57 protein-coding genes (2 of these 57 only partly in view) are annotated in these 56,593 nt (G+C 55.1%); 35 read left to right on the top strand and 22 right to left on the bottom strand.

Annotated features, from left to right (window positions below; all coding sequences use genetic code 11):
* On the top strand, positions 1–217 hold the end of the coding sequence (locus ACVLVH_RS14965; protein WP_192413594.1) for an FAD:protein FMN transferase. The gene continues 743 nt to the left of window position 1, outside the view; the window shows 217 of its 960 coding nt (coding positions 744–960); the start codon falls outside the window, past its left edge; it ends in the stop codon at positions 215–217.
* On the opposite strand, the gene dcuR is transcribed toward ACVLVH_RS14965, so the two are convergent.
* From dcuR to ACVLVH_RS14945, 4 genes are all read right to left on the bottom strand, one after another.
* A complete protein-coding gene (gene dcuR / locus ACVLVH_RS14960) occupies positions 211–930 on the bottom strand; it encodes a two-component system response regulator DcuR (protein WP_008102769.1) in 720 nt (239 codons plus the stop codon). The two genes, ACVLVH_RS14965 and dcuR, sit on opposite strands and share 7 nt — an antisense overlap.
* On the bottom strand, positions 927–2,552 hold the full coding sequence (locus ACVLVH_RS14955; protein WP_192413590.1) for a sensor histidine kinase: 1,626 nt from the start codon (positions 2,550–2,552) through the stop codon (positions 927–929). Before ACVLVH_RS14955 ends, dcuR begins: the two co-directional genes overlap by 4 nt.
* A 109-nt stretch (positions 2,553–2,661) precedes the next feature.
* Positions 2,662–3,198: a peptide-methionine (S)-S-oxide reductase MsrA gene (gene msrA / locus ACVLVH_RS14950; protein ID WP_101760767.1), complete on the bottom strand. Its 537-nt coding sequence runs from the start codon at positions 3,196–3,198 to the stop codon at positions 2,662–2,664.
* A gap of 63 nt (positions 3,199–3,261) precedes the next feature.
* Positions 3,262–3,816: a flavin reductase family protein gene (locus ACVLVH_RS14945; RefSeq protein ID WP_210080481.1), complete on the bottom strand. Its 555-nt coding sequence runs from the start codon at positions 3,814–3,816 to the stop codon at positions 3,262–3,264.
* A 109-nt stretch (positions 3,817–3,925) separates the two neighbouring features.
* Between ACVLVH_RS14945 and ACVLVH_RS14940 the strand changes: the two genes are divergently transcribed.
* Together ACVLVH_RS14940 and ACVLVH_RS14935 are read left to right on the top strand one after the other, a co-directional pair.
* Positions 3,926–4,984, top strand: coding sequence for an NAD(P)H-dependent flavin oxidoreductase (locus ACVLVH_RS14940; protein ID WP_498949742.1), 1,059 nt, complete (start codon positions 3,926–3,928; stop codon positions 4,982–4,984).
* Between the two features lie 45 nt (positions 4,985–5,029).
* The gene (locus tag ACVLVH_RS14935; RefSeq protein ID WP_110865972.1) at positions 5,030–5,455 is read left to right on the top strand and encodes a thiol-disulfide oxidoreductase DCC family protein; all 426 of its coding nucleotides are present in this window, start codon (positions 5,030–5,032) and stop codon (positions 5,453–5,455) included.
* 10 nt (positions 5,456–5,465) lie between these two features.
* On the opposite strand, the gene ACVLVH_RS14930 is transcribed toward ACVLVH_RS14935, so the two are convergent.
* Positions 5,466–6,392 (bottom strand): LysR family transcriptional regulator, encoded by a 927-nt coding sequence (locus ACVLVH_RS14930; protein WP_498949629.1) that lies wholly within the window; start codon positions 6,390–6,392, stop codon positions 5,466–5,468.
* A gap of 94 nt (positions 6,393–6,486) precedes the next feature.
* On the opposite strand from ACVLVH_RS14930, the gene ACVLVH_RS14925 reads away from it, so the two are divergent.
* Positions 6,487–6,975 (top strand): GNAT family N-acetyltransferase, encoded by a 489-nt coding sequence (locus tag ACVLVH_RS14925; RefSeq protein ID WP_110865974.1) that lies wholly within the window; start codon positions 6,487–6,489, stop codon positions 6,973–6,975.
* Positions 6,976–7,365: 390 nt separating this feature from the next.
* Here ACVLVH_RS14925 and ACVLVH_RS14920 read toward each other — a convergent pair whose 3' ends face one another.
* The 4 genes from ACVLVH_RS14920 to ACVLVH_RS14905 are packed head-to-tail and all read right to left on the bottom strand — an operon-like array spanning position 7,366 to position 12,136.
* Positions 7,366–8,187: an alpha/beta fold hydrolase gene (locus tag ACVLVH_RS14920; RefSeq protein ID WP_101760762.1), complete on the bottom strand. Its 822-nt coding sequence runs from the start codon at positions 8,185–8,187 to the stop codon at positions 7,366–7,368.
* Between the two features lie 36 nt (positions 8,188–8,223).
* A complete protein-coding gene (locus ACVLVH_RS14915) occupies positions 8,224–9,849 on the bottom strand; it encodes an MFS transporter (RefSeq protein WP_110865975.1) in 1,626 nt (541 codons plus the stop codon).
* The gene (locus ACVLVH_RS14910; RefSeq protein WP_192413581.1) at positions 9,836–10,255 is read right to left on the bottom strand and encodes a DoxX family protein; all 420 of its coding nucleotides are present in this window, start codon (positions 10,253–10,255) and stop codon (positions 9,836–9,838) included. Before ACVLVH_RS14910 ends, ACVLVH_RS14915 begins: the two co-directional genes overlap by 14 nt.
* Positions 10,256–10,258: 3 nt before the next feature.
* Entirely contained in the window at positions 10,259–12,136 is a 1,878-nt protein-coding gene (locus ACVLVH_RS14905; protein WP_498949626.1) for an amidohydrolase, read from the bottom strand.
* A gap of 196 nt (positions 12,137–12,332) precedes the next feature.
* Between ACVLVH_RS14905 and ACVLVH_RS14900 the strand changes: the two genes are divergently transcribed.
* From ACVLVH_RS14900 to ACVLVH_RS14880, 5 genes are read left to right on the top strand one after another with little or no spacing between them, the layout of a single operon-like run.
* Positions 12,333–13,025: a hydrolase gene (locus ACVLVH_RS14900; RefSeq protein ID WP_462062796.1), complete on the top strand. Its 693-nt coding sequence runs from the start codon at positions 12,333–12,335 to the stop codon at positions 13,023–13,025.
* A gap of 54 nt (positions 13,026–13,079) precedes the next feature.
* Entirely contained in the window at positions 13,080–13,322 is a 243-nt protein-coding gene (locus ACVLVH_RS14895) for a DUF1427 family protein (protein ID WP_101760758.1), read from the top strand.
* A gap of 2 nt (positions 13,323–13,324) precedes the next feature.
* Positions 13,325–13,576 (top strand): XapX domain-containing protein, encoded by a 252-nt coding sequence (locus ACVLVH_RS14890; RefSeq protein WP_217546879.1) that lies wholly within the window; start codon positions 13,325–13,327, stop codon positions 13,574–13,576.
* A gap of 41 nt (positions 13,577–13,617) precedes the next feature.
* The gene (locus ACVLVH_RS14885; protein ID WP_101760756.1) at positions 13,618–14,004 is read left to right on the top strand and encodes a response regulator; all 387 of its coding nucleotides are present in this window, start codon (positions 13,618–13,620) and stop codon (positions 14,002–14,004) included.
* On the top strand, positions 14,001–19,562 hold the full coding sequence (locus ACVLVH_RS14880; RefSeq protein ID WP_498949624.1) for a trifunctional serine/threonine-protein kinase/ATP-binding protein/sensor histidine kinase: 5,562 nt from the start codon (positions 14,001–14,003) through the stop codon (positions 19,560–19,562). The genes ACVLVH_RS14885 and ACVLVH_RS14880 overlap by 4 nt, the downstream gene beginning before the upstream one ends.
* 66 nt (positions 19,563–19,628) lie before the next feature.
* Here the strand turns inward: ACVLVH_RS14880 and ACVLVH_RS14875 are convergent, their stop codons facing one another.
* Both ACVLVH_RS14875 and ACVLVH_RS14870 read right to left on the bottom strand, forming a co-directional pair.
* Positions 19,629–20,243, bottom strand: coding sequence for a response regulator transcription factor (locus ACVLVH_RS14875; RefSeq protein ID WP_192413569.1), 615 nt, complete (start codon positions 20,241–20,243; stop codon positions 19,629–19,631).
* A gap of 190 nt (positions 20,244–20,433) precedes the next feature.
* Positions 20,434–20,826 (bottom strand): YgiW/YdeI family stress tolerance OB fold protein, encoded by a 393-nt coding sequence (locus ACVLVH_RS14870; RefSeq protein ID WP_137385635.1) that lies wholly within the window; start codon positions 20,824–20,826, stop codon positions 20,434–20,436.
* Between the two features lie 222 nt (positions 20,827–21,048).
* On the opposite strand from ACVLVH_RS14870, the gene ACVLVH_RS14865 reads away from it, so the two are divergent.
* From ACVLVH_RS14865 to ACVLVH_RS14855, 3 genes are all read left to right on the top strand, one after another.
* Positions 21,049–22,182: a glutathione-independent formaldehyde dehydrogenase gene (locus tag ACVLVH_RS14865; protein ID WP_101760752.1), complete on the top strand. Its 1,134-nt coding sequence runs from the start codon at positions 21,049–21,051 to the stop codon at positions 22,180–22,182.
* Between the two features lie 269 nt (positions 22,183–22,451).
* On the top strand, positions 22,452–24,716 hold the full coding sequence (katE, locus tag ACVLVH_RS14860; RefSeq protein WP_498949622.1) for a catalase HPII: 2,265 nt from the start codon (positions 22,452–22,454) through the stop codon (positions 24,714–24,716).
* Positions 24,717–24,986: 270 nt separating this feature from the next.
* The gene (locus tag ACVLVH_RS14855; RefSeq protein WP_498949621.1) at positions 24,987–26,546 is read left to right on the top strand and encodes a sensor domain-containing diguanylate cyclase; all 1,560 of its coding nucleotides are present in this window, start codon (positions 24,987–24,989) and stop codon (positions 26,544–26,546) included.
* Between the two features lie 5 nt (positions 26,547–26,551).
* On the opposite strand, the gene ACVLVH_RS14850 is transcribed toward ACVLVH_RS14855, so the two are convergent.
* Positions 26,552–26,803 (bottom strand): hypothetical protein, encoded by a 252-nt coding sequence (locus ACVLVH_RS14850; RefSeq protein ID WP_101760749.1) that lies wholly within the window; start codon positions 26,801–26,803, stop codon positions 26,552–26,554.
* Positions 26,804–27,016: 213 nt separating this feature from the next.
* Here ACVLVH_RS14850 and ACVLVH_RS14845 point away from each other — a divergent pair, with 213 nt between their 5' ends.
* Both ACVLVH_RS14845 and ACVLVH_RS14840 read left to right on the top strand, forming a co-directional pair.
* Positions 27,017–27,298 carry a type II toxin-antitoxin system RelE/ParE family toxin gene (locus ACVLVH_RS14845; protein ID WP_192413560.1) on the top strand — a complete coding sequence of 94 codons (282 nt, stop codon included), beginning with the start codon at positions 27,017–27,019 and terminating at the stop codon, positions 27,296–27,298.
* A complete protein-coding gene (locus ACVLVH_RS14840) occupies positions 27,298–27,615 on the top strand; it encodes a HigA family addiction module antitoxin (RefSeq protein ID WP_137385638.1) in 318 nt (105 codons plus the stop codon). The genes ACVLVH_RS14845 and ACVLVH_RS14840 overlap by 1 nt, the downstream gene beginning before the upstream one ends.
* A 160-nt stretch (positions 27,616–27,775) precedes the next feature.
* Here ACVLVH_RS14840 and umuC read toward each other — a convergent pair whose 3' ends face one another.
* The 3 genes from umuC to ACVLVH_RS14825 all read right to left on the bottom strand — a co-directional run bounded on the left by umuC (position 27,776) and on the right by ACVLVH_RS14825 (position 30,113).
* The gene (gene umuC / locus ACVLVH_RS14835; protein WP_110865986.1) at positions 27,776–29,038 is read right to left on the bottom strand and encodes a translesion error-prone DNA polymerase V subunit UmuC; all 1,263 of its coding nucleotides are present in this window, start codon (positions 29,036–29,038) and stop codon (positions 27,776–27,778) included.
* Entirely contained in the window at positions 29,038–29,460 is a 423-nt protein-coding gene (gene umuD / locus ACVLVH_RS14830) for a translesion error-prone DNA polymerase V autoproteolytic subunit (protein WP_137385640.1), read from the bottom strand. The genes umuC and umuD overlap by 1 nt, the downstream gene beginning before the upstream one ends.
* A 140-nt stretch (positions 29,461–29,600) precedes the next feature.
* Entirely contained in the window at positions 29,601–30,113 is a 513-nt protein-coding gene (locus ACVLVH_RS14825; protein WP_101760746.1) for a GNAT family N-acetyltransferase, read from the bottom strand.
* 196 nt (positions 30,114–30,309) lie between these two features.
* Here ACVLVH_RS14825 and ACVLVH_RS14820 point away from each other — a divergent pair, with 196 nt between their 5' ends.
* The 4 genes from ACVLVH_RS14820 (at position 30,310) to ACVLVH_RS14805 (ending at position 31,787) form a co-directional block, all read left to right on the top strand.
* Positions 30,310–30,588, top strand: coding sequence for a hypothetical protein (locus tag ACVLVH_RS14820; RefSeq protein ID WP_101760745.1), 279 nt, complete (start codon positions 30,310–30,312; stop codon positions 30,586–30,588).
* 213 nt (positions 30,589–30,801) lie between these two features.
* Positions 30,802–31,047 carry a regulatory protein YcgZ gene (gene ycgZ, locus ACVLVH_RS14815; RefSeq protein ID WP_007891089.1) on the top strand — a complete coding sequence of 82 codons (246 nt, stop codon included), beginning with the start codon at positions 30,802–30,804 and terminating at the stop codon, positions 31,045–31,047.
* Between the two features lie 120 nt (positions 31,048–31,167).
* Positions 31,168–31,458, top strand: coding sequence for a hypothetical protein (locus ACVLVH_RS14810; protein WP_101760744.1), 291 nt, complete (start codon positions 31,168–31,170; stop codon positions 31,456–31,458).
* Positions 31,459–31,520: 62 nt separating this feature from the next.
* Complete coding sequence (locus tag ACVLVH_RS14805) at positions 31,521–31,787, top strand: biofilm development regulator YmgB/AriR family protein (protein WP_101760743.1); 267 nt, start codon at positions 31,521–31,523, stop codon at positions 31,785–31,787.
* Between the two features lie 34 nt (positions 31,788–31,821).
* On the opposite strand, the gene ACVLVH_RS14800 is transcribed toward ACVLVH_RS14805, so the two are convergent.
* The 6 genes from ACVLVH_RS14800 to ACVLVH_RS14775 all read right to left on the bottom strand — a co-directional run bounded on the left by ACVLVH_RS14800 (position 31,822) and on the right by ACVLVH_RS14775 (position 36,126).
* Positions 31,822–32,082 carry a hypothetical protein gene (locus tag ACVLVH_RS14800; RefSeq protein WP_101761031.1) on the bottom strand — a complete coding sequence of 87 codons (261 nt, stop codon included), beginning with the start codon at positions 32,080–32,082 and terminating at the stop codon, positions 31,822–31,824.
* Between the two features lie 95 nt (positions 32,083–32,177).
* Positions 32,178–32,987 carry a hypothetical protein gene (locus ACVLVH_RS14795; RefSeq protein WP_101760742.1) on the bottom strand — a complete coding sequence of 270 codons (810 nt, stop codon included), beginning with the start codon at positions 32,985–32,987 and terminating at the stop codon, positions 32,178–32,180.
* Positions 32,988–33,185, bottom strand: coding sequence for a hypothetical protein (locus ACVLVH_RS14790; RefSeq protein WP_101761030.1), 198 nt, complete (start codon positions 33,183–33,185; stop codon positions 32,988–32,990).
* A gap of 133 nt (positions 33,186–33,318) precedes the next feature.
* Positions 33,319–34,197 carry a manganese catalase family protein gene (locus ACVLVH_RS14785; RefSeq protein ID WP_462062806.1) on the bottom strand — a complete coding sequence of 293 codons (879 nt, stop codon included), beginning with the start codon at positions 34,195–34,197 and terminating at the stop codon, positions 33,319–33,321.
* 322 nt (positions 34,198–34,519) lie between these two features.
* The gene (gene fucO / locus ACVLVH_RS14780; protein WP_498949618.1) at positions 34,520–35,671 is read right to left on the bottom strand and encodes a lactaldehyde reductase; all 1,152 of its coding nucleotides are present in this window, start codon (positions 35,669–35,671) and stop codon (positions 34,520–34,522) included.
* Between the two features lie 161 nt (positions 35,672–35,832).
* Positions 35,833–36,126, bottom strand: a complete 294-nt coding sequence (locus ACVLVH_RS14775; protein ID WP_218168224.1) for a hypothetical protein — start codon at positions 36,124–36,126, stop codon at positions 35,833–35,835.
* 539 nt (positions 36,127–36,665) lie between these two features.
* On the opposite strand from ACVLVH_RS14775, the gene otsB reads away from it, so the two are divergent.
* The 15 genes from otsB to cheZ all read left to right on the top strand — a co-directional run bounded on the left by otsB (position 36,666) and on the right by cheZ (position 54,262).
* Positions 36,666–37,454: a trehalose-phosphatase gene (otsB, locus tag ACVLVH_RS14770; RefSeq protein WP_101760738.1), complete on the top strand. Its 789-nt coding sequence runs from the start codon at positions 36,666–36,668 to the stop codon at positions 37,452–37,454.
* Positions 37,451–38,890 carry an alpha,alpha-trehalose-phosphate synthase gene (gene otsA, locus ACVLVH_RS14765; protein ID WP_101760737.1) on the top strand — a complete coding sequence of 480 codons (1,440 nt, stop codon included), beginning with the start codon at positions 37,451–37,453 and terminating at the stop codon, positions 38,888–38,890. Before otsB ends, otsA begins: the two co-directional genes overlap by 4 nt.
* A gap of 1,057 nt (positions 38,891–39,947) precedes the next feature.
* Positions 39,948–40,298 (top strand): flagellar transcriptional regulator FlhD, encoded by a 351-nt coding sequence (gene flhD, locus ACVLVH_RS14760; RefSeq protein WP_008102850.1) that lies wholly within the window; start codon positions 39,948–39,950, stop codon positions 40,296–40,298.
* Entirely contained in the window at positions 40,298–40,876 is a 579-nt protein-coding gene (gene flhC / locus ACVLVH_RS14755; RefSeq protein ID WP_101760736.1) for a flagellar transcriptional regulator FlhC, read from the top strand. Before flhD ends, flhC begins: the two co-directional genes overlap by 1 nt.
* Before the next feature lie 132 nt (positions 40,877–41,008).
* Positions 41,009–41,896, top strand: a complete 888-nt coding sequence (motA, locus tag ACVLVH_RS14750) for a flagellar motor stator protein MotA (RefSeq protein WP_007891047.1) — start codon at positions 41,009–41,011, stop codon at positions 41,894–41,896.
* A complete protein-coding gene (gene motB, locus ACVLVH_RS14745; protein ID WP_192413558.1) occupies positions 41,893–42,924 on the top strand; it encodes a flagellar motor protein MotB in 1,032 nt (343 codons plus the stop codon). The genes motA and motB overlap by 4 nt, the downstream gene beginning before the upstream one ends.
* 10 nt (positions 42,925–42,934) lie before the next feature.
* Positions 42,935–44,905: a chemotaxis protein CheA gene (gene cheA, locus ACVLVH_RS14740; RefSeq protein WP_192233597.1), complete on the top strand. Its 1,971-nt coding sequence runs from the start codon at positions 42,935–42,937 to the stop codon at positions 44,903–44,905.
* A 22-nt stretch (positions 44,906–44,927) separates the two neighbouring features.
* A complete protein-coding gene (gene cheW / locus ACVLVH_RS14735; protein WP_008102858.1) occupies positions 44,928–45,425 on the top strand; it encodes a chemotaxis protein CheW in 498 nt (165 codons plus the stop codon).
* Positions 45,426–45,595: 170 nt separating this feature from the next.
* Complete coding sequence (locus ACVLVH_RS14730) at positions 45,596–47,275, top strand: methyl-accepting chemotaxis protein (RefSeq protein WP_498949617.1); 1,680 nt, start codon at positions 45,596–45,598, stop codon at positions 47,273–47,275.
* 317 nt (positions 47,276–47,592) lie between these two features.
* Positions 47,593–49,254 (top strand): methyl-accepting chemotaxis protein, encoded by a 1,662-nt coding sequence (locus ACVLVH_RS14725; RefSeq protein ID WP_217546852.1) that lies wholly within the window; start codon positions 47,593–47,595, stop codon positions 49,252–49,254.
* 226 nt (positions 49,255–49,480) lie between these two features.
* On the top strand, positions 49,481–51,157 hold the full coding sequence (locus ACVLVH_RS14720) for a methyl-accepting chemotaxis protein (protein ID WP_137385648.1): 1,677 nt from the start codon (positions 49,481–49,483) through the stop codon (positions 51,155–51,157).
* A 103-nt stretch (positions 51,158–51,260) separates the two neighbouring features.
* Positions 51,261–52,136: a protein-glutamate O-methyltransferase CheR gene (cheR, locus tag ACVLVH_RS14715; RefSeq protein ID WP_101764604.1), complete on the top strand. Its 876-nt coding sequence runs from the start codon at positions 51,261–51,263 to the stop codon at positions 52,134–52,136.
* Positions 52,133–53,182, top strand: coding sequence for a protein-glutamate methylesterase/protein-glutamine glutaminase (locus ACVLVH_RS14710; RefSeq protein WP_008102868.1), 1,050 nt, complete (start codon positions 52,133–52,135; stop codon positions 53,180–53,182). Before cheR ends, ACVLVH_RS14710 begins: the two co-directional genes overlap by 4 nt.
* Before the next feature lie 39 nt (positions 53,183–53,221).
* Positions 53,222–53,611, top strand: coding sequence for a chemotaxis response regulator CheY (gene cheY / locus ACVLVH_RS14705; protein ID WP_008102871.1), 390 nt, complete (start codon positions 53,222–53,224; stop codon positions 53,609–53,611).
* A 9-nt stretch (positions 53,612–53,620) separates the two neighbouring features.
* Positions 53,621–54,262, top strand: coding sequence for a protein phosphatase CheZ (cheZ, locus tag ACVLVH_RS14700; protein WP_101764603.1), 642 nt, complete (start codon positions 53,621–53,623; stop codon positions 54,260–54,262).
* Positions 54,263–54,420: 158 nt separating this feature from the next.
* Here cheZ and ACVLVH_RS14695 read toward each other — a convergent pair whose 3' ends face one another.
* Complete coding sequence (locus ACVLVH_RS14695) at positions 54,421–55,209, bottom strand: DeoR/GlpR family DNA-binding transcription regulator (RefSeq protein WP_498949616.1); 789 nt, start codon at positions 55,207–55,209, stop codon at positions 54,421–54,423.
* A 375-nt stretch (positions 55,210–55,584) separates the two neighbouring features.
* Here ACVLVH_RS14695 and ACVLVH_RS14690 point away from each other — a divergent pair, with 375 nt between their 5' ends.
* Positions 55,585–56,382 carry a GolD/DthD family dehydrogenase gene (locus ACVLVH_RS14690; protein ID WP_192413554.1) on the top strand — a complete coding sequence of 266 codons (798 nt, stop codon included), beginning with the start codon at positions 55,585–55,587 and terminating at the stop codon, positions 56,380–56,382.
* A 63-nt stretch (positions 56,383–56,445) separates the two neighbouring features.
* Positions 56,446–56,593, top strand: the beginning of a protein-coding gene (locus tag ACVLVH_RS14685; protein WP_222233572.1) for a D-ribose ABC transporter substrate-binding protein. The gene runs 788 nt beyond the window's last position; the window shows 148 of its 936 coding nt (coding positions 1–148); its start codon is at positions 56,446–56,448; its stop codon lies beyond the right edge, outside the window.

The following is a 56,593-nucleotide window of genomic DNA, read 5'->3' as shown; positions in this document are numbered from 1 at the left end:
ACTGCTGAGCGTGACGGTGATTTCCGATCGCTCGATTGATGGCGATATCTACACCACGCTGCTCTTTGGCATGGGCGTGGAGCAAGGGCTGGCTTATCTCGCTGACCAGCCCGACATCGACGCGGTGTTTGTCACGCGCGATCGGCAGATCATCTGCTCCTCGCCGCAGCACTTTCACTTCCAGCAGCTCGATGTCGACTGGCAGCTACGTTACTGACAATATTGCTGCAGCAGCGAATGGTATTCCGGCTGCAGGCGATAGCGGTACACCGGACGGCCGGTCGCGCCATAGTGAATGCTGGTGAACAGAATATTAATCTGCGCCAGCCAAATCAGGTATTTACGACACGACACGCGCGAGATGTTCACTTCAGCTGCCAGTTCGTCAGTCGAAAATTCATGCCCCGGATGCGCATCAATCCACTGACACAGCGTGCGCAGCGTTTGCGGCGTTAAGCCTTTTGGCAGGCGCTTATTGTCATGCTGCGTTGCCGGGCTGCCGTGAATCAGTAGATCCACATCCGCTTGCTGATAGTAATGCTGATTGTCCATCAGCGATTTCTTCTGCCGCCAGCCGGTCAGCGCCTCTTCAAAACGTGGGAACTGGAACGGTTTGATCAGGTAATCCACCACGCCGTAGTGCAGCGAGGTTTTGATATTCTCCGCATCGGCCGCCGACGAAATGATGATCACTTCCACCGCGCTCTGCGCCGTGCGCAGCTCCGGCAACAGATCGAGGCCATTCTCCTGCTGCATATAGATATCCAGCAGCACCAGATCGACCGCAGTATCGCTATTGAACAGGATCTCTTTCGCCTGCTTCAAGGTTGAGGCGGTGCCACAACAGTGAAAGCCCTGAATTTGGCCGATATACGCGCGATTAAGCTCGGCGACCATGGCGTCATCATCGACCACTAACACATTGATCATGCGGATTGGTTTCCTCCATCCCAGGGAAGTTGGACTAAAAATTGGGTAAACACGCCGGGTTCTGACTCCACACTCACGCTGCCACCGATATTTTCGGTTTGCTGCTGCAGCAGAAACAGCCCGACACCGCGGTTTTCACCTTTGGTGGAGAAGCCTTTTTCGAAAATGGTGCTGAGATGATCGGCTTCAATGCCCGGACCATCATCACTCACTTCACAGGTCAGCCAACCGTTTTGGTAGTGCAGCATCACGTGAATCTCGCCTTCTACCTGCTCGCTCATTGCATCCAGCGCGTTCTCAATCAGATTGCCGATCACCGTAATCAGCGCCGCCATCTGCTGCTCATTGCCGCTGTCGGGCAGGAAGCTGGCATCGCTGATGGTCAGGCGATGGCCGCAATCAGACGCGCGGTTGATTTTGCTCAGCAAGAAACCAGCAATCACCGGCGACTTAATCTTATCGAGCAGGAAACCGATCTCCGTCTGGTAATTATTGGCGGTTTTGAGAATGTAGCTTTCCACCTGCGTGTAGTTTTTCATGTGCAGCAGGCCGAGGATCACATGCAGCTTGTTCATAAATTCGTGCGAGCGCTCACGCAGCGCATCGACGTAGTTTACCATGCCCGTCAGACGCTGCATCAGTTGACTGATTTCCGTCTTGTCCCTGAAGGTGCAGACCGCGCCGATAATCCGTCCCTGCGTGCGCACCGGCACGGTATTGCTTAGCAACACGCGGCCATTCACATTCAACTCTTCATCACGCCGCGCCCGCCCGCTGTGCAGCACATCCCGCAGATGATCGTTAATCACTGAGGCATCGTAGATGCGGTCGCCGCTGATGGTGCCCATCGAATCGTTTAGCAGCGATCGCGCCGCCTGATTCACCAGCGTCACCTGCGCCTGATCGTCCATCGCCACCACGCCTTCTTTTAGCGAGTTGAGAATCGCCTGACGCTGTTCAAACAGAGTAGAAATTTCGTAGGGTTCGAGGCCAAACAAAATGCGCTTCAGCACGCGCACCAGTACAAAAGTACCGATGGCGCCGGCCAGCGTGCCAATAAAGATGGTCCACAGGATGCTCCAGCGGCTCTCGTTGATCTGCACCGAAACGGCATCCAGCGAGATGCCAATCGCCACCACGCCAATCTGCTGATGCTGATTGTTGTACACCGGCGTAAACACGCGCAGCGCTTTCGCCAGCGAACCTTTATTCACCGAGACGTTTTCATGGCCACGCAGCGCGGGCTCCAGATCGTCACCGATAAAGTGTTTGCCAATCAGTTCAGGATTGCGATGCGAATAGCGGATGCCGTCCATGTTGGTGACAGTAATGAACAGCAAATTATTGGTCTCTTCCACCGCTTTGGCGATCGGCTGGATGCGCGTGCCATCCGGCGGGAACGCCAATGCACGCTGGATTTCCGGTGAGTCGGCCAGCGTGCGCGCCACCGCCATGGCTTTATCTTCCAGCTGCGCGCGGGTCGCTGCGCCAATCTGGAAGAAATAGAACATATGCACGCTGAGCAGCACCAGCACAATCACTGCGCTGAGCATCAGGGTGACCAGCGTATTAAGCTTCATCGGCTGCTTGCGCGCCGCGGTTCCTTGCTGTGAAGAAGACATGATCGCTCTCGGAGGAGAAGAGGGCACATATTATGACGGATAAACAGAAGAAGGTCGCGCACCATGTAAGGCCGCCATTCGTGGCGGCCTCGACATTGGCGGTACTGAATTAACTCGATTTAACGCGATTCGCAAAGCTCTTACGCAGCTTTTGCAGTTTCGGTGGGATTACCGCCATGCAGTAGCCGTTGCGCTGACCCGCGCCTTGCCAATAATCCTGATGATAACCTTCTGCCGCATACCACTCTTTCAGCGGCTCGATGGTGGTCACCACCGGATCGCTCAGGTTCTCCTGCGCGCGCGCAATCGCGGCAATCGCTTCGGCTTCCTGCTCAGCATTCGCCGGGAAAATCGCAGAGCGATATTGGGTGCCAACATCGTTGCCCTGGCGGTTCAGCGTAGTGGGATCGTGGGTGGCAAAGCTGATATCCAGCAGATCGCCGTACTTCACCTGCTCTGGATCGAAACCGATGCGAATCGCTTCTGCGTGGCCGGTCGCACCGCTGCACACCTGCTCGTAGGTTGGATTCGGGCGTGCGCCGCCGGTATATCCACTCTCGACTGACTCCACGCCAATCACATCTTTAAACACTGCTTCAGTACACCAGAAACAGCCACCTGCGATCACCGCATATTCGGTTGCCATTATATCTACTCCTGTCAGGGCGAAAGAATCAAAGTGGGGGCAAGCCCATATCAATTCAAGCAGTTAAATTAACATTTCAGGCTTAAAGTCGCCGCGCTTGTCGAGCCGCAAATTGCTCATCACGCTGAAGCGTCCTTCGCCGGTGTAGTGCAGCGTCGGCGGAAACTCCGGCGTTTCAGCTACATGCGCTTTAACGATCTCAAAGATAAAGAAGTTGTAGTTATCTACCATGGAATCGTCATACAGCTGGCACTCAAAGCTGGCAAAGCACTCGCCGATTAACGGCGCATTGACCACGCTGGCCGGTTCGGGCGTCAGATTGAAGGCATCAAACTTATCGAGACGATCGCCGTGGCTGTTACCGATCGCCACCACGCTGTCCACCAGATTGGCCGACGGCACGTTAATCACGCACTGGCCGCTCTGGCGAATCAGTTCATGGCTGTAATTGCCGCCGGCAATCATGCAGCCAACCAGCGACGGCGAGAACTCCAGAATGGTGTGCCAGCCGAGCGTCATGATGTCGCGATGATCCTCAAACTGGGAACTCAGCAGCACCACCGGACCCGGCTCCAGATACTTCCGCGCTTTGCTTACCGGAAAGTCGATTTTATGCATCGGGATTCTCCTGTTGTAGGTACAGACACATTAAGTGTAGATGCCAGCCTTTACCGAGCCGAAAAATCGCGGCATGTTATCGGCTACCTCTTACCAACAGGCCAATAATATGAACAACATCCTGTGTCAGACCCTTAACCTTCGCTATCCGATCGTTCAGGCGCCGATGGCGGGCGTCTCGACGCCGGAACTGGCGGCGGCGGTGAGCACCAGCGGCGCGCTGGGTTCGATCAGCGTGGGCGCCTCAACGCCGCAGCAGGCGGATAGCATGATCCGCACAACGCTCGCCCTGACAGCCGCGCCCATCAACGTCAACGTCTTCTGCCACGCGCCGGTGCAGCGCAATCCTCAGTTAGAACAGGCGTGGATCGCACGTTTCAAGCCGGTGTTTGCTCGCTATGAAGCGACACCGCCCGATGCGCTGTCAGAAATTTATCAAACGTTTGTGGATAACCACGCGATGCTGGAGGTCCTGCTGGACACCGCGCCCGCCGCAGTGAGTTTCCACTTTGGCTTGCCGTCCGCCGCTGTTGTGCAGCGCTTGAAAAGTCGCGGCATTATCACGCTGGCGAGCGCCACCAGCGTTGCTGAAGCAGGTGCCATCGAAGCCGCCGACATCGATTTTATTGTGGCGCAGGGTATTGAGGCGGGCGGGCATCGCGGGATATTCCATCCAGAAAATGACGATCAGCAGCTCAGCACCTTTACGCTGGTGCAGGCGATTCGCCGGGCGTCGCGGCTGCCGGTGATTGCCGCCGGCGGCGTGATGGATGGCGCGGGCATGGCTGCGATGCTCAAGCTGGGCGCGGCGGGTGTACAGCTGGGTACGGCGTTTATTCTGTGCCCGGAATCCGCCGCCAACGCGGCATATCGTCAGGCGCTGAAAAGCGCGCAGGCCAACAGCACCGAGATGATTGCCGCCATTTCTGGCCGATCGGCAAGATGTCTCACCAACGATTTTTGCCAGCTGGCGCGCGAGTTCGCGCAGGATGCCATTCCCCCTTATCCACTCACCTACGCGCTGGGCAAAGCGCTCGCTGCTGCCGCCGCCGCTAAAGGCGCGCACGGCTTTGGCGCGCAGTGGGCCGGGCAGGGCGCCGCGCTGGCGCGGGAAATGCCGGGGGCAGAATTAATTAACACGCTGGTGGCGGAGTGGCAGGCGGCGTAACGCAGCTTTTCTGCTGCGACTATCTCTATGGTTGAGGAGACGATGATGACAAACCCAGCCGGGATAAATCCCGGAGAACAGGTCGTTTTATACGACGGCGTATGCAAACTGTGCAACGCGTGGGTGATGTTTCTCCTGCGTCACCGCATTCCACGCCATGTACGTTTTGCGGCGGTTCAGAGTGAGCAGGGGAAAGCGCTATTACGTTTTGTCGGTCTGCCAGATGAAGATATTCGCACCATCGTCCTAATTGATGGGCAAAATCATTGGCTCCGTGCGCAGGCAATTTTCCGCATCATGCACTATATGCCGTGGCCGTGGCGCGTTTTGTCTGTCGTGAGGTTTATGCCTGACGTTATCAGCAATTATTGTTACGACCGCATCGCGCTAAATCGCTATCGGCTTTTTGGTCGCTACAACGAGCATTACCCCATTAAATCCGATTATCACGGACGATTTTTAGACCAGTAAAAATCGTCCGTTAATCCTCGAAGCGGTACGCTTGCTGCGAAATGGTTTTAGCCATCATCGATTTAATCCATTCCGTAGGTTCCCGTTTACCGCTGCGTTTGTGTGAATAGATTTTCACGGTGAATCTTGGTGCGGGAAACGGCAACCTGAATGAGGTCACATCGGCGGCCTGTTTGATTTTACTGGCAACGAAAGACGGGATCGCCATCAGCAATTCACTTTCCGCGATAATAAAGGGCGCACTCAGCATCGATGGCGTTCTGATGGCGATGCGGCGTTTAAGGCCAATGCGCTCAAGATGGGAATCCAGCATTCCCTGCTTTTCATTCCACGGCGTAACCACCAGATGCCCGGCGGCAAGATAATCGTCAAGATTCAGACTGCTGCGTCGCGCATTGGCAATCACCATAAATTCATCACTGAATAAATCGGTCTCTTCGAGATCGGGATGATGCATGCTATCCGGCTCGCTAAAACTCAGCGCCATATCGATTTCACCCGCCAGTAATTCAATCAGCGCCGGATTATGCGGCAAATGGCAGAGTTCAAAACTCAGATTGGGTGCCGTATCAGTCAGCGCATGCATCAGCCGCGGAAAGACACAAAAAGCGGTGTAATCCGTTACCGCAATTCTAAAACAGTCATCACTGGTCAGCGGATCGAAAGGCTTCAGCGGACTGAGATGCCGATTTAACCCGGATAGCGTTTCGGCAATATAGGGCGCCAGCTGGCAGGCATAAACGCTGGGACACATTTTGTGGCCTTCGCGGTAGAACAGCGGATCTTTAAAAAACTCACGTAATCGGGACAGCGCGTGGCTTAACGCGGAAGTACTCAAACTGAGCTCAATCGCCGCCAGCCTGACCGAACGATGTCTGAAAACTGCGTCGAAAACGGGGAGGAGATTCAAGTCCAGTCGACGCAGCACATGATGCATGAAATTCACCTATCATTGATTTTATTGCACTTATTTCATCGAACAATACCCATTATGCTGGGCAGCATCAATCTGATTAAATAAGAAATAATGCATGAAGATGACTATTCGGCCAGCCAATCCTGATGACGCGGACGCCATTTACGACATGATTGCTGAGTTGTCGGTTTATGAACATGGATTACAGTCGTCATCAACTACCGTGGAAGAGATCAGATCGACGCTATTCAATCCCGAAAGCCATAGCGAAGCGTTGATGTGCGAGATTGATGGCATAACCGCCGGGTACGCAGTGATTACCCGCAGCTACTCGGCGTGGCTGGGGCGGCGCGGACTCTATATGGAAGACTTGTACTTCTCGCCCAATTTTCGCGGCCTCGGTGCAGGCAAAGCGCTGCTGCAGTATGTCGCGCAGCACGCGGTCAATCATCAGTGCAACCGCATTGAGTGGAGTGCGTTAGATTGGGATCAGTCGGCCAGAGAGTTCTATCTCAGTATTGATGCGCTGCCGTTAAATGAGTGGGTGCGTTATCGGCTCGACGGGGCGGCATTAGAGAAATTTGCTGCCGCCACGCCGCAATAGTTCTCTGCCACAAAAGGCCCGCCAAAATGGCCTAATGCTCATGTCAGCCAGGCCAACGACGAGTGTGCAGGCCGGTGGCACTTTTGGGCCGGCTGTCCTCGCGCCGCTAACGCGGTTCCTTCACTTCGCTCGTCAGCCTAACGGACCGGCGAAGACGGGACTTCCCTGTCCCGGCTTCGCCTTTCGCCCGCGTCCTGCGGGCTCTCCTGGCTTCCTCGCTTCGTTCAGCGCTGCGAATTGCCGGCCCCAAATTGCCCCCGGCCCGCTTCGACGCTTCAGTGCGTGACGCAGCAGATGTGTCAGAGCCCGCACGATTAATGCAGCCCTTAAGCCAAACTCTTTCATAATTGACAAGTATTAGGCCAAACCGGCCGATTAATGTTATTCCCGTTAAAGCGATTGCAGGAACGTCAGCAGATCGGCGTTGAGCTGATCGGTATGCGTTACCGCAAAGCCGTGCGGTGCGTTGTCATACACTTTCAGCTGCGCGCCGGCGATCATTTCGGCGGCAACTTTCCCGGTGGTTTCGAACGGCACGACCTGGTCGTTGCTGCCGTGAATCACCAGCGTCGGCACGTCGATTTTTGCCATATCAGGACGGAAGTCGGTTTCCGAGAACGCGGTAACACAATCAATCGTCCCTTTTAGTGACGCCAGCAGCGCAATATTCAACGTCTGCGTCAGCGCGCCTTCTGAAACCGTTTGACCGGCGTTGGTGCCGTAAAACGGTGTGGCAAAATCACTGATGAACTGCGCGCGATCTTTACGTAAGCCCTGACGAATGCCTTCAAACACCGACAAATCGACGCCTGCTGGATAATCATCGGCCTTGCCGAAGATCGGTGTCACCGCGCCCAGCAGCACTAAGCTATCCACGCGCGCTGTGCCGTAATTGTTGATGTAGCGCGCCACATCGCCGCCACCCATTGAGAAGCCCACCAGCGTCACGTTTTGCAGATCCAGATGGCTAATCAGGTCGTTAATATCCGATGCAAAAGTATCGTAGTTGTAGCCTTCCCACGGTTGATCGGAACGGCCAAAGCCGCGGCGATCAAAAGCGATAACGCGGTAGCCTTTCTCCGCCAGGAAATTCAGCTGGCTGTCCCACATATCCCCGTCGAGCGGCCAGCCGTGACTGAATAGCACCGGCTTGCCGGTACCCCAATCTTTGAAATAGATCTGCGTACCATCCTGCGTCTTAAATGTGCTCATGTTTCGGCCTTATTAATGTCGATGAATGAAAGCGCCTTATTCAGGTGCCACGAGATAACGAACTTCCGGAGCTGCAGTGCCTTGATGGAATCCCAGCACGCGGTTCTGAATCTTTTGATCGTTCATGGTATAGCGCTCGCGCTGACGCAGATGCTCCATCCATGAGCCAACCACAAAGGTCTCAACAAACATGTCGGGTTGCAGCATGTCCTCATACAGAGACCAGTTCAGCGCGCCACCACGTCGTCTGACGCGACGCATATCCTGCATGCACACCGCAAAGGCATGCGCATCACTGCGGTTGATCTGATAATGATAGCTGACCATCACCGGCCCGCGATCGTGACGAATCTCCAGCTCGGGCAAGGGATCGCTGACCGTGCTGAGGTCGAGGTTCAGATCCGGATCCTGATCCAGCCGCCAGCGCAGCACCGTCAGGCTCGCCAGCAGCATGCCGACAGTGGCGACAGTCAGTGACAATGGAATGCTGAATGTCGATGCCAGCTGTCCCCAAATGGCGCTGCCTAACGTCATCGAGCCAAAAAACACCGTCAGATAGACCGCCAGCGCCCGGGCTTTCACCCATTTGGCGGCACTGCGCTGCGCGCCAAGATTGAGGGTGGAAAGCACTGCAATCCACGCAAAGCCGGTAAAGAACTCGAACGCATTCAGCAACCAGAGGTGACGAATAAACGCCAGCGCCAGCAGAGTGATGGCAAACATCAGGCTCGCCAGCACCATCAGCTGATCGGGATTAAAGCGTTTGCGCATACGCGGCAACAGCAGCGCGCCGCAAATCGCGCCGATGCCGATGCAACCCAGCATAATGCCGTAGCCGCCGGGCCCGAGGCCCAGTTCGCGTCGAGCCACCAGCGGTAACAGCGCCCAACCGGCACTGCCAAACACAAAGAAAGCGATGGTGCGCACTAGCACATTGCGCAGTACCGGCGCAGCATGCACATAGCGCACGCCGGCACGCACCGCCGGGAAGAAGTGCTCCGGCGGCAAACGCTGCACGCTGGGCTGTGCTTGCCACACATACAGCACCAGAAACACGCCGAGTACCGAAAGCGCATTCAGCAGAAACACCATCCACGGACCGGCAAACGACAGAATCAGGCCGCCGAGCGCCGGGCCGATAGCGCGACTGATGTTAATGCCGAGCGAGTTAAGCGCAATCGCCGGGCCGAGCTCCTCCTTACTGACCAAATCCGGCACGATGGCCTGGAAGGGCGGAGAACTCATGGCCGCGCCGGTACTCAGCAGGAATGCCGCAATCAGCAGCACCATCGGTGTGACCAGGTCTGCCCAGGAAAGGAATGTCAGGCTCGCGGCGGCAATAAACACCCAGATTTGCGAGAACAGCAGGTATTTACGCCGGTCAACGATATCCGCCATCACGCCAGACGGCAGTGCAAACAGAAACATCGGTAAGCTGCTGGCGGCCTGCACCAGCGCCACCGAGAGCGGATCGGCGCTCAGTGTCAGCATGGTCCAGTTAACGCCTACGTCGTTCATCCATGAACCGACATTGGATACCACGGTAGCGATCCACAGCATGCGGAACACGCGCTGGCGCAGCGGCTGCCATGGTGAAACCGTCTGCGAAACGGGCGGCAGATCCGCCTCGGGGATGTCATGAATGTCATTAACCTGCGCCATGAACAACCTCCGAAACGCCGCCAAACACGCGCCAGCGACCGGGGCCGGTCAGCGCCAGCGTGGTGAAGATGATCAGCAGCAGCCAGCCAAACTGTCCTTCCGCTATGCTCCAGTTGGGATGGACGAACAGCATCGCCACCAGCAGCACGCCGATAATCGGCAGGCAGGCGAGGCGGGTAAACATGCCAAGCAGGATAAACAGCGGGCAGACCACTTCAGCAACGATCGCCGCCAGCAGGCTGAAGTAGGCACCCAGGCCAAAGGGATCCTCGATACGCGTCAGTTCTTCACTGAAATGGAACACCTTTGGCAAGCCGTGCACGTGCAACAACAGCAGGCAGCCGGTAAGGCGCAGGAAGAACAGCCCCGCATCAATGCGAGGCGGCTGTGAGAGTGAATGTTTCATGGTTTAGAAGGCGAAGCAGCTGCAGCCGAGCGCGCCCCAGAAGGCGTTCTCTTCCGAAACCGGCAGGTTGGCGCCGCGCGCAATCTCGTGAGAATGCGTATGCACGCCGCACGGGCCGCTGCAGTGATGCGCTTGCTGCATCATGCCCACGCGTGTGGTGGCGGTCGGTGGCGCACTGCGATAGTGGCCGGGAACCTTGACCACCGGCGACCATTCCGGCAGCACCGGAATGAGGGGCGGCGCTTCCGAGCTGAAAGCGCCGGCGGCATAAACGATATTTCCGTCCACCACGGTCAGCACCGACTCAATGCCTTTGATCTCCTCTTCAGGCACGCTGAAGTAGTCTTTGCTCAGCACCACCATATCGGCCAGCTGACCGATTTTAATCTGGCCTTTTTTACCTTGCTCGCTGGAGAACCAGGCGCTGCCCTGCGTCCATAACATCAGCGCCGTATCACGATCGAGGCGCGCGTTGACGTCGTACATCTGCATGCCGCCCACAGTGCGTCCCGATACCAGCCAGTAAAGCGCGGTCCACGGGTTATAACTGGCCACGCGCGTCGCATCGGTTCCTAAACCCACCGGCACGCCGGTCTCCAGCATGCCCGCCACCGGCGGTGTATGGCGAGTGGCCTCAATGCCGTAACGCTCGGCAAAGTACTCGCCCTGGAACGCCATGCGATGCTGTACGGCAATGCCGCCGCCCAGCTCTTTGATGCGGTCAAGGTTACGCTGCGTCACGGTTTCGGCGTGATCGAAGAACCAGTGCAGGCCGTTGAACGGAATGTCGCGGTTCACTTTTTCAAACACATCCAGCATGCGGCTGATCGATTCATCGTAAGTGGCGTGCAGGCGGAACGGCCAGCGATGTTCCACGAGATGACGCACCACACGCTCCAGCTCATCTTCCATGCCGGGCGCCAAATCCGGACGCGGTTCGAGGAAATCTTCAAAATCGGCGGCGGAAAACAACAGCATTTCACCGGCACCGTTGTGACGGAAATAGTCGCTGCCCTGGCCCGGCGTCAGCATGTCGGTCCACTTCTCGAAGTCTTCCAGCTCGTGGCCCGGACGTTGGGTAAACAGGTTGTAGGCGATACGCAGCGTCATCTGCTTTTTCTCATGCAGCTCGGCAATGACTTCGTAATCTTCGGGATAGTTCTGGAAACCGCCGCCTGCATCAATCGCGCTGGTCAGGCCCAGACGGTTCAACTCGCGCATAAACTGGCGGGTGGAATTGACCTGCTGCTCCAGCGGCAGTTTTGGCCCTTTCGCCAGCGTGGCGTAAAGGATCATGGCGTTCGGGCGCGCAATCAGCATGCCGGTCGGGTTGCCATTGCTGTCACGCTGGATCTCGCCGCCCGGCGGATTGGGCGTGTCTTTGGTGTAGCCGACGACCTTCAACGCGGCGCGGTTGAGCAGGGCGCGATCGTACAGATGCAGGATAAACACCGGCGTATCGGGCGCGGCTTCGTTGATCTCATCCAGCGTCGGCATGCGACGCTCGGCAAACTGAAACTCGGTCCAGCCGCCTACCACGCGCACCCACTGGGGTGACGGCGTGCGCAGCGCCTGTTCTCTCAGCATCCGCAGCGCATCGGCGATCGAGGGCACGCCTTCCCAGCGCAGTTCGAGGTTGTAATTCAGGCCGCCGCGGATCAGGTGCAGGTGGGAATCATTCAGGCCGGGAATGGCGGTATGGCCTTTGAGGTCAATCACTTTGGTGCCTTCGCAGTGATGCTGCATCACGTCGGCCAGGCTACCCACTTCGAGAAATTTGCCATCGCGCATCGCCACGGCCTCGGCAATCGGGTTGCCGCGATCGACGGTATGAAATCGCCCATTGGTCAAAATGATGTCTGCTTTGCCTAACGTAACCATAAAATCTCCTGAATAAGAGGTCCTGCCAATTTCGCAGGTGAAATACTGGGTGGGATTATGTTCAGGCGGTGCGGAAAGCGTCTAGTTATACAAAAGGATAGGTATACCTTCGTATAGTTATACCTATAGATAATGGTTCGTGTGCCCAAAGGTTCTTACACTGCGCCCAGACATTCACCTCAATGGGCATACAAAAATGACAACCAGTAAATTAGAAGTACTGACACCGCATAACTGCCAGATCATCTTCATTGACCAGCAGCCGCAAATGGCGTTTGGCGTGCAGTCCATCGACCGTCAGGTGCTGAAAAATAACGTGGTCGCGTTGGCAAAAGCGGCGAAGGTGTTCAACATTCCTACCGTACTGACCACGGTGGAGACCGAGAGCTTCTCAGGCAACACCTTCCCGGAGCTGCTGGATGTGTTCCCCGGCCAGGACATTCTTGAGCGTACCTCGATGAACTCGTGGGATGACCAGAAAGTGCGTGATGCGCTGGCGGCCAACGGTAAGAAGAAAATTGTGGTTTCCGGTCTGTGGACCGAAGTGTGTAACAACACCTTCGCGCTGTGCGCCATGCTGGAAGGCGGCTATGAGATCTACATGGTGGCTGACGCCTCCGGCGGCACCACCAAAGAAGCGCACGACTATGCCATGCAGCGCATGATTCAGGCGGGCGTGATCCCGGTGACCTGGCAGCAGGTGATGCTGGAGTGGCAGCGCGACTGGGCGCACAAAGAGACCTACAACGCGGTGATGGATATCGCGAAAGAGCACTCCGGTGCTTACGGCATCGGCGTTGATTACGCTTACACCATGGTGCACAAAGCGCCATCGCGTCAGAAGAGCGAGCATCGCACGCTGGCACCGGTTGCTGCGCCCGTTCGCTAAATCGTCACCCAGGCGAGCGCTTACGGGCTCGCCTTTCTTTTTCAAGGAGGACCGGTGAGTCCTTTACTGATTTCTCTGGCGGCGGGTGTGTTTATCGGCCTGATTTACGCCTTGCTCAACGTGCGATCGCCGGCGCCGCCCGCCGTGGCGCTGGTGGGCTTGCTGGGCATGATTGTGGGCAGTTCGCTGGGTGGAAAATTGACGCATCCCGTAGCGCCCGTCGATAAAACCTCACGCGCGATGGCCGCTGACAGGCCGCTACCTCCCGCCACGCTCACCGCAAAACAGGCGGGTTGAACATGCTGAAAACCTATGCGATATCGCTCTCGGTCGGTATTTTAGTCGGCATCATTTATGCCGTTATCGACGTCAATTCCCCAGCGCCGCCCGTGATTGCGCTGCTTGGTCTGTTTGGTATGCTGGTCGGCGAACAGATTATCCCGCTGTGTAAGCGCCTGATAAACCGTCAACCGGTCACGCTGGCCTGGTTTCGTCAAGAGTGTGTGCCTAAAATCAGCGGCACGCCGCCATCGAGTGACAAAACCTCCTGAGGACGCGCCGCAGGCAGTGAATAATAATTAAGGAACACAGCATGCAGCTGTCGCAGCGCATTGTCGTTGTTGATGATGAACGATCGGTTCGCAGTGGTTTGAGCAATCTGCTTCAGTCGGAAGGATACGCAACGCAGGCATTTGAGTCGGCTGAAGCGCTATTAGCGGACGAGACGGCGCTAAATGACGCTGCGCTGTTTATTATTGATGTTGAGCTCAAAGGCATGTCGGGCTTTGAGTTGTTCCGTGCGCTGGTACAGCGTCGCGAGAACCCACCCGGAATTATCATCTCCGGCAATGGCGATGAGAATATGCTCTGGTATGCCATCCATCTAGGCGCGATCACCTTTATGCGAAAGCCCATTGATATCGACCTGCTGTTTGAACATATCCGTCTGGCGTTTTCCTCCCAGGCAGCGCGCCAATGAGCACGCTTTTCCTGTCATTAAATATCGCGGATGACGCGGCGCTGGTGCTGGCGGATGACATCGTTTTCACCCCGCTGGCGCAGGAAGGGCAGGTTGAGTGGATCGAATGCCGTCACCCGATCTCCGATGAACGCTTCGTGCTGGCCACGGCTGCGGCCGAAGAGGCGGAGTTTCCGGTAACGCAACTGCTGAAAAATGAGTATGCGCTGCGCGCCTTATTAGCAGAAAGCTGGGCGCTAAAACCGCTGCGCCACACGTTATATCAGGGGCGCTACGCCCTGATTTATCCCGCGTTTCGCTACCAAACCCTGGCGGATTATCTGCGCCTGCCAGCGGGTAAAATTCAGAAGTTCATCAGCTGCGCCGTGCTGCTGTGTAATGCGCTCAGCAAGCTGCATGAGCAATGTTTGGTGCACGGCGACATCAAACCGGCCAATTTCTTCTTTACCGATCAAGGCGACGTGGTGCTGGGCGGCTTTGGCCTGGCGTTTATCGAAGCGGACTCACAGCAGCCGCTGCGCGCCTCGGTGACCGGCGGCACGCTGGCCTACATGTCGCCCGAGCATACCTCGCGCACCGCGCACGCGGTCAGCCGGGTCAGCGATCTCTACAGTCTGGGCATCGTGCTTTACGAATTACTCACCGGCAAGCTTCCCTATGGCAGCGCTGAAGGGGGCGCGGCTGAATGGGTGCACCATCACATTGCCTCCGAAGCGCTGCCGCCGCACCGGCTGCGCAAAGATGTGCCGCTGGTACTCTCATCCCTCATTTTACGCCTGCTAACCAAATCGCCGGAGCAGCGTTATCAAACCGTCGAAGGCGTGCTGGCCGATCTGCGCCGCTGTGAATCCAACCTGATGCCTGACGGCGTAGTTGAATCCTTCGCGCTGGGCTTACAGGATGTGCCAACCACAACGCTGTTATCCGATGTGCTGTACAGCGACCATGCTCAGGCCAGCGAGATGCTGGCGGCGTTTGATGAGGTGTGCAGCAGCGGGAAACACTGCATGGTGGCGATTGGCGGCGCGCCCGGTGCCGGAAAATCGGCGCTGATGGCCTCGGCGCTTAAAATTCTGCGGGAAAAAAACGCGCTGCTGACGGTGACCAAAGCCGACCAGCACTCGCCCATTTTGCCCTACGCGGTCTTTACCTCGGCGTTTCGATCGCTGACGCTGCATCTGCTCGGGTTGCCCGCCGAAGAGCTGGCGCGCTGGAAAACACACATCACGCGCCAACTGGGGAATTATGTTGGGCTGGCCGTTAATCTGGTGCCCGAACTGGGCATCTTGCTCAACCACAAAGCCAGCGTGCAGGCGGATGCACGCTCGTTAGATGCACGCAATCGCCTGAATCTGGTGGCCTGCAGCCTGGTGAAAGCCTTTACGGTGCCGGGGCGGCCGCTGATCCTGCTGATTGATGACGTGCACTGGGCCGATCAGGCGACCTTGCAGCTGCTACAGAATTTGCTGCGCTCCAGCGACGATATTCCCTTATTGCTGGTGATTTCTCATCGCGATCGCGCCTCGTTGCCCTGTCCGACGGTGGATGCCAGCCTGGAGCGCATTCGTGCGGCGGCCACGCGCATTGTGGATATCACGCCCGAGCCGCTGTCGGTGAAAAATATCGCCAGCTGGCTGGGCGGCATTTTTCACACGCGCAGCGCGGAGACCACCGAGCTGGCGCAGATCATCCATGAAAAAACCGCTGGGAATCCGCTCGCCACGCGTGAGTTTTACCGCCAGGCGGTGCGCGATCACCACATCACACACGCTGCATCCCATAAATGGACCTACAATCCGCACGCGTTGAGAAACTGCCATTACACCGCGAACGTTGCCGCCAGCGTGCTGCAACAGCTGCAGTTGCTCGCGCTGCCGCTGCGCCAGCTGCTGGGCCGATTGGCCTGTATCGGCAGTAGCGGCGATCTGCCGGTGTTGGCCGGCATCCTCGATACGGCGCTTAGCGCCCTTCGCGCCACGCTGCGCCCTGCGGCTGAGGCCCGGCTGATCTCGCTGACCGATGACAGCTACACCTTTATGCATGACAGCATGCATGAGGCCGCGCTGAAGTTGCTTTCGTCGGCGGCAAAAGATGATTTTCACTTTGCCGCTGCGCGCTATTACATGCAGGCCGCGCGCCAGGATAATGCGCATGCGCTGCTGTTCAGTGCCGCGCATCACACCATCACGCTGCAAAACCGCGCACTTTTAGCGCCTGATGCCGCTGCGTTTAGTCTGCTGTTATTAAACGCCACCCGACGCGCGAAAATTATGGGCGATTACGCTTCCGCGCTGCGTTTCTTACACGCTGCCCGAGCGCTCAACGCAGCGTCAGGCGCGGAGGAGAGCGGCCCGTTTTTGTTTGAGCAAGCGGAGTGTGAGTTTTTAAACGGCAACTTATCGGGCGCGCTGGCGTTGAGCTCTGAGATTCTCGCCACGCCCGGTGTGGTCACCGATAAAGCCGAAGCGGCGACGCTAATTGCTGAAATTCATATGCGTCAGTCCGACAGCCAGCTGGCGCTGGAAACCGCGCTGGCCTGGCTGGCGGTGTTTGACATTCATCTGCAGCGCTATCCGGATAAAGCCGAGTGCGATGTCGCCAGGCAACGGTTGAAAAAAGAGGTTGGCAAAAATCCCTATACGCGCTTCCGTTCCCTGCCGCGAGTGACCTGCCATAAAACCGAAGCGGTGATGAATTTGATGGCCAGCGCCAGCACCTTCGCCGCATTTATCAGCCCACGGCTGCAGTTCATCATCCTGTGCAAACTTCTGCATCTGACGATGGAGAAGGGCATCAGCGGTGCCTCCACGCTGGCGCTTGCCTGGTACGGCGTGGTGTGTGGCGATCAGTTCAACGAATACAGCCGAGGATTTGCCAGCGCGCTGCTGGCCCGCGAGCTGGTGTATAAGCACGACTTCGTTAGCTACAAAGCGCGCACGCTGATGCCGCTGGACCAGGTGAGCGTCTGGACCATGCCGCTCAGTTACGCCATTGAGTGCGCTAAAGCGACTTTTGATGTGGCGGTTGATATTGGCGATCGCACGTCGGCGTGTCTGGCGCTGCGTCATCTCACCATGAATTGCCTGGCGCGCGGTGACCATCTTGATGGCGTGCATACTTCGATCATGCGCGGCATGGTCTATGTGCGCAAAGCGCAGTATCGCGATGTGGAAGTGATACTCGGCATGCAGCTGGATTACGTGATGTTCCTGCGTAAGCCAGCCGGTGAGACCTTGTCCGGCGATGATTTCCATGCGCCCGCGCTAAATGTGGTGCAACCCGAATACGCCATTGAACCGCTGTTTTTGATGCAGTTCTGGACGCGGCTGTATAAAGGCATGGCGCACTTCTTTGCCGGTGAGTATGCCGCCGCTCAGCGCCAGTTCAGCGACGCTGCGCCGCTCACAGACGTGATTCCCGGCCATGTGCATATGCTGGATTTCCATCTCTACAGTGCGCTTTCACTCAGCATACCGCTGCAACCGAATGAGCTTGATGCCACGCAGCGGCAGCAACTGCAGCGCCATCTTGAAAGAATCATCACCTGGGCAACGGAGAACCCCGGCACCTTCGCCGACAAAGAGGCGCTACTGCGCGCCGAACTGCTCAGGCTGGAGGATAACAGCGGCGCGGCGCTGGAGCAGTTTGAAAAAGCCATTGAGCTGTCGCGCAAAGGGCAGTTTCATCCGATCAACGGTCTGGCATGCGAACTGGCCGCGCGCTGCGCCAGTGCGCGCGGCATGGCGTTCGCCGCCGAGGGCTACATCAAAGGCGCGCTTGCCGCCTGGGATCGCTGGGGCGCGGGCGCCAAGGTGCGCCAGCTTGAAATGCACTATCCGCATCTGGCGGCGCACCCGCCGCAGAGCGCGTTAAACACCGTGACCTTTGAGCAGAGCGCGGTGATCAGCGACCTGCAAAGCCTGGTCACGGCGATGCGCGCATTGACCGAAGAGATCAATCTTGATCGGCTGATCCATATTTTGATGATGATGTTGGTGGAGCGCGCCGGCGCGCAGCACTGTATTTTGATCCGCCTCATCGACGGCAATGTGCCGGAAATTCAGGCGCGCGCCTCCTCCACGGTGGAGGGCGTCAGAGTCAAAATCGTTAATGAACTGCCGGTAGCGACTGATTTGCCGCTGTCGATTCTCTCGGCGGTGATCCGCACCGGACAGGAAATCCGTACCGGTCGGCCGGAAGTGTTTAGCCCGTTTAGTCAGGATAACTATCTGGTTGCCTCTGGCGCGGCAGTGATGTGTGTGCCGATGTTCCGCCAGGCGCAAATGGTGGGCGTGCTCTATCTGGAAAACCGGCTGATGCCTGATGTTTTCACCGCGGAGCACTCGCGCATTGTCTCGATGTTAGGCGCGCAGGCTGCGGTTTCTCTGGAAACGGCGCGGCTGTATGCCGAGCTGGTGGAGGAGAACATCCAGCGGCGGAAAATTGAAAAACAGCTGCGCGCCAGCCAGACATCCCTGATGCTGGGTGAAAAAATCAGTAATACCGGTACCTGGCACTGGCATCTCGGGCCGGATATCCAGCTGATATCGGACGAATATAAACGCATCATGGGGCTGCCCGCCGGGCAGGTGAGCACCTCGATGGCCGAGTTTCAGCGGCGGGTACATCCAGACGATATTCAGTGCCTGAAAGCGCTGATTGAATCCAGCGTGGCGCATGGCGTGAGCATGCAGGCTGAATTTCGTATCATCCGTGATGACGGCGAATGCCGTTATATCAAAGGCATCGGTGAGCCGGTGGAGAACTGGCCGGATGTCGCCGAATATTTCGGCACGCTGACGGATATCACCGCGCAGCGTCAGTCCGAAGATGCCGCCAGAATTGCCCAGGCCGAGCTGGCTCGCGTGGCGCGCGCCACCACGGTAGGACAGCTGACCTCATCGATCGCCCATGAAATCAATCAGCCGCTGATGTCGATTGTGGCCAATGCTGGCGCCAGCCTGCGCTGGTTGAAACGCGATCCGGCTCAGCTGGAGAAAGCCAGTGAAAGCATTGAGGAGATCATTAACGAAGGGCGGCGCGCTGGCGAAATTATTCGCGGCCTGCAGTCACTGACGCGCAATAATGTCGCGGAGTATGCATCGGCCAGGCTGCATCTGCTGGCGCGCGATATTTTAACCTTGTCGCGTCTGGAACTTGAGCGCCGCTCGGTGGCACTTGAACTGGATATTAAAGCGCCATGGGATGAGGTGTTTTGCGAGCGCGTACAGATTCAGCAGGTGCTGCTGAATCTGGTGATTAATGCCATTGAGGCGATGGCAGATAATGCCGGAGCGCGTATTCTGCGGCTCTCATCCTCCAATCCTGACGCGAATCATATTCGTATAGAGGTTGCCGACAACGGCAGCGGATTATCGGCAGAGGTTATCGGCAAGATATTTGACTCTTTCTACACCACTAAAGCGGAAGGAATGGGAATGGGCCTGACCATCAGTAATGAAATCATCAAACGTCATGGTGGTGTGCTGAGTGCGGAAAACCGCCCACAGGGTGGCAGCGTATTTAGCTTTACCCTGCCATTAAATCTGGGGAAATAGTTTATCTGATCCTCCCGCGCTATTTCGCGGGAGGAAAATCGGACCGTTATCACTTTAACGCGCGCGTTATTCATCTTGCAGTAAATGAAGTTTCTCAGCGGCTCTGACTAATTCTGATACTGAACGCACCGCCATTTTTTCCATTACGCGGCGTTTATGCACTTTTGCCGTAATTTCACTGATGCCCATTTCGGCGGCAATCTGCTTATTTAATAAACCGCGAATGACAAGCAGCATCAATTCCATTTCCCGTGGCGTTAAAGAGTGATAACGCCCGGTGAGTACAACTCTTTCCTGTGCGAGTGCTGCGCTTTTTTCGGCCAGCGCCATGGCAGCGGATACCACTTGTATCAGGTCATCCGGCATCACCGGCTTGGTGAGAAACTCAAAGGCGCCGGCCTTCATCGCGCGGACCGTCAGAGGAATGGTGCCAAAGCCGGTGAGGAAAATGGTGGGAATGGTGTATCCGCGTGCGGTGAGGTCGTGCGAGACATCAAAGCCGTCGAGGCCCGGCATATTCATATCGACAATTAAACAGCTCGGGGTGCGGTAATGCGGCTGATGTAAAAATTCAGCGGGGGAGGTAAAGGTCGAAATCAGGTAGCCTTCTGAGCTCAGCAGATTTTGCAGCGCGTTGATGACAGCGGGGTCATCGTCAACAATATAAATCGTTCTATCCATAAAAACTCATTCAGACTCTTACGAGTTCTATTCACTACATGCGCGCTAATATACCCGCAAAATAGTGCTGTAGGAATGGCGAAAAACGTATATGTGAATGTGATTATCTGCTGCGCTGTTAGGCCTAAAAAGGGTGAGGATGAAAAGCCATGCACTCACCCGCTATTCTTAAGGTAATAAATGCGTAACCTTAAGGTTCATCAATCCGCGATACCCTCAAGGTGGTTTGTTCGCCACGCCCATACACTTTTCCACTCACGCGGACTTTATCACTGGCTGAATAGGTTTTCTCTTTGAAGGCCGGCTTCTCAGCATTAATGATAATCGTGCCGGTATCATCGCGGAATTTGTAGCTATCACCTTTCAGCTTTTCAATAATATGGCCTTCGAGCGTGACATAGCCGCCCTGACGGAAATCACGAATACGTGAAATCGGGGTTTGTGCGGTGTCTTCCGATCCTTTATAACCGGCATCCTGATTCTTCTGCGGCGGTGCTGTTTCACCAGATTGGTATCCGCCTTCCGCTGCGCTCACGCCAACGCTGAACATCATGATTACTGAAGCTAAAACAACCTGTTTCATACGCTCTCCATAGATTTTCCTGCTGACACGGTGTTAAGTCTGGCACAAATATGCGCGACTGCACGACAAACGCAGCGGTAATTGAAAAAAGCACAACTGACTTATTTATGCCAGGGTATGTAGACGCGGTTTTTATTTCTTTGGCTAAGCGCGACGTTAAATTAGCGCCGTGCTTATCTGCTCATTCGAATTAAGAGTGCTAGCCACTCAGGAAAATAAATTATGAAAGCTATCGTCTATAACGGGCCTTTTGATGTCTCGGTTAAAAATGTTCCTGATGCAAAAATTGTGCGTCCTACCGATGCGCTTATTCGTATTACCACCACCAATATTTGCGGTTCCGATTTACATATGTACGAGGGGCGCACCAGCTTTGAACAGGGACGCATCTTTGGTCATGAAAACCTTGGCGAAGTGGTGGAAGTGGGAAGTGGCGTCGAGCGACTTAAGGTTGGCGATTACGTTTGTATGCCGTTCAACGTCGGCTGTGGTTTCTGTGAAAATTGTGAGAGAGGGTTAACCGGTTTCTGTCTGACAGCCAATCCCGGCACCGCAGGTGCGGCCTACGGTTTTGCTGAAATGGGTGAGTGGGAAGGCGGTCAGGCCGAGCTGCTGCGCGTGCCGTTTGCCGATTTTAACTGTTTGCTGCTGCCACCGGATGCGGTGGAGAAAGAGGAAGATTATGTGATGCTGTCAGACATTTTCCCCACCGGCTGGCATGCGACCGAACTGGCAGGCCTGCGACCGGGCGATAGCGTCGCCATCTACGGTGCGGGCCCGGTAGGTTTGATGGCCGCGCATTCGGCGATCATCAAAGGCGCGTCGCAGGTGTTTGTGGTGGATACGCACCCCGATCGCCTGGCGTTGGCGGAGCAGATGGGCGCAACGGGCATCAATGCCGTGGGCGACGCAGCGGTGCAGCAAATCCTTGATCTGACGGATGGACGCGGCACGGATTGCGGTTGTGAATGCGTGGGTTATCAATGTTGTAATCAGCATGGACACGAAGATAACAGCGCCACCATGAACAGCCTGGTCGCCTCCACCAAAGCCACCGGCGGCATTGGCGTGGTGGGCGTGTTTATCCCGCAGGATCCCGGCGCGGCCAGCGAGTTAGCCAAAGTGGGTAAAATGCCGTTCGATTTCGGCAGCTTCTGGTTTAAAGGGCAGTCGATCCGTACCGGCCAGGCAAACGTCAAAGCCTATAACCGCCAGCTCGCGCGATTGATTGCCACCGACAAAGCGCATCCGGCGAGTATTATTTCTCATCGACTGTCGCTGGCCGAAGGACCCGAAGCGTACCGCCATTTCGACGATCGTGATGCGGGCTGGACCAAGGTGATTTTGAAACCTTAACGCATTCATAGCGCCTGTTATGCCGCATGATATTTTTGGTCGCCATTAATGGCGACCCTGTGGAGGGTACGAAAATAATTGAAATAAAGCGCAACGGTATTTATCAGGATTAATCTTATTAATAAACCATTAAAGCTACCTTTCGGTTAAAATATCCTCGCTTTACATTCTCCTCATTAATCTCTTTAAACATCATTTCTAAACCAGACGAAATATAAACGTTTTTATGCTCTACAGTTAATAGGGTCTTAACTGGAGGAGCATGTCACATGTCGAAAGATAAAAAAGAACAGAATTTAACCCATCCCGCGCTGCATAAAGGGCCAGAAACCTCTGAGCCAGGATTAGGTGATTTAGCACCGCAAGGCGGTGGACATAAACCTGCCGCTGAACCGACGCCGCCGGGCAAGCAGCCTACCGCGCCCGGCAGCCTGAAAGCGCCCGCCACGCAAAACAGCAAACTTGAGCAGCTCGATGAGTACCGTAAAAATGGTGAAAACGCCGACCTGACCACCAATCAGGGCACGCGCATCGCCAACGATCAGAACTCGCTAAGTGCCGGTTCGCGCGGGCCCACGTTGCTTGAAGACTTCATCATGCGTGAAAAAATCACGCATTTTGACCACGAACGCATTCCTGAGCGTATCGTGCATGCGCGCGGTTCGGCGGCGCACGGCTATTTCCAGCCCTACCGCTCGCTGGAAAAACTCACCAAAGCAGGTTTCCTCAGCGATGCCGAAAAAATCACACCCGTCTTCGTGCGTTTCTCCACCGTGCAGGGTGGCGCAGGATCGGCTGACACCGTGCGCGATATCCGTGGATTCGCCACCAAGTTCTATACCGATGAGGGCGTTTTTGATTTAGTCGGCAACAACACGCCAGTGTTTTTCATTCAGGATGCGCATAAATTCCCGGACTTCGTGCATGCGGTGAAACCCGAGCCGCACAACGAAATCCCGCAGGGGCAGAGCGCGCACGACACCTTCTGGGATTATGTGTCGCTGCAACCTGAAACGCTGCATAACGTCATCTGGGCGATGTCGGATCGCGGCATTCCGCGCAGCTATCGCACCATGGAAGGCTTTGGCATCCATACTTTCCGCCTGATTAACGCCGAGGGTAAAGCCACCTTTGTGCGTTTCCACTGGAAACCGGTGGCGGGCAAAGCCTCGCTGCTGTGGGATGAAGCACAGAAGCTGACCGGCCGCGATCCCGATTTCCACCGTCGCGATCTGTGGGAAGCGATTGAAGCCGGCGATTTCCCGGAATATGAGCTCGGCCTGCAGCTGATTCCGGAAGAGGACGAGTTCAAATTCGATTTCGACATTCTCGATGCCACCAAACTGATCCCTGAAGAGCTGGTGCCGGTCGAACTGGTCGGCAAAATGGTGCTCAACCGTAATCCGGACAACTTCTTTGCCGAGACCGAACAGGTGGCGTTCCATCCGGGCCACATTGTGCCGGGGCTGGATTTCACCAACGATCCGCTGTTGCAGGGCCGTTTGTTCTCCTACACCGATACGCAAATCAGCCGTTTGGGTGGGCCGAACTTCCATGAGATCCCGATCAACCGTCCGGTTTGCCCGTACCACAATTTCCAGCGTCAGGGCATGCATCGCACGGAAATCGATACCAATCCGGCCAACTACGAACCGAACTCCATCAACAACAACTGGCCACGTGAAGTGCCGCCAGCGGCAAAAGAGGGCGGATTCGAGAGCTATCAGGAGCGGGTGGAAGGCAGCAAGGTGCGCGAGCGTAGCCCATCGTTTGGCGAATATTACTCGCAGCCACGGCTGTTTTGGCTGAGCCAGACCGCGGAAGAGCAGCAGCATATCATCGGCGCTTATTCGTTTGAGCTTAGCAAGGTAGCGCGTCCTTACATCCGCGAACGCGTGGTCGATCATCTGCTGCAGATTGACGTCACGCTGGCGCAGGCTGTGGCCACCAATCTGGGGCTGAAGCTGAGTGATGAGCAGCTCAACACCGTTCCGCCGAAAGATGTCAACGGCCTGAAAAAAGATGACAGCCTGAGTCTGTATGCACAACCGAGCGGCGATATCAAAGGCCGTCAGGTGGCGTTACTGCTGAGTGACGGTGTGAAAGCCGCCGACGTGCTGGCGATTCTGCAGGCGCTGAAAGCGCAGGGCGTGCATGCCAAAATTCTGGCAGCGCACATGGGACAAGTGCTGGCGGATGATGGATCGGTGCTGCCGGTTGATGCCACCTTTACCGGTCTTCCTTCGCTGACCTTTGATGCGGTGATTGTGCCGGATGGCAATATCGATGCGTTGCTGCTGAGCGGTGATGCGCGCTACTTCCTGCTGGAAGCCTACAAGCATCTCAAAGCCATCGGTCTGAGCGGTGATGCACGCCGGTTTAAGGCGCAGTTTAACGTGCAGGACAATGAGGTCGAGGAAGGGCTGGTGGAAGATGTGAAAGCCGAGAGCACCTTTATGGCGGACTTCCTTTCTGTCATGGCATCCCATCGCGTCTGGTCGCGCAGCAAAAAAGCGCTGACCGTCGCAGCCTAATGCGCGGGGCGGAGTTGATTGCTCCGCCCCGTTTTCCCTGCATCTTAGGCAAAAAAAAGCCCGCTCGTAGCGGGCTGGTCGAGATGCATACCGAAGTGATCGTGTAAACGCGTACTGTGTGTTGCTGCCACTCAATGTGGTGGAACCAGACTACAGTAATATTTCGCAACTGGTCATAGGAGTTATCGATGGCCCGAAAAATAACCGCATTCGTCCACTGATGCGTGGTTTACCTGCTTAACTCTGTTGGTGGGGAAGACAGAGGACAACATGCAGTTTAAAAGAAAAATGGATAAGCCGGTTTCTTCTGACGGCGGTTTACTGAAAAGCATTGTGCTCTCTGGACTGCTGCTATTGATCACCGTAGCCAGTATGAGTATCTGGACCTTGCGTGAAGACTGGCTGGCGACCGTGCGTCAGACCCAGGAATCCGCGATGAATCTGGCGTTATCACAATCGCGTCAGGCGGAAGACACCTTCCTGCAGACCGAGCTGTCGCTACGCCAGGTACAGCGTGATCTGCAGCTACAGCTGGCAACGCGCATTCAGGGCGCTGACCTGAGTAATACCATGCGCGAATTACAGCGCCGCTTACCGCAGTTACACGGCTTGTTCTACTACGATCAAGATGGCAAGTGGATCGCCACCTCCGCCCAACGCGCACCCAACAACATCAATAATTCCGATCGTGAATACTTCACTTTTCAGCGCCATAACCGGCGCAACAGCGTGCATATCGGCCCGGTGATCAACAGCCGCAGCACCGGTGATTTGGTCATCCCCGTTTCCCTGCGTGTCAGTGATGCCAGCGGTGGCTTTAAGGGCGTGCTGCTGGCCACCATCAAGGTCGATTTTTTCCGTCGCTTCTACAGCTATTACGAACTCGGTGCGCGCGATGTGCTGGTGTTGATGCTGGCTGACAGCACGGTGCTGTATGCGCGTCCGATGCCTGACAGTTACATCGGCAAAAATCTCTCAGCCAGCCCGCTGTTTCAGGAGATGCTGGCGAAAATGGATCGCGGCAGCGGGCAGTGGAAATCGGTGCTGGATGGCCAGGCGCGGATCTTTGGTTTTGCGCGTTCCGATCGCTATCCGATTATCGTCGCCGCCGGTTACAACAGTGACGATCTGTTCCATGTGTGGGTTAACCGTCGGGCGCAGGATATTCTGCTCAGCATTATCCTGCTGCTGACCATCTTGCTGCTCGGTATTTTCCAGCTGCGTCAGGCGCGTAGCGTGTTGCGCTATCAGCAGGAATTGACTCAGCTGCGCGACGAACTGCACAGCGCCAACCTCGCCCTGAATCAACTCGCGCACGTTGATGGTTTAACCGGTCTGGCGAATCGAAGGGAGTTTGATCGTTTTCTGCATCAAGCGCTGGCCCACGCCGCCGCCAGCGGTAAACCGCTCACGCTGATCATGATGGATATCGATTTCTTCAAGCATTACAACGACACTTACGGCCATATTGCCGGGGATAAGTGCCTGAAAGCGATCGCTGAGGTGCTCGCTTCCGTGGTGGCGCGGCGCTCCGATATCGCCGCGCGCTATGGCGGCGAGGAGTTTGCGTTGATCCTGCCTGATACCCCATTCGATGAGGGCATGACGATTGCGCATCGGGTGGTTGAGGCGGTGCGGATCAGGCAGCTTGTGCATATTTCTTCGCCCAAAGGCCAGGTGACGATCAGTGCCGGCTGCGCCACCACTGCGACGTCTGCCACCCTCAGTGCGGTAAAACTGCTAGAGTACGCCGATCACGCCTTGTACCGGGCAAAGCGTGAAGGGCGCGATGATGTGAAAGGGATTAATATAGATGAATCGCAAGCGTAATTGGCTTATTCCACGGCGGGCAGCTGGTATTTGATATATTGACGCAGCGCCTCGTGCATCTGGCTATTCCTTTCGTCCTCTAAGCCGCGCTCTTCATATTCTTTCGCCAGTTGAATAATCACCTCATCATATTTCCCTTTGAAGGTGATGTTATTTACCGCCACCTGCTTAATCATTAACTCGCGCAAGGCAGCGACTTCAATCTGCAGCTGGTTTACCGTTGCTTCCAGCTCGTTTACGCGTTCTTCATTCGACATAGGTTCTCCGGATGTTATTAAGCTGTGACCGTATCAGGGGCTGAATATCGCATTCGCATGCGTGTAATTCAAGCGTGAAGCGCTTACTTCGCTACCGGTAGATCCGCTCAGGGCTTGAGTCTGTGACGCGCTGCGAAAAATAAAAAGCCAGACCTGTTTCCTGTTGAGAAACATATGATATGCTGTTCTCAACAGGAAACGCGGAGGCGTGATGTGATTAAAAGCTGGAAGCATAAGGGATTACAAAAGTTGTTTGAGAAAGGTGATATCAGCGGTGTCCAGGCGCAGGACGCAGAACGCATTCGGCTTCGCCTTCTGGTCATTGATGAAGCGCTCTCCACGGATGAATTCAGAAACTATCCGGGGTTTCGTTTTCATCCCCTGAAAGGGGACAGGAAAAACCTGTTTTCATTAACGGTCAGGGCTAACTGGCGTATCACCTTCGAATTCACCGACGGCGATGCCTATATTCTTAACCTGGAGGACTACCACTGATGGCAATGTTCAATCCCCCGCATCCGGGCGGTCTGATCACCGAATACATCGAAGATAACAATATTGGCTTGCGCGTACTGGCGAAAGAGCTTGGCGTATCAGCTTCAGCGCTGAGTAAAGTCGCCAGCGGTAAAGCATCGGTCAGCCCTGAAATGGCGGTGCGGCTTGAGGCGGGGCTGGGTATTGCGGCGCGCCTGTGGTTATCAATGCAGGCGGCATGTGACCTGCACAAGGCACGAGAAACCACGGACGTTTCCGGTGTCAATCTGCATCCAGGTATGAATGCCGCTTCTGAGGCGCACAGGGCAGCGAAGTAACGCACCCACGCCAGTTACCTGTACAAAACCGCGCTGGCTGGCGCGGTTTTTCTTTGGTCGGTTCAGACACCTTTAGACGAACCCGGTTCTGCGGTCGTGATGACGCTGTGTCAGGGACTGAAGAGTGTATTGATATGTGTGTAATTCAAGCGCGAAGCGCTTACTTCGCCACCGGTAGATCCGCCAGCCGGGTGGTGTAGGCCGGGGACAGCATCTCGCGCTTCATCGACCAGGGTTTCTGAATGCCTTGTCCGGCAAACCATAACGCACCGCGCTGGTGGGCATTCATCTTGTCGATCAGGGCCATTAATTGGTCACTATTGTGACGCGGCTGATATTCCGCAAACAGATCAAACTGCGCCACGCCATCGCTAAAGAAATCGCCCAGCATGACGCCGCCTTTCATATAACGCTTACCGGGCACCCAGATGCGATCTAAACAGTTGAGCGTGGCCTGAATAATATCGCGGCTGTCAGCGGTGGGCGTAATCAAGGTTTGGCTGGCCGCATTGGCATAATAAGGATGATGCGGATCGTGCGGACTGGTACGAATAAACGTCCCGATATGACGGCAATATTGCCGCTCACTGCGTAACTTCTCTGCGGCACGCGCCGCGTAATTGGCGATGGCCTCGCGCATATCCTGATATTCGGTAATGCGATCGCCAAACGAGCGCGAGCAGAGGATATTTTGCCGGTTGGGAATCACCTCTTCAAACGCCAGACAAGACTCGCCACATAATTCACGCACCGTACGCTCCAGCACCACGCCAAAGTGTTTACGGATCAGCGCGGTCGGGGTTTCAGCCAATTGCAGCGCGGTGGTAATGCCCATCAGGTTGAGCTTTTTCGATAAGCGCCGGCCCACGCCCCACACCTCTTCGACTTTGACCAGTTTCATCAACTCGCGCTGACGGTGGGGCAAAGAGAGATCCATCACGTTCTCAGCTTTGGTCCAGCGTTTGGCGGCCCAGTTGGCGAGCTTGGCGAGGGTTTTGGTCGGCGCAATGCCGACACCCACGCGCAAATGGGTGTCCTGATAAATACGGTCGCGAATGTCGCGGCCTAACTGTTCGAATGTCATGCAGGCGTTGATGCCGGTGACGTCAACGAAGGCTTCGTCGATGGAATACTCATCCACGCGCGTGGAGATCAGCGCCAGCGTCTCCATCACGCGGCGCGACATATCGCCATACAACGCATAGTTAGACGAGAACACCACCACTTTGTGGCGCATCAACTCTTCCCGATGTTTGAAGTAGGGCGCGCCCATCTTAATGCCCAGCGCCTTGGCTTCTCTGCTTAGCGAAATAATGCAGCCGTCGTTGTTCGACAGCACCACAATCGGCTTGCCGCGCAGATCCGGGCGAAACACCGTTTCACAGCTGGCGTAAAACGAATTCACATCCACCAGGGCAAACATCAGCGGCCTATGGTTTTAATCACGTGTTTAACGATGCCGAAGACTTCGAACTCATCGGCGTCAGGAATGGCGATCACCGGATGCGCGGTATTCATCGGTTTGAGATGCAGGTAAGGCTGTAACATCAGCTGTTTCACGGTGAACTCGCCGGAAAGCGAAGCCACCACAATGTCACCGTGTTTGGGTTTTAGCGAGCTGTCCACCACCAGCATGTCACCCTCATTGATACCGATGTCGATCATCGAGTCACCGCTGACTCTAATGAAATAGGTTGAACTGGGGTGATCGACTAAAAAGTCGTTGAGGTCTATACGTTGTTCAACGTAGTCCTGCGCCGGGGACGGAAAGCCGCAGGGCACGCGGCTGATGAACAAAGGTAAGGCGAGAATAGCGCGGATTTCCGCGGGCTGATAAAACTGCATGGCTGCGATCTCAAATCGTCACTGTATATGTATACAGTAATGTCGAATAGGCAGTTTGATCAAGCCAGAACCCGTAATGATTTGCAAAACAGTTGGCAACAAAGGAAATTTATTTTGTGCCAAAGGGCTTGCCGCTGCGCTTAAATCATCATCCCCATGATCTGCAGGGTGCTCTGCTGTGAAGCGGTGATAAACGGAATGTCTTTGATGTGCTGCATACCAAAGGCTTCGTAGAACTTACGTGCACGCACGTTATCGCCTAACACTTCCAGCCACAGGTAGCCTTCACGCTTGTCGCGCGCCTCATTGATGATGCTCTCGAACATCCAGCGACCGTAGTTTTTGCCGGTTTCTTCTGGATTGAGGTAGAGCTTGTTGAGCAACGCGCCGCTCATGCCGGAATCCGGCACTGGCGTGTTCCAGGTGACTTTGGCGAAGCCAATCGGCTTGTCGGTCTCGGCGATCAGCCAGCTCTCATTGGGCGCGGCGAGGCTGCTATTGAGCTCTGCCAGACCGTATTCCTTGTCGATAAAGGCATCCAGTTCGTCTGCGGAAACCCACATATGTTTGAAATGCGCACTGTAGGTCATGCGGCCCAGCAGGTGCAGCAGCTCTGCATCCTCTGCCGTGGCTTTGCGTATGGTGAACTCCATGCCAGATTTCCTTGCTTAATGCTTGTTATTAATCACGTCGTCGGTGCGAGCAGAGGCCACCGAAGGGCAGTTACCATAACGTGTTAGTAACAAAAACCCAAGATAACCAGAGCTGTCTGTTAACAAGGCGCCATGCCGATGATCTATAATGAAGAGTGAGAAGCAAGCGTAAGCCCATATTCTCAGGAGGTAGAAGATGTCAGATTCGCAACCTAAAATTATCGGCGAAGCGGCCTATGCATTACTGGTACGCCGTGAGGAAGTCAGCGTTTCCTCACTGCTGGCAGAGCTCGCGCGCATGGCGAGAAAAGAGCAAAACAGTCAACAGCAGCAGCGTATTGCCCAGGCGCAGCAATGGTTGCTCACGCACCGTCAACCGGCGGGCAGCGATAATCGCGTCCATTCAGCATTGCGCGGATTGAGTCGCCAGGAAGGCAGTGTCAGAATGCCTTCGGCCGATGCCGACGACAATTGACCATCCCAACCGGCTCACGCGTCGATGACTTTCGGCGCGGAGCGCACAGATTTGGAAATAAAAGCTTTCTAATTGTCCTAATTCACACTTCTTAGCACTTTTTGCAACAAAACCTGCCTGATATCTTGAGTAAGCTCCTTGTACAGCTTTTTGCTATCTGTACAACTTTACTTAGGTCAAATGATCTAACTTTTTCATTTATTGGGGTCAATTATGCGTCAGAACGGATACACGCCGAGTTCAGTCGAGGCCATTGCCAACTATTTCAGCAAAGCGTCGCTGCCATCGCAGCAGGAAACCTTGGGTCAGATCGTGGTTGAAATCTTACGCGAAGGCCGTAACCTCAACCGCAAATCGCTATGCACCAAGCTGCTGCGCAGACTGGAACTGGCCGCCAATGCTGAAGAAGAGCATCACTATCATCAGCTGATTGGCTTGTTATTTGAACGTGAAAGCTGAGAGCCAGTCAGACGTCAAACTTGTACAAGTATTAAAATTTTACTCTGAATACGCTCCCACACTGGTTTCGCCCCGCACCGGGGCGAAGCGGCGGTCAGAGATTCGTTATGAAAATTCGTTATGAATAGAAGTGAACACCAGAAAATAATCGATGAAATTATTGGCGAAGCGGCGCTGGCGCTGTTGCAACGTACGGGCCCGGTCAATACGCAAGCGCTGTTGAATCAGCTGATGCTGATGAAGCAGCAGAGCAACGACGAAGAGCAGCGTGCAGCGATTACTGCCGCCATCACCGATGTACGCAACAGTATTTCGGCGGGAAAAAAGCTGCGCGAAGAGCAGCCGCAAAGCGACAACGTTCTTCAGCTGTTTGGTAACAACCAACAGTCTGGTAACAATCGTAAACATTGACTGATTGGCTCGCGTTTAGGCATTGTAAATTCGAGCGTAGATACAATCACGGGACTGGAATCATGTCGGAAAATCACAACCTCTACGCTGCACTGCCTGACACCGAACTGGCAGAGCATTTTCGCAATGCAGACAGTACGTTAAGAAACGAAGCTGCCGTATTGGATAGGGTTATCCGCCACGTGCTGGCCACCGAAGGGCGCGTCAGTAATAAATCGATTATTCTCTGTTTGATTATGGCGCTGGAAACCGCAGAAGGTGATGCTGAAGCTGATGTGCTGCGCAAAACACTGGAAATTGTGGTGGGTTACACGCCTGACGACGCCTGATATTCCTCTCTGTCCCCCGCGCGGGGACAATGAATTAATCCTTTCTGGCGAGAGCTAATCGGCGCTTCGCTTTGCCAATATTAATTCTGTGCAACCAGGTGCGAAACTGTTTTAACTGGACGTGTGAAGCGACATCAGTTGAAAGCGTGCAAATATACAGCTGGCTTTGGGTATGATTATTAGTGCCGGTCGCGTAAATTTCGCTTTTATTATCACGCTGTTGCAGTTCAATTCCCGTGAAGTGTAAATTCCCCCACAGCTGTAAAGTGTCCTCGAACTTTTTAAAGTCCATCATGATGCCCTTATTATTTTGACTTATTATGGAATGTTGCTGGCTCCGTGCAACATAAAGCAATTGCACGATTAAGCCAGCATCTTTGAATAGTAAATTTAGGGATAGTCGCGTTTGGGCGCGGATTTTCGCATCCACTTGCGTTTATTACCGCTTTGCTTATCCATCGCTAATGCGCTGGCGCTGGCCGGATCAAACAGCGACAAACTCTCTATTTGATGCACCATAATCACTTTACGAAACTCAAGGGCACTTTTAGGTGCGGACGAGAAATCAATGTTGTGATTGTGGTACCACAGACTGTAATTATGCTCGATCGCCAGATTGAGCGTGCGTGAATCACGATAGCCGCTCAGCATCGGGATCAACACAATGTTGGCAGTGTTTGGATATTCAAAGGTCGCCGCGTGAATCATGCCGATATAGATACGGCGCGATTTCAGTGTGACCCACGCCAGCTCGCCTTCTTCCATACATTGCAATAGCAACTGTTCAATGCCGTTGGAGCGGGAAAGGCGTTGATACAACTCCTTGCGTCCACCGGCGTTGAGCCGGGCGCTGACCGCCCAGTTGGAGCGATACATACAGAACAGGATGGCAAAGGCCAGCATCAGCACCACCGGGGCCTGAATGCCTAAAAAGCTCCACGTCATGAAATCGACGTTCCAGTGCACATTCTCCGCCGAGGTCAGCGCAAACGCATTGTTCACGCCCGATGCGGCCAGCAGAATCAGCCAGATAATCGCGGTGGCCAGCACACCTTGCAGCACAAATATGCAGCCATACAGCGCAATGAGAAAATAGACATCCCAGCCAAAGGAACGCTTAATTTTTAAACGGCTCGACATGTCGCGGCTGGTATACCAATAGCCGCAAACCATCATCACCATAAATATCGCCGTGCCCATTTAAATATCCTTTAATGTGCTGACATGATGGGCAAAATCGCGCTGCACTTCAGGACTCAACGCATTAACCGAAGCGTTACCATCTTCATCAATAATAATTCTGTCGCCTTCCTCAATCGATTCCTGAATGTCCTGGCGCGTCATGACTTGCACTAATGACTCCGGGCTACCGAACAGGGAAGTTAAAAAACCAAACATCATCAAGCCATCCTTATTATTTATGCCAGCGTCAACTATGGCACATCCCTCAACAACCTAGCCGGGTAACTGAAATGAAAGGGCGTTTTCCGGATTAATCTGCCAGGTCGCCGTTTAGGGCGACCTGTGATAATTACTGATTGGTAAGCGGCGTTTTACTGCCGGGTTCCGCGCCGGTAATCGGATTGGTATCGGGCTGTGAAGCGGTGCGTGCTGCCAGCGTATCCAGATCGCTCAGCTGTTTTGACGGCAGCGTCACGCTGGCGGAGCCATCACCGCCATCCACTGCGGGCTGCGGGTCGGCGACATAGTCGAAGTTCTCATCCGAATTCCAGCTACCGCGAATATCGTCACCCTGAGACATGTTGTAGTAGGTGTGCGCATACTTCTCGATCGGCGGCAGTTTGCCCGGTGGGAAGTTGTTGTGGATGGAGTAGAGCGCTTTTTCAAACGACAGCTGATGCGCCACTTCGCGCGTCATCAGGAAGCCTAGCGCATCTTTCACGCCCACGTCATCGGTGAGGTTGATCAGGCGTTCGTAGAGGATTTTGGCGCGCGCTTCGGCCGCGATGTTGGAGCGCAGATCCGCTGTCACTTCGCCAATGGTATCAATGTAAGCCGCTGTCCAGGGCACGCCCGCGGAGTTGGTTAATGCCGGGCCGCCGCCGTACAGAATCGATGTCAGATGGCTGTCATTGCCCGCGCCGGTAATGGAGCGATAAAGATCGCCTTGCTCTTCGCTGCCTTCCGCCAGTTCGCCTTTGGCACCTTTATTCAGCATGCCAACCAGCGAACCGATAATTTCCAGATGGCTCAACTCTTCAGTCGCGATATCCATCAGCATCTCGCGACGACCCGCATCTTCATCACTTAAGCCCTGCATGAAATAGCGCATCGCAGCGGCTAATTCGCCCTGCGGACCACCAAACTGCTCGAGTAATAAATTGGCCAGACCGGGATTGGGCGCATTAACGCGCACGGTATATTGCAACTGCTTTACGTGTCGAAACATAGCTCACCTCAAAAAATAAAATAAACGGAGAAAGGGAATTAATTCTGATGTTTAAAAATAAATAACGATAAGAAATGGAGGAGGGAAGGAGTGAATTTAGCCTTGTACTCATCAACTGCATGCCGCCTCATTAATACTAAGCGGGCATCCCATTGCTGCAAGCGCACCGGGTTGAATTAATTTTATTTTAATCCGCGAGATAAATATTATTTTAAAGGGTGAATGTTGGCATGAATTAAATGAGCGCTTCGTTCTGGTGCGCATAAATGCGCACCTACAAAACACGTCGGTCGCCATTAATGGCGACCTGGTTAACGCCTAATCAGAACAACTCACGATACAGCGTAGCGATCATCGCCACGCTGCACTCCCGCGGATTGCCCGGCGTACATACATCGGCGAAGGCTGCGGCGGCAAGCGCATCCACATCCTGCTCCTGCATGCCGATATCACGTAGTCTGAGCGGAATACCGATATCGTGGTTTAGGGTGATCACCGCATCAATGGCCAGCGCACGGGCATCGGCTAATGAACAGCTATAGGCACCTTCCATGCCCAGCGCATGGGCGATATCGCGGTACTTCTCGCCGGTATGCTCGGCATTGAACGCCATGATATGCGGCAGCAGAACCGCATTGGCGATGCCGTGCGGCGTGCCATAAAACGCGCCCAGCGGATGCGCCATACCGTGCACCAGACCCAAGCCAACATTCGAGAAGCCCATTCCGGCGATGTACTGACCGAGCGCCATATCCGCCACGCCCGCAGGCACGCCTTTAACCGAATCACGCAGCGAGCGGCCAATAATTTCAATCGCTTTGAGATGGAACATGTCGGTAAGTTCCCACGCGCCGCGCGTGATGTAGCCTTCAATGGCGTGCGTCAGCGCATCGACGCCGGTCGCCGCTTTCAGGTTGGCAGGCATGCTGGCCATCATGTCGGGATCGATAATGGCAATCGCCGGGATATCGTGCGGGTCGTAGCAGACGAACTTGCGCTTCTTCTCTTCATCGGTGATGACGTAATTGATGGTCACTTCCGCTGCGGTGCCGGAAGTGGTCGGCACCGCAATGATCGGTACGGAGGGATTGCGCGTGGCGGCGCCGCCTTCCAGCATGCGCACGTCACTGAACTCGGGATTGGCAATCATCATGCCGATGGCTTTACAGGTATCCTGCGGCGAGCCGCCGCCCACCGCGATCAGATAATCGGCACCCGAACGACGAAAAGCCTCGACGCCCGCATGCACCACCTCAACGGTAGGATTGGGGATCACCTCATCATAGATGGCGAAACTGAGGTCGTGCTGCGCCAGCAGATCGGTGATGCGGGTGGCGACAGAAAACTTGATCAAATCCTTGTCGGTCACCACCAACGCTTTGTTAAAACCGCGTTTGTGAATCTCATCGACAATAGAATTAATCGCGCCCGCACCGAAATAGGCGGTCTCATTGAGGATCATTCTGTTAATCATATTAATTACCTTCACGTAGATGCCAGATTTAAGATTTTTCGATTAAATTCATCAAGATAAGAAGATTTAACCGTATCCAGATTTACGTGGTAATGACGATACAGATATTGCGTTGCCTCAATAAAATCGCGGTTTCCATTGAGTCGAATAAATGGAAGGAATCATGATCCTAAACGCATCGTCTCGGCACGCTTCGCCGTGTCGTAAACATATTGCAGCATCGGTTCCAGGTCGGTGTCGGGCCCGGAGCTGATGATCTTGGCGCGCAGCCACTCAATCTCGCTGGTGATATCCGGCGGGAAAATGGTGTTGTTCTGCGCATTACGCAGCCATTTCAGCAGGAAGTTATTCTTGCCGCGCACGCCGCCAGACTTCTTCGTTTTGGCGTTGATTTTCAGGGCGACCAGAATGCAGTAATAGAAGTGAACGCGTTGGCTGTAGCTTTGCGGGATCATCTTCGCTCACCTGCCGCGACAAGTGAAAAATGTGATGTCGATCGGTTTTCCATCATCCGGATTCCTGCCTGAATGGGTCTAACAGCCATGATCAATGCCGATCAGGGCGCTATTTCCGCGCTGTAGCCGCACGGTAAACGCACCATATGATAATCCTCGCGGCGGATGCAAGTCGGCATAATCCGGGAATTGAGGCGGGAGAAGGGCGCCATCAACGCTAAAAAAATAAGCGAAGCGGCTGAAAAAGCGCTGAGGCAATTCTTTTGCGGCATAAGGCCTAAAACGGCCACTTATCCTATAGCCAGGCCGCGCGTATCTGGCAATATCGTGATCTGCGTCTACACTTAATTCTGACGATGTTCGCAGTCAGCCTGGCGAGTGAGTTTAAATGATGTTTGTTTGTGGAGAGTTATCTATCGAAATTCCGTGTTATCTGCAAAACCTCCTCGCACACACTTATGCGGTAGTAACCGCCTCGATCACCCAGCCAGCCTCCGAACATCCTGTAATGACAAATTCCACAAGACAGGAGAAGAGTCGTGACCTCCGCGGTTAATCACAACAGCACCTTGCCGTCATTAAGTGGCGGACTCTACGCCTTCTTTTTTGATGTCGACGGCACGCTGGCAGCGATTCAGTCGCAGCCCGAGTCGGTCTCCATTCCCGCTCCGGTACGCCAGCTGCTGCAACACATTTCCAATCTTAGCCACGGCGCCTTAGCGCTGGTTTCCGGCCGTCCGATTGCGCAACTCGACGCCTTAGTCGCGCCACTCGAAGCCCCCGCCGCGGGCGTGCACGGTGCAGAACGCCGCGATGCGGCGGGCCGCGTGCATCGCCACAGCTTGCCGGGGGATATTGCGCAAACACTGCAAACTGAACTGCAGCAGACGCTGGATCAGTGGCCCGATACGCTATTAGAAGTGAAAGGCATGGCATTTGCGCTTCACTATCGCAATGCGCCGCAGTACGAAAACGCCATTATGCAGCTGGCCGAAGACGCCGTTGCACGCTTTCCCGAGCTGGCGCTTCAGCCAGGTAAATGCGTGGTGGAACTGAAGCCGCAAGGCATCGATAAAGGCGCTGCCGTACGTGAGTTTATGCAGGAAGCACCCTTTGCCGGACGCATTCCGGTATTTGTGGGAGACGACCTGACAGATGAAAAAGGATTCCTCGTGGTAAATGCCATGCAGGGGATCTCTGTCAAAGTCGGTGAAGGGGCCAGCCATGCACGCTATCGCCTCAACAGCGTTGAGGCCGTATGGCACTGGCTTGAACAACTATTATTACAACTAGAACATGACAATGTTGGTAAGGAGTTTAGGTTATGAGTCGTTTAGTCGTCGTATCTAACCGTATCGCGATCCCCGATGGTAGCAAGGCCAGCGCAGGCGGGCTTGCTGTCGGTATTTTAGATGCACTGCGAGATACCGGTGGATTATGGTTTGGCTGGAACGGAGAGATCAGCGAATTCTCGGGTGAAGAAGAGGATGAAGAACTTACGCAGATCGAAAAAGACGGCATCACCTACGCGTCACTGCCGCTTAATCAAAACGATTATGATCAATATTATCTCCAGTTCTCCAATACCGTGATTTGGCCGGCGTTCCACTATCGCCTCGATCTGGTGCAGTATCAGCGCGAAGCCTGGGATGGCTACTGCCGCGTCAATACTTTGCTGGCGCAGCGCCTTAAACCGCTGCTGAAGCCCGACGATATTCTGTGGATCCACGATTATCATCTGCTGCCGTTTGCCGCCGAGCTGCGCAAGCAGGGCATTAATAACCGCATCGGATTCTTCCTGCATATCCCGTTCCCGACGCCAGAGATCTTCAATGCTCTGCCGCCGCATCAGGAGCTGCTGGAGATGCTGTGCGACTACGATCTGCTGGGCTTCCAGACAGAATCTGACCGCGTAGCTTTCCTTGATAGCCTGAGCCAGCTGACGCAGCTGCAGAATAAAGGAGAGAAGAAGCATCGTGCCTTCGGTAACACCTTTATGACTGAGGTCTATCCGATTGGTATTGAGCCGGACACCATTAAAGAGATGGCGGAAGGACCGCTGCCACCGAAAATGGCGGCGATGAAACGCGATTTGGGCGATCTGCAGAATATCATCGCCTGTGAGCGCCTGGATTACTCTAAAGGGTTGCCGGAGCGTTTTCTGGCCTTCGAAGCCCTGCTGGAGAATTTCCCGCAGCACCGCGGCAAAATTCGCTACTCGCAAATTGCGCCCACCTCGCGCGGCGATGTGCAGGCTTATCAGGACATCCGTCACCAGCTGGAAACGGAAGCGGGGCGCATCAACGGTAAATACGGCACGCTGGGCTGGACGCCGCTCTATTACCTCAATCAGCACTTTGATCGTCGTCTGTTAATGAAGATCTTCCGTCTCACCAACGTCGGCTTGATTACGCCGCTGCGTGACGGCATGAATCTGGTGGCGAAAGAGTATGTAGCAGCGCAGGACCCGGATAACCCTGGCGTGTTGGTGTTGTCCCGCTTTGCTGGTGCGGCCAATGAGCTGACTTCCGCGCTGATCGTCAATCCGTACGATCGTGATGACGTGGCGGCGGCGCTCGATCGCGCGTTGACCATGCCGCGTACCGAACGTATCTCGCGTTATAACGACATGATGGCGGTGTTGCGCAAACAGGATATTTCACACTGGCGTGAAAGCTTCCTGAAAGATTTAAATACTTTGCCGGTACGCAGTGATGATCACGGTACGGTAAATAAAGTCGCTACCTTTCCGAAATTAGCGTAACGCTTAATTGCACAATACATTGCGCCGCTACGGTAAATGCTAACATTGGGTGCTTTGCTCACTTATCGCACACTTCCGTAGCGGCGCGATTTATCGCACATTTTTGAATTTACGCTCCGCTGCACAGCGTTTTCACGCGCCACTGTAACTTCACGAAATCGATTTCATTTCTTTAAGCGCTAATGCGCTGACTCATCAGCAAAAAGCGCACGATTTGGTTAAAAAGCATACAATCGAAAGGCAAAAAGAGCTTTTTTTCCCCGCAACCCTAAAGATCTCAGGTGGTGCGCCGATAGTCATCGTGGAGCAAACCGAAAAATGCCTATTCATTCATTTCTCTAATGTAACGCCCTGTTACATCCCCTGCCGTGCGCTAAACACTCCCTACAATCCACTAACAGTTCCCTGGCGCTCTGCGCCCAGACTTCACGCTTCGCTAGCGTCTCGCTTTACGGCACATGGGCAATATTCCCTGTAAGTGATTAATTTAGAAGCGAATAGTTTCATGCTAATTCAGAGTATTATGCTGCATATAATCCTTTATATGGCGTGTTATAGCACCCTAATTGCCATAGAACAGATAACTGATCGCGTTGTAATGACAATCTTCCGCACAGCCTAAAATCCGCCTTACTTCAGCAAAATATTAAGGAAATAATCAGAAATCGCGCAAAAAATGGACAACAGAAAAGCGCTGCTGAAGGTTTAGAGAAAAAATTTGCCTTAAAAGTGTGACGTGGATCACACTTTATCTAAAATTTCGCGCCACTCACGTTGTATGTCGAAATCAGACAATATAGATTTGCCTTGTTTTCAGATTAGTCTTAAAAAACTGTAAGCAGACGTCACGGAAGATGGTTACAACTCAAGCAAAGAATGGCCTGGAGTTTTGATTACTACAGATCAGTGTCCTGACGAAAAGTGCAACAGTCAGGAGCACGTTGGCTCAAGCCTGATTATTTTTTGCCATCTTTAGATTTACCAACCAGCAGCCCGAACCATAGAACAATTTAATTCTGTGGCCGTATATGTGTCGCGTCTATCAGGATGGAAAAAAATGGGTACATCAGAATTACTAAAACATATATATGACATCAATCTGTCATATTTGCTTCTTGCTCAGCGTTTAATTAACCAGGAAAAAGCTTCAGCAATGTTTCGTTTAGGCATCGATGAATCGATGGCTGATGCATTGTCGCAATTAACTTTACCTGAGATGGTAAAATTAGCGGAAACCAACCAACTGGTTTGCCAGTTCCGATTTACCGATCACAACCATATTAATCGCCTGACTCAAGAGTCACGTGTGGATGACTTACAGCAAATCCACACCGGTATTTTATTATCCAGCCGTCTCCTGCGAAATGCGTCTAAAGATGACGTCTCTGCGAAGAAGAGGGCCGTTTAATGAGCGAAAAAAGTATTGTTCAGGAAGCGCGTGATATTCAGCTGGCCATGGAGCTGATTACATTGGGCGCACGACTGCAAATGCTGGAGAGTGAAACTCAGCTGAGCCGTGGTCGCCTGATTAAACTCTATAAAGAGTTGCGTGGTGCGCCACCACCGAAAGGTATGCTGCCATTCTCTACCGATTGGTTCATGACCTGGGAACAAAATATCCACTCTTCTATGTTCTGTAACGCCTGGCAGTTCTTGCTGAAAACCGGCTTGAACAGTGGCGTTGAAGCGGTAATCAAAGCTTATCGCTTGTATCTTGAGCAGTGTCCGCAATCGGACGAGGGCCCGCTGTTGGCGCTAACGCGTGCATGGACCCTGGTGCGATTCGTTGAAAGTGGCATGCTGGAACTGTCTGACTGTAAGTGCTGTGGTGGCAGCTTTATTAACCACGCTCATCAGCCCATCGGCAGCTTTGTCTGCAGCCTGTGCCAGCCGCCATCACGTGCCGTAAAAAGACGTAAACTTTCTGCAGATTCTGCCGATACCTTTCCACAACTGCTGGATGAACAGGTTAAACGCGCCGTTTAAGTTTGTTCGCATCGTGGAAAACATCCAGCAGCGGTTAATACCGCTGCTTTTTTTTTGCCTGCGATCAACGAATAACACCTGCGGCTCTCTGGCTTAACTTCCATCAACACGTTACGGACGTAAGGATTTTTTGTGCTGATAATTCTGGGTTATATCGTGGTCGTCGGCTCCGTGTTGGGCGGCTACGCGATGGTCGGCGGACATTTAGGCGCGCTTTATCAACCGGCGGAGCTGATCATTATCGGCGGTGCCGGTATTGGTGCCTTTTTAGTCGGCAATAATGGCAAATCGATTAAGAAAACATTAAAAGCGCTGCCATTGTTAATGCGCGGCTCGAAATATAACAAAGCCGTATACATGGATTTAATGGCGCTGCTTTATCGCCTGATGGCGAAATCCCGTCAGCAAGGCATGTTGTCATTAGAACGTGACATTGAAGATCCCAGCCAGAGTGAAATTTTCGCTAACTATCCGCGTATTTTGTCCGATAAACAGTTAGTCGATTTTATTACCGATTATTTGCGTTTGATGGTCAGCGGAAATATGAACGCCTTCGAAATTGAAGCGTTGATGGATGAAGAGATTGAGACCTACGAGCACGAGTGTGAAGTCCCCGCGCAAAGTATCTCGGCGGTGGGTGATGGCTTACCGGCTTTCGGTATTGTCGCGGCGGTAATGGGCGTGGTGCACGCACTGGCGTCAGCCGATCGTCCGGCGGCCGAACTGGGTGCGTTAGTGGCGCACGCGATGGTCGGTACTTTCCTCGGGATTTTGCTGGCCTACGGTTTTATCTCTCCGCTGGCGTCGGTGCTGCGTCAGAAATGTGCCGAAACCACCAAGATGATGCAGTGCGTGAAGGTGACGTTGCTCTCCAGCCTCAACGGTTACGCACCGCAAATCGCAGTGGAATTTGGTCGTAAAACGCTTTACTCCGCCGAACGTCCGTCGTTCTCGGAGCTGGAAGAGCACGTGCGTAACGCCAAGAACCCGGCGAAACAAACTTCGGATGAGAATTCATGAAAGCAGGCAATCGCCCCATTGTGCTGGTTAAAAAGCGCAAACATAAAGGTCACCATGGGAGCCACGGTTCGTGGAAGATTGCCTATGCCGACTTTATGACGGCGATGATGGCGTTCTTTATGGTGATGTGGTTGCTCTCCATCTCCAGCCCCAAAGAGTTGGTCCAGATTGCGGAATACTTTAAAACGCCGCTGAAAGTGGCGTTGACCGGCGGTCAGCGCAGCAGCGACAGCGAAAGTCCGATCCCCGGCGGCGGCGATGATCCGACGCAGCAGAAGGGTGAAGTGAAGAAGATTGTCGATATGGATGCGCAGAAGAAGAAGCTGGAGGAGATCCGCCTGAATCGCCTGCGTGAAAAGCTCGACCAGCTGATTGAAGCCGATCCGCGTCTGAAAGCGCTGCGTCCGCACTTGATCATCAACATGGTCGAAGAGGGACTGCGCATTCAGATTATCGATAGCCAGAACCGCCCGATGTTTAAAACCGGCAGCGCGGACGTGGAGCCTTACATGCGCGACATCCTGCGCACTATCGCGCCGGTGCTGAATGATATTCCGAACAAAATCAGCCTCGCGGGTCACACCGATGATTTCCAGTATGCCAACGGCGATCGTGGCTACAGCAACTGGGAACTGTCGGCGGATCGTGCCAATGCCTCACGGCGCGAGCTGGTGATTGGTGGCCTCGACGGCGCCAAAATGCTGCGTGTGGTCGGTATGGCCGACACCATGAAGCTGAAAAACCGTGGTGCTAATGATGCAGTCAACCGCCGCATTAGCCTGCTGGTGTTGAATCACGACACCGAAGCGGCGATTGAAAAAGAGAATGCCGAGAGCGATGCCGTTCAGGTGAGCGACCCGGCGCAAATGATTCCCAACATTACCGCACCCGCTGTACCGGCTGCGTCGACTGCTCCAACAGGTTCCACTGCAACACCGGCTGCGCCGGCTGCTGCAACGGCCCCTGCGGCAGCGGCGACGCCCACGGCGAGCGCGGTGACACCAGACCAACCCTCACAGCCGAGGTGATCCCGTGAGCATGGACATCAGCGATTTTTACCAGACGTTTTTCGATGAAGCCGATGAGCTGTTAGCGGATATGGAGCAACACCTGCTGGGACTTGATCCCCAGGAGCCCGATTCCGAGCAGTTGAATGCCATCTTCCGCGCCGCCCACTCCATCAAGGGCGGAGCCGGTACGTTTGGCTTTACGGTTTTACAGGAAACCACCCACATCCTGGAAAACATTCTGGATGGTGCGCGCCGCGGCGAGATGCAGCTCAGCACCGATATCATCAACCTGTTTTTGGAAACCAAAGATATTATGCAAGAACAGCTCGATGCCTATAAAACGGCGCAGGAGCCGAATGCAGAAAGCTTTAAATATATCTGCGAAGCGCTGCGTCAGCTGGCACTGGAAGCGAAAGGCATTGCGCCTGAAGCGCCCAAAGTCGCCGAAGTGGTTGAGATCGCAGCACCAGTTGCGGCCGCAGGTCTGCGCCTGCAACTGGTTGACCTGAAAGAGAAAGAGCCGGAGCTGATGCTGGAAGAGCTCGGCAATCTCGGTACCGTCAGCAACGTGGTGAAAGGCGCCAATTCGCTAGACGTTACCATTGATGGCGTCGGCAAAGATGACATCGTCGCGGTGCTCTGTTTTGTGCTGGATGAAGCACAGATTCACTTCCCGACAGGCGCGGCGGCCGTTGCCGACGCCCCGGTTGCTGAAGTGGCTGCTGAACCGGTGCAAACCGCCACCGTCACCGATATCACGCCAGCGGTGAAGCGCGAACCTAAACGTGCCGCCGCACCGGCTAAAGGCAGCGAATCCAGCAGCATCCGTGTTGCCGTTGAGAAAGTGGACCAGCTGATTAACCTGGTTGGCGAACTGGTGATCACCCAATCGATGCTGGCACAGCGCTCCGGTGCGCTGGATCCGGTGGCGCACGGCGACTTGCTGAACAGCATGGGTCAGCTGGAGCGTAACGCCCGCGATTTGCAGGAATCGGTGATGTCGATTCGTATGATGCCGATGGAGTACGTCTTCAGCCGCTTCCCGCGTCTGGTCCGCGATTTGGCCAGCAAGCTGGGCAAAGAAGTGGAGCTGACGCTGCTCGGCAGCTCAACCGAGCTGGATAAGAGCCTGATTGAACGCATCATCGATCCGTTAACGCACCTGGTGCGTAACAGCCTCGATCACGGTATCGAAACTCCGGAAAAACGTCTGGCTGCGAATAAAACCGCCGTTGGCAACCTGACGCTGTCGGCGGAACATCAGGGCGGCAACATCTGCATCGAAGTGATCGATGACGGTGCCGGTCTGAACCGCGAACGTATTCTGGCTAAAGCGCTGTCGTCTGGCCTGCCGGTCAGCGACAGTATGAGCGATGAAGAAGTCGGCATGCTGATCTTCGCGCCGGGCTTCTCCACCGCTGAGCAGGTCACCGACGTGTCGGGCCGTGGCGTGGGCATGGACGTGGTGAAACGGAATATTCAGGAGATGGGCGGTCACGTCGAAATCTCCTCGAAGCAGGGCAAAGGCACCACCATTCGCATCCTGCTGCCGCTGACGCTGGCGATCCTCGACGGCATGTCAGTACGCGTCGCTAACGAAGTGTTCATTCTGCCGCTCAACGCGGTAATGGAATCGCTGCAGCCAACCGCAGAAGAGCTGAAACCGCTGGCCGGTGGCGAGCGCGTGCTGGAAGTGCGTGGCGAATATCTGCCGCTGGTAGAACTGTGGAATGTGTTTGAGGTGCAGAACGCCAAAACCGACGCCACGCAAGGCATTGTGGTGATTCTGCAAAGCGCAGGCCGTCGCTATGCGCTGCTGGTCGATCAGCTGATTGGTCAGCATCAGGTGGTAGTGAAAAACCTTGAAAGCAACTATCGCAAAGTGCCGGGCATCTCTGCCGCCACCATCTTAGGCGATGGTAGCGTGGCGCTGATTGTGGATGTCTCAGCACTGCAATCGTTGAACCGTGAAAAGCGTGTGGCCGGTGCCGCAGCGTAATAGATAACGAAAGGGTAAAAAAATGACTGACATGGCAACCGTGACCAAAATCGCTGGCGAAACCGTGGGCCAGGAATTCTTAGTTTTCACACTGGGTGACGAAGAGTACGGCATCGACATTCTGAAAGTGCAGGAGATTCGCGGTTACGATCAGGTAACCCGCATCGCCAACACGCCGGAATTCATCAAAGGCGTCACCAACCTGCGCGGCGTGATCGTGCCGATCATCGACCTGCGCGTGAAGTTCTCGCAGCCGGATGTGGTGTACAACGAGAACACCGTGGTGATCGTGCTGAATCTTGAGCATCGCGTGGTGGGCATTGTGGTGGATGGCGTTTCTGATGTGCTGTCGCTGACGCAAGAGCAGATTCGTCCTTCACCGGAGTTCGCGGTCACCATGTCCACCGAGTACCTGACTGGTCTGGGTGCGCTGGGTGAACGTATGCTGATTCTGGTCGACATCGAAAAGCTGCTGAGCAGCGAAGAGATGGCGCTGGTGGATAACCTGCGTACTGCCTAATCCCCGCAACGGGCCGCGCTGCTGCGGCCCGTTATCATTACACACATTAATTAATTCCTTACAAATCAACAATAAATCCGCAAAAAATCGCTGTAATATCCCTCAATCTTCTCCGCCCCTGGTCGATAACCGATCGGTACGAATTTTTCCTTCATTTTCCAGGGCAAACTATGTTTACGAGAATTCGCGTTGTCACCAGCTTATTGCTGGTGTTGTTAGTGTTTGGCTTTTTACAGCTGGCATCCGGCTCACTGTTTTTTAAAGCGCTAAGCGATGACAAAAACAGTTTTAACGTTTCACAACTGGCGAGCAAAAACACCGCCGCCATCAACGACGCCTACATGAGCCTCCATCAGAGCCGTGTAGTGTTAACCCGCATTCAGCTGCGCATGGCAACCAGCAAACTGAACGGTACCGAAGCGGACATCGCCGGTTTGTACGGCGACAGCAAAGCCTTCCAGAAAGAGGCCGCCGATAACTACCAGCTGTTTAAAGCAACGCCGGACACGCCGGGACAGGATGCCGCGCTCAACAAACGTCTCGATCAAACCTATACCGCCTATGCCAGCGCGCTAGGCCAGTTGCAGGACGCGTTGGTCGCAAAAGATCTCGATCAGGCAGCCAAAGCGCCGGTTGCGCCAAGCCAAAACGCCTTCCTGAAAGAGTACCGCCAGTGGCGTGCCGATCAGGATCGCCTGACTGCGGCGGGCGTCGAAGCCAACAGCTCAGCCTACGATCACATGATCTGGCTGTTAGGCGCGGTGCTGGCGATTGTGGTGGCGGTGATTGTGCTGTGCTGGTTTGGCATGCGCAAAATCCTCATCAAGCCGCTTAATGAGAATATCCAGCATATTCAGCACATTGCGCAGGGCGATTTGACGCAGCGCATCGCGGTCGAAGGACGCAACGAAATGAGCCAGCTGGCGGAAAGCCTGCATGAGATGCAGCAGTCGCTGGTGCGCACGGTGAGTGATGTGCGTGACGGTTCGGATGCCATCTTTACCGGAGCGAGCGAAATCTCTGCGGGCAACAACGATCTCTCGGCACGTACCGAAGAGCAGGCGGCTTCACTGGAGCAGACCGCCGCCAGCATGGAACAGCTGACCGCCACCGTGAAGCAGAACGCCGAAAACGCGCGTCAGGCGTCGCAGCTGGCGTTGAGTGCTTCCGAAACCGCGCAGAAGGGCGGTGATGTGGTGCAAGGCGTGGTGCGCACCATGAGCGACATCGCCGGCAGTTCGAAGAAGATCGCCGACATCACCAGCGTTATCGATGGCATTGCCTTCCAGACCAATATTCTGGCGTTGAACGCGGCGGTAGAAGCGGCGCGCGCCGGTGAGCAAGGCCGTGGCTTTGCGGTGGTCGCGGGTGAAGTCCGTAATCTGGCCCAGCGCAGCGCGCAGGCGGCGAAAGAGATTAAAGGGTTGATTGAAGACTCCGTCAGCCGCGTGAACAGCGGATCTGAACTGGTGGGCACCGCCGGTGAGACCATGAGCGATATCGTTAATGCGGTAACGCGCGTCACCGACATCATGGGCGAAATTGCCTCGGCATCGGATGAGCAGAGCCGTGGTATCGATCAGGTCGGCCAGGCGGTGACGGAGATGGATCGCGTGACGCAGCAGAACGCCTCGCTGGTGGAAGAGTCTGCGGCGGCGGCGGCCTCGCTGGAAGAGCAGGCGAGTCGCCTGAGCCAGTCGGTGGCGGTGTTCCGCGTACCGCGCGCGGCGCAAACGCAGCCGCAGGCCAGAAGCGGCGTGCGTCATCCGCAGATCGCACCACCCACGATCGGCGCACCGCGTAAAGCGCTGACCGCCGCGGCTGGGGACAGCAACTGGGAAACGTTTTAAGTTTCGGAGTGGTCGGTCCCTCACCCCGGCCCTCTCCCGCACGCGGGAGAGGGAGACGCTGCCCCGTGCAGGCTCGATCGGTTCCCTCTCCCACTTGTGGGAGAGGGTTAGGGTGAGGGACAACCCGCACCACCCAATGCGCCTTCATCGCTCAGCCGATAAAGGCGCATTTTTTTTACTGTTAATTTCTTTAGTTATAAAACACTGCAATCATGCGCAAACGCAGAGTTTTAATTCGTAAAGTAGCTTAAGCACCCTGAAAAATTCAGATTGCCGGTCGATAACTGGGGGAGCCGAAACGCATCCCTGGAGATCCCATGTTAAAACGAATCAATGTAGTGACCAGTTTAATCGCCGTATTACTGGTGTTTGGCGCTTTACAATTACTGTCGGGTGGCCTGTTCTGGTCCGCCTTACAAAAAGATAAAGAGGCGTTTGCGGTAGCGCAGATCTCCTCCAACAACGTTGGCGCGATGTCAGACGCCTGGATTGAACTGAACCAAACCCGCACCGTACTCAACCGCGCCATGTTGCGTATGCAGGGCACCATGGCCGCGCAGTCGAATGGCGGTCAGCTGAGTGCCTTAATCGCCCAGACGGAAAAACAGCTCAATGTGGCTGCCGGCCACTATCAACGCTACTACGACTTGCCGGCCACGCCAGGCTTGCCAGACGCGTTGCGCGATAAGCTGGAAGCGAACTACGCCGCTTTCAACGACGGGTTGAAAGCGATGCTGGATCGCCTGAAAGCCAACGATCTGCAAGGCATGTTTGCGCAGAACATCGAAGCTAAACAGGTAGCGATGAAAGCCACTTACGAAGAGTGGCGGACGGAGCAAAGCATATTGGCGGCAGAAGGCGTGGCGCAGAATCAGCGCGCCTTCCACACCATGATGTGGCTGCTGGCGTCGGTGGCGCTGGTGGTGATTGCGGTGATCGTTGGCTGCTGGTTCGGCCTGCGTAGCGTGCTGATTCAGCCGCTGCACCAGCTGCTGGCGCATATTCGCCATATTGCTGCGGGCGATCTCACGCAAAATATCGTGGTAGAAGGGCGCAACGAAATGAGCCAGCTGGCGGGAAGCCTGCATGAAATGCAGCAGTCGCTGGTCAGCACCGTGGGCAATGTACGTGACGGTTCCGATGCGATTTTCACCGGCGCCAGCGAAATCGCCGCCGGGAATAACGATCTGTCGGCGCGTACCGAAGAGCAGGCCGCCTCGCTGGAGCAGACAGCGGCCAGCATGGAGCAGCTCACCGCGACGGTGAAACAGAACGCCGAGAATGCGCGTCAGGCGTCGCAGCTGGCACTCAGCGCGTCCGATACCGCACGCAAAGGTGGCGAGGTGGTCGATGGCGTGGTGCGTACCATGCAGGATATCGCCGGCAGCTCGAAGAAGATCGCCGACATTATCAGCGTGATCGATGGCATCGCCTTCCAGACCAATATCCTGGCGCTGAACGCGGCGGTAGAAGCAGCACGCGCCGGTGAACAGGGCCGTGGTTTTGCTGTAGTGGCTGGTGAAGTGCGCAACCTGGCGCAGCGCAGTGCGCAGGCGGCGAAAGAGATCAAAGGCTTGATCGAAGATTCGGTGAACCGCGTCAACAACGGCTCGCAACTGGTCGGCACCGCCGGAGAAACCATGAACGATATCGTCGGCGCCGTCACGCGCGTCACCGATATTATGGGCGAAATCGCCTCGGCATCGGATGAGCAGAGCCGTGGTATCGATCAGGTGGGACAAGCGGTTACCGAGATGGACCGCGTCACCCAGCAGAACGCCTCGCTGGTGGAAGAGTCCGCCGCCGCCGCCGCATCACTGGAAGAGCAGGCGAGCCGCCTGAGCCAGTCGGTATCGGTGTTCCGCATTCCGCGCGCCGCACAGGCGCAACCAAAGGCGAGCACGGTGCGCCAGATCGCCAGCGCACCGCGCAAAGCGGCTGCCGCGCCGGTGAGTGAGGGTAACTGGGAGACGTTTTAAGTTTTGAGTTGTTTGCCCCTCACCCTAACCCTCTCCCACAAGTGGGAGAGGGAACCGATCGAGCCTGCATGTGGCAGCGTCTCCCTCTCCCGCCTGCGGGAGAGGGCCGGGGTGAGGGACAGCGAGCACCCATCAACCCCCCGCTGGTCCAACCCCTGCGAACACACATAAAGATCCCCTCAGAAAAGCCGATAACAGAGGCGATCCGCCAACCAATGAGGTGTTTATGTTTAGTCGTATTCGTGTTGTATCCGGTCTGCTGTGCGTGCTGGCGCTGTTTGCCTTACTGCAGCTGTTCTCCGGTGGAGTGTTCTACTCCACGGTCAAAGCCGATAAAGAAAATTTTGCCTATAACCAGCGTCTTAGCACGCTGCAGCGGGCAATGGGCACCTCATGGGTATCGCTGGTTCAGGCGCGTAACACGCTGAACCGTGCGGGGATCCGTTACCTGCTGGACAGTCAGCAGGCTGGCTCAGGCGCAACCGTGAAAGATCTGGTGGCGCTGGCGAGTGAGGAGTTGAAGCACGCTGATGAGGGTTTTGCCGAATTTAACGCCAACCTGTCTGAAAAGGGCAAAAAGGCCGAGAACGTGCTGACGTTACAGGCCAACTACAACGCCTATCGCGGAGCATTGGGTGAGTTGATCGATTTCCTCAGTAGTGGAAATTTCAAAGGATTTGTCGATCAGCCGACGCAGGGATTCCAGGACAAGTTTGCTAAGGATTACAACGAATGGTTGAGCTACAACATTGTGCTCGCCAATCAGGGCATTGCAGCCAATGAGGCGGCGTACAACCAATCCATCATGCTGGTGGTCGGCACGCTGCTGGTGACCTTGCTGGTGATTGCGCTGGTGTGGAGCGGCATGCGTACGGTGCTGATCCGTCCGCTAAAGCACAGCATCGAGCACATTCGTCACATCGCGCGTGGCGATTTGACGCAGCAGGTGGAGATCACGGTGCGCAACGAGATGGGCGAGCTGCTCACCTCGGTGCAAGAGATGCAGCAAGAGCTGGCGCGGACGGTGCGTACCGTGCGTGACGGTTCCGATGCGATCTACACCGGTGCGAGTGAAATCGCCATGGGCAACAACGATCTCTCCTCGCGTACCGAGCAGCAAGCGGCTTCGCTGGAAGAGACCGCTGCCAGCATGGAGCAGTTAACCGCCACCGTGAAGCAGAACGCCGAAAATGCCCGTCAGGCGTCACAGCTGGCGCTCACCGCCTCGGAGACCGCGCAGCAGGGCGGCAAAGTGGTGGATGGCGTGGTGACTACCATGAAAGAGATCACCGGCAGTTCGAAGAAAATCGCTGACATCATTAGCGTGATCGATGGCATTGCCTTCCAGACCAATATCCTCGCACTGAACGCTGCGGTAGAAGCAGCGCGCGCCGGTGAGCAGGGACGTGGATTTGCCGTGGTAGCGGGCGAGGTGCGCAGTCTGGCACAGCGCAGCGCGCAGGCGGCGAAAGAGATTAAAGGATTGATAGAGGATTCGGTCAGCCGCGTCAACACCGGTTCCGTGCTGGTGGAGAGCGCCGGGGAAACCATGACCAACATCGTGAATGCGGTCACGCGCGTCACCGACATCATGGGCGAAATTGCGTCGGCGTCGGACGAGCAGAGCCGTGGTATCGATCAGGTCGGTCTGGCGGTGAACGAGATGGATCGCGTGACGCAGCAGAACGCCGCGCTGGTCGAAGAGTCGGCAACGGCGGCGGCCGCGCTGGAAGATCAGGCCAGCCGACTGAAACAGTCGGTTGCGGTGTTCAATATCGGTAAAGAATTTGTCGTTCAGGCCGTTAACGTATCTACAGCGGCAAAAAATTTGCGTTCCGGCACGCCAAAAGCACTGGCACCGGCAGGCGCACGTAGCACTGACGATAACTGGGAAACCTTTTAATCCTTGTGGCCGCCGCAAGGCGGCCCATGAGAATGGCGCGACTGGCAGCACAGTAGCAACCGCAGTATCACAATTTAAACAGTTTGTTGCCGGGTGACCTGAAATGAAGAAATCGACGTTATTGGATCAAAGTGAAGCGACCACGCTGCTCTCGCAAATGGTGCAGCGGTTACCGCTCTCAGATACGCATTTTCGTCGCATTAGCCAGCTGATCTATCAGCGCGCGGGCATTGTGCTGGCCGACCACAAACGCGAGATGGTTTACAACCGTTTAGTGCGTCGTCTGCGCATGCTGAATATTGATGACTTTGGCCGCTATCTGGCGCTGCTGGAGCAAGACCAAAACAGTGCGGAGTGGCAGGCGTTTATTAACGCGCTGACCACCAATCTGACCTCTTTCTTCCGCGAGGCGCATCACTTTCCGATCCTCGCGGATCATGCGCGTAAGCGCACGGGTAACTACAGCGTGTGGAGCACCGCCGCCTCCACCGGCGAAGAGCCGTACTCCATCGCCATGACGCTGGCGGAAACGCTGGGCACCGGCCCGGGTAAATTCCAGGTCCACGCCAGCGATATCGATACCCAGGTGCTAGAGAAAGCCGTGGCCGGCGTGTATCGCCAGGAAGAGCTACGTACGCTATCGCAGTCGCAGCTGCAGCGCTTTTTCCTGCGCGGCACCGGTCCACATGAAGGCATGGTGCGTGTGCGTTCCGACCTCGCCAACATGGTGAACTATACGCAACTGAATTTACTGGCACACGACTGGGCGTTGCCGGGTCCGTTCGACGCTATTTTCTGTCGCAACGTGATGATCTATTTCGATAAAGAGACGCAGGAACAGATTCTGCGCCGTTTCGTGCCTCTGCTGAAACCCGGCGGTCTGCTGTTTGCCGGGCATTCAGAGAACTTTAGTCAGATCAGCAAAGAGTTCTGGCTGCGTGGACAGACAGTCTATGGACTGAGCAAGGAAAGACGATGAGCAAAATCACCGTGATGTGCGTGGATGACTCTGCGCTGATGCGACAGTTGATGACCGAAATCATCAACAGCCATCCCGATATGGAGATGGTCGCGAGTGCGCCCGATCCGCTGGTGGCGCGGGATTTAATCAAACAGTACAACCCGCAGGTATTGACGCTGGATGTGGAGATGCCGCGCATGGATGGCCTCGATTTCCTCGAGAAGCTGATGCGCCTGCGTCCGATGCCGGTGGTGATGGTCTCCTCGCTGACCGGTAAAGGTTCAGAAGTGACGCTGCGCGCGCTGGAGTTGGGTGCGGTGGATTTTGTCACCAAGCCACAGCTGGGCATCCGCGAAGGCATGCTGGCGTATAGCCAGATGATTGCTGACAAGATCCGCGCCGCCGCGCGCGCCAAGCTGCATGTGCGTGCCTCCACGCCGATGCCGGTCACGTTGAAAGCCGGCCCGTTGCTGAGCAGTGAAAAGCTGATCGCCATCGGCTCTTCCACCGGCGGCACCGAGGCGATTCGCCATGTGCTGCAGCCGCTGCCGGCGACCAGCCCGGCGCTGCTGATTACCCAGCATATGCCGCCAGGCTTTACGCGCTCGTTTGCCGAGCGTCTGAATAAATTGTGCCAAATCACCGTGAAAGAAGCGGAAGACGGCGAGCGTATTCTGCCCGGCCACGCCTATATCGCGCCGGGCGCCATGCACATGGAGCTGGGCCGCAGCGGGGCCAACTATGTGGTGAAACTGAATGACGGTCCGCCAGTGAACCGACACAAGCCATCGGTGGATGTGCTGTTCCGTTCGGTGGCGGTGCACGCAGGACGAAATGCGGTGGGTGTGATTCTGACCGGGATGGGTAACGACGGCGCGGCCGGGATGCTGGAAATGCATCGCGCGGGCGCCTGGACCATCGCGCAGGATGAAGCCAGCTGCGTGGTATTTGGTATGCCGCGCGAAGCGATTGCGATGGGCGGCACCAGTGAAGTGGTCGATTTAGGCCACATCAGTCAGCACATGCTGGCGAAAATTAGCGCCGGACAGGCATTGCGAATTTAACGAGCCCGTCCTGCTGGACGAGACAACACGGGAGTAGATATGGCTGATAAAAATATGCGCTTTTTGGTGGTGGATGACTTCAATACGATGCGTCGTATTGTCCGTAACCTGCTGAAAGAGCTTGGATTCAATAACGTTGAAGAAGCAGAAGATGGCGTCGATGCGCTGACCAAACTGCGTGCCGGTGGCTTTGATTTCGTAGTTTCCGACTGGAACATGCCGAACATGGACGGTCTGGAGCTGCTGCAAACCATCCGTGCTGACGCCACGCTGAACAAACTGCCGGTGCTGATGGTGACCGCGGAAGCGAAGAAAGAGAATATCATCGCGGCCGCGCAGGCGGGCGCCAGCGGCTACGTGGTGAAGCCGTTCACGGCGGCCACGCTGGAAGAGAAGTTAGGCAAAATATTCGAAAAACTGGGTATGTAAGGAGATGTGATGAGCGACCTTCCGAAATCAACTGAAGAAGCCTCGGCACACGACATTATTACCCGCATCGGCTCACTGACGCGCATGTTGCGTGACAGTTTGCGTGAGCTGGGGTTAGACCAGGCAATTGCTGAAGCGGCGGAAGCGATTCCTGATGCGCGCGATCGTCTGGATTATGTTGTGCAAATGACGGCGCAAGCGGCAGAACGTGCGTTGAACTGCGTTGAAGCAGCGCAGCCACACCAGGACCAAATGGAAGCCGGCGCCAACCAGCTGAAAGGCCGTTGGGATGCGTGGTTTGAAAATCCGATTGAACTGACAGATGCGCGCGAGTTGGTTTCGGATACGCGCCAGTTCCTGACTGACGTTCCGGGACACACGTCGTACACCAATAAGCAGTTGCTCGAAATCATGATGGCACAGGATTTCCAGGACCTGACCGGTCAGGTGATCAAGCGCATGATGGATGTGATCCAGGAGATCGAGCGTCAGCTGTTGATGGTGCTACTGGAGAATATGCCAGAAGCCAACGCCGCGGCGCGTAAAGAGGGCAACAGCCTGCTGAACGGTCCGCAGATCCACGCCAATGCACCCGGCGTGGTGGCGAACCAGGATCAGGTTGATGACCTGCTGGATAGCTTAGGGTTTTAAACACGTTTGTCCTCACCCTAACCCTCTCCCACAGGTGGGAGAGGGAACCGTTCGGGCCTGCATATGGCAGCGTCTCCCTCGCCCGCTTGCGGGAGAGGGCCGGGGTGAGGGACAGCGCGCACCGCACCTTACACCGCGCGCTTCTGCGCCAACGCCGACTACGCCACCAACACCTGCACGCCTAACGCCTCAAACGCCGCGACCTGCGCCGGCGAAATGCCGCTATCGGTAATCAGATAGTGAATATGGCTCCAGTCGCACGGCAGCGCGAACATCGACACCTTATCGATCTTGCTGGAATCCGCCACCACATACACGCTGTTGGCTGACTTGATCATCGCCATTTTCACCTTGATATCGGTCTCGCTGGGAAAGCTCAAACCGAGACGCGGTGAGATACAGGCCGTGGCAAGAAACAGCTTCTCCGCCAGCACGTTTTCGAAAAACGAGGCGGCTTTCTCACCTGAAGTCGAAAGCGTCGGGAACTTAAAAGTGCCGCCGGTCAGCAAAATATTGATACCCGGCTCGCCGCCCAGCTTCAGCGCGATATTCACCGCCGTGGTAATTACCGATAAACGACGGATATGGCTGATCGCCTCGGCAATCGCCGTGGTGGTGGTACCGGAATCGAAAATCACCGTGTCGCCATTTTCCACATGCTGCGCGGCAAGGCGGCCAATCGCCTGTTTTTCTTCAAGATGTGTTTGGCGCTCCAGCAACATCGCGCCGGTATTCTGCTTGCCGGTCATCAGCGTGGCGCCGCCGTGATAACGCTGTACGTGCCCCTCTTGCTGCAATATGCGCAAGTCGGTGCGAATGGTGGCTTCGGTCAGGCCGAAGGTATCGGTCAGCGCTTTAACCGTGACGGTGCCGTCTTCGCGGATCATCTCCAGAATCTTCTCACGGCGCTGCTGCATATCTGCCAGCTGCTCAGTTTTGCTTTTCAATCGAAATGCTCCCTCTTTCCAATCACGGTCTGGTTTCGCCAATAAGGAAACCCGAGCTGATTTTACTCTGCGATTTGGCCATTTGCGAGATAGCTTCCAGAAACATTCGTTTTCGAATGAAAATCATCATTTGCTATGCGATTGATTTCGCAGAAAGCCGTCAGCAGCTCGCTCCATGTCCTGAAGGCGGTGAATTGTGCAAATTCAACAAAATCATCAAGATAATTTTATTGCTGCAATTTGTATGAAATTTGATCTCCTCCACAAACCATTATTAATCGATAGCTTATATTTTTGTTCGAAAATGATGTTTGTAAAAACGATAACCCGGCCAGTAATAACCAGCGCCGCCGTACACCATTATGGAGAGAGACGATGAGTGGGGAATATGACGTTAACCTGCGCTACGGCGTGAACATTGAGCAGGATTTAACCGGCAAAGTGGCGGTAGTCACCGGCGGGCTGGGCGGGATTGCGATGGCGAGTAATGCCATGCTGCTGGAGAAGGGCGCACGGCTGGCGCTGCTTTATCCGCCCTTCGAAAGTGACAAAGTGGCGGGCGTGCAGGATCAATTTGCTGCCGATCGCGTGCTGCTGGTGTGCTGCGACGTGACCGATCCGGCCTCGGTTGAAGCGGCATTTGATCGCGTCGAACAGCATTACGGTCAGATTGATATCCTGGTGAACTGCGCGGGCTACGTGATGTTGCAACCGGTGTTAGAAACCGATTTTGCCGAGTGGCAGAAGCAGATCGACGTCAATCTCACCGGTCCTTTCCTCTGCTCGCAGGAGGCCGGTAAACGCATGGTGCGCGCCGGTAACGGCGGCAAAATCATCAACATTGCGTCGCAGGCCGCCTCCATCGCTATCGACAACCACGTTGCTTACACCTCCGCCAAAGCCGGTCTGCTCGGCATGACCAAAGTGATGGCCAAAGAGTTCGCTCCCTATCGCATTAACGTCAATACCTTATCGCCCACCGTGGTGCTGACGCCGATGGGTGAAAAAGCCTGGCGCGGTGAGAAGGGCGAGCAGATGAAAAAGCTGATCCCGCTGGGACGCTTTGCCTATACCGACGAAATCGCCGCCGCGGTGCTGTTCTTCGCCAGCAACGGCAGCGACATGATCACCGGCGCAGATTTAATGATCGACGGTGGCTTTACCATCTGGTAAGCCGCGCCAACACCAGAACGGCTGACCCTGCGTGACCCACTATAACAATGAGAGAACCTCACCATGAAAAAACGTACCCTGCTGTTAACTGCTATTGCCAGTTGCCTGATCTCCCAAGCCAGTTTCGCTGCCGATAAAGGCACCATCATGATCCTGGTGAACTCGCTGGATAACCCGTATTACGCCTCCGAAGCCAAAGGTGCCAACCTCA

This window comes from Kluyvera sp. 1366, assembly GCF_054823405.1.
The sequence above is the reverse complement of the archived record's forward strand: the minus strand, read 5'-3'. Positions and strand labels throughout refer to the sequence as shown.

Excerpts from the sequence above, each read along its gene's own strand:
- ACVLVH_RS14720 (WP_137385648.1), top strand. The coding sequence starts at position 49,481 with ATGTTTAGTCGTATTCGTGTTGTATCCGGTCTGCTGTGCGTGCTGGCG.
- ACVLVH_RS14775 (WP_218168224.1), bottom strand. The coding sequence starts at position 36,126 with ATGATCCCGCAAAGCTACAGCCAACGCGTTCACTTCTATTACTGCATT.
- ACVLVH_RS14925 (WP_110865974.1), top strand. The coding sequence starts at position 6,487 with ATGAAGATGACTATTCGGCCAGCCAATCCTGATGACGCGGACGCCATT.
- ACVLVH_RS14915 (WP_110865975.1), bottom strand. The coding sequence starts at position 9,849 with ATGGCGCAGGTTAATGACATTCATGACATCCCCGAGGCGGATCTGCCG.
- ACVLVH_RS14935 (WP_110865972.1), top strand. The coding sequence starts at position 5,030 with ATGACAAACCCAGCCGGGATAAATCCCGGAGAACAGGTCGTTTTATAC.
- ACVLVH_RS14910 (WP_192413581.1), bottom strand. The coding sequence starts at position 10,255 with ATGAAACATTCACTCTCACAGCCGCCTCGCATTGATGCGGGGCTGTTC.
- ACVLVH_RS14875 (WP_192413569.1), bottom strand. The coding sequence starts at position 20,243 with ATGGATAGAACGATTTATATTGTTGACGATGACCCCGCTGTCATCAAC.
- ACVLVH_RS14690 (WP_192413554.1), top strand. The coding sequence starts at position 55,585 with ATGAGTGGGGAATATGACGTTAACCTGCGCTACGGCGTGAACATTGAG.
- cheZ (WP_101764603.1), top strand. The coding sequence starts at position 53,621 with ATGAGCGACCTTCCGAAATCAACTGAAGAAGCCTCGGCACACGACATT.
- ACVLVH_RS14825 (WP_101760746.1), bottom strand. The coding sequence starts at position 30,113 with ATGGAGTTCACCATACGCAAAGCCACGGCAGAGGATGCAGAGCTGCTG.
- cheY (WP_008102871.1), top strand. The coding sequence starts at position 53,222 with ATGGCTGATAAAAATATGCGCTTTTTGGTGGTGGATGACTTCAATACG.
- ACVLVH_RS14710 (WP_008102868.1), top strand. The coding sequence starts at position 52,133 with ATGAGCAAAATCACCGTGATGTGCGTGGATGACTCTGCGCTGATGCGA.
- flhD (WP_008102850.1), top strand. The coding sequence starts at position 39,948 with ATGGGTACATCAGAATTACTAAAACATATATATGACATCAATCTGTCA.
- ACVLVH_RS14945 (WP_210080481.1), bottom strand. The coding sequence starts at position 3,816 with ATGCATAAAATCGACTTTCCGGTAAGCAAAGCGCGGAAGTATCTGGAG.
- ACVLVH_RS14800 (WP_101761031.1), bottom strand. The coding sequence starts at position 32,082 with ATGATGGACTTTAAAAAGTTCGAGGACACTTTACAGCTGTGGGGGAAT.
- ACVLVH_RS14855 (WP_498949621.1), top strand. The coding sequence starts at position 24,987 with ATGCAGTTTAAAAGAAAAATGGATAAGCCGGTTTCTTCTGACGGCGGT.
- msrA (WP_101760767.1), bottom strand. The coding sequence starts at position 3,198 with ATGGCAACCGAATATGCGGTGATCGCAGGTGGCTGTTTCTGGTGTACT.
- ACVLVH_RS14795 (WP_101760742.1), bottom strand. The coding sequence starts at position 32,987 with ATGGGCACGGCGATATTTATGGTGATGATGGTTTGCGGCTATTGGTAT.
- ACVLVH_RS14840 (WP_137385638.1), top strand. The coding sequence starts at position 27,298 with ATGGCAATGTTCAATCCCCCGCATCCGGGCGGTCTGATCACCGAATAC.
- ycgZ (WP_007891089.1), top strand. The coding sequence starts at position 30,802 with ATGCGTCAGAACGGATACACGCCGAGTTCAGTCGAGGCCATTGCCAAC.
- flhC (WP_101760736.1), top strand. The coding sequence starts at position 40,298 with ATGAGCGAAAAAAGTATTGTTCAGGAAGCGCGTGATATTCAGCTGGCC.
- ACVLVH_RS14940 (WP_498949742.1), top strand. The coding sequence starts at position 3,926 with ATGAACAACATCCTGTGTCAGACCCTTAACCTTCGCTATCCGATCGTT.
- ACVLVH_RS14880 (WP_498949624.1), top strand. The coding sequence starts at position 14,001 with ATGAGCACGCTTTTCCTGTCATTAAATATCGCGGATGACGCGGCGCTG.
- ACVLVH_RS14730 (WP_498949617.1), top strand. The coding sequence starts at position 45,596 with ATGTTTACGAGAATTCGCGTTGTCACCAGCTTATTGCTGGTGTTGTTA.
- ACVLVH_RS14785 (WP_462062806.1), bottom strand. The coding sequence starts at position 34,197 with ATGTTTCGACACGTAAAGCAGTTGCAATATACCGTGCGCGTTAATGCG.
- motB (WP_192413558.1), top strand. The coding sequence starts at position 41,893 with ATGAAAGCAGGCAATCGCCCCATTGTGCTGGTTAAAAAGCGCAAACAT.
- ACVLVH_RS14920 (WP_101760762.1), bottom strand. The coding sequence starts at position 8,187 with ATGAGCACATTTAAGACGCAGGATGGTACGCAGATCTATTTCAAAGAT.
- katE (WP_498949622.1), top strand. The coding sequence starts at position 22,452 with ATGTCGAAAGATAAAAAAGAACAGAATTTAACCCATCCCGCGCTGCAT.
- cheA (WP_192233597.1), top strand. The coding sequence starts at position 42,935 with ATGGACATCAGCGATTTTTACCAGACGTTTTTCGATGAAGCCGATGAG.
- ACVLVH_RS14890 (WP_217546879.1), top strand. The coding sequence starts at position 13,325 with ATGCTGAAAACCTATGCGATATCGCTCTCGGTCGGTATTTTAGTCGGC.
- cheR (WP_101764604.1), top strand. The coding sequence starts at position 51,261 with ATGAAGAAATCGACGTTATTGGATCAAAGTGAAGCGACCACGCTGCTC.
- ACVLVH_RS14805 (WP_101760743.1), top strand. The coding sequence starts at position 31,521 with ATGTCGGAAAATCACAACCTCTACGCTGCACTGCCTGACACCGAACTG.
- ACVLVH_RS14955 (WP_192413590.1), bottom strand. The coding sequence starts at position 2,552 with ATGTCTTCTTCACAGCAAGGAACCGCGGCGCGCAAGCAGCCGATGAAG.
- ACVLVH_RS14865 (WP_101760752.1), top strand. The coding sequence starts at position 21,049 with ATGAAAGCTATCGTCTATAACGGGCCTTTTGATGTCTCGGTTAAAAAT.
- ACVLVH_RS14810 (WP_101760744.1), top strand. The coding sequence starts at position 31,168 with ATGAATAGAAGTGAACACCAGAAAATAATCGATGAAATTATTGGCGAA.
- dcuR (WP_008102769.1), bottom strand. The coding sequence starts at position 930 with ATGATCAATGTGTTAGTGGTCGATGATGACGCCATGGTCGCCGAGCTT.
- ACVLVH_RS14820 (WP_101760745.1), top strand. The coding sequence starts at position 30,310 with ATGTCAGATTCGCAACCTAAAATTATCGGCGAAGCGGCCTATGCATTA.
- ACVLVH_RS14870 (WP_137385635.1), bottom strand. The coding sequence starts at position 20,826 with ATGAAACAGGTTGTTTTAGCTTCAGTAATCATGATGTTCAGCGTTGGC.
- ACVLVH_RS14930 (WP_498949629.1), bottom strand. The coding sequence starts at position 6,392 with ATGCATCATGTGCTGCGTCGACTGGACTTGAATCTCCTCCCCGTTTTC.
- ACVLVH_RS14885 (WP_101760756.1), top strand. The coding sequence starts at position 13,618 with ATGCAGCTGTCGCAGCGCATTGTCGTTGTTGATGATGAACGATCGGTT.
- ACVLVH_RS14900 (WP_462062796.1), top strand. The coding sequence starts at position 12,333 with ATGACAACCAGTAAATTAGAAGTACTGACACCGCATAACTGCCAGATC.
- ACVLVH_RS14850 (WP_101760749.1), bottom strand. The coding sequence starts at position 26,803 with ATGTCGAATGAAGAACGCGTAAACGAGCTGGAAGCAACGGTAAACCAG.
- ACVLVH_RS14905 (WP_498949626.1), bottom strand. The coding sequence starts at position 12,136 with ATGGTTACGTTAGGCAAAGCAGACATCATTTTGACCAATGGGCGATTT.
- umuC (WP_110865986.1), bottom strand. The coding sequence starts at position 29,038 with ATGTTTGCCCTGGTGGATGTGAATTCGTTTTACGCCAGCTGTGAAACG.
- otsA (WP_101760737.1), top strand. The coding sequence starts at position 37,451 with ATGAGTCGTTTAGTCGTCGTATCTAACCGTATCGCGATCCCCGATGGT.
- ACVLVH_RS14790 (WP_101761030.1), bottom strand. The coding sequence starts at position 33,185 with ATGTTTGGTTTTTTAACTTCCCTGTTCGGTAGCCCGGAGTCATTAGTG.
- cheW (WP_008102858.1), top strand. The coding sequence starts at position 44,928 with ATGACTGACATGGCAACCGTGACCAAAATCGCTGGCGAAACCGTGGGC.
- ACVLVH_RS14725 (WP_217546852.1), top strand. The coding sequence starts at position 47,593 with ATGTTAAAACGAATCAATGTAGTGACCAGTTTAATCGCCGTATTACTG.
- fucO (WP_498949618.1), bottom strand. The coding sequence starts at position 35,671 with ATGATTAACAGAATGATCCTCAATGAGACCGCCTATTTCGGTGCGGGC.
- umuD (WP_137385640.1), bottom strand. The coding sequence starts at position 29,460 with ATGCAGTTTTATCAGCCCGCGGAAATCCGCGCTATTCTCGCCTTACCT.